The organism is Methylobacterium sp. J-092, assembly GCF_022829325.1.
In the GTDB taxonomy this organism is placed as follows: domain Bacteria; phylum Pseudomonadota; class Alphaproteobacteria; order Rhizobiales; family Beijerinckiaceae; genus Methylobacterium.
The window spans coordinates 1-54459 of the sequence record NZ_JAKSXU010000038.1; the positions used below are offsets into that span (position 1 = coordinate 1).

Below are 54459 nucleotides of genomic sequence, written 5' to 3' on the forward strand. Positions count from 1 at the left end.
CCGAGGGCCGGAAATGCGCGCGATCCTGGCGCGTCACGCCGGAGGTCGGCAACGATCCGGACTATCCCGACGTCACGCCCCGCGACGCCCGCGCCCTGCGGGAGTGGGACGCGGCGCACGCGGCCGCGAGCGCGGCGTGAGCGGATCGGAACCGTCTCTCTCCCCCCTCCGCGGGGGAGGGTGGCCCGCGAAGCGGGTCGGGACAGGGGAGCGCGTGGCCGGCGCGGCGCGCATTGCCGCGGATCCGATCCGGTCTTTCCGGATCTGCGCAACAGCGCCCCGGGATGACGGGGAGGGTGGGGAAACCCCGTTCGCGACCCGTCCGCGTTCCGTCGCCGTCGCGACGGAAGATGGGGCTACCCGATGACGCCCGTGCGCCTCGGACTCCTCGCCCTGCTCACGACGCTGATCCTCGATCAGGCCTCGAAGCTGGGGCTCTACTTCGGTACCGACCTAGTGCTGACCCAGCCCTGGCGCTTCGGCCCCTACGCCGAGTTCGTCGTGGTCTGGAACAGGGGCGTGTCCTACGGCCTGTTCCAGCAAGAGGGCGGCATCGGCCGCTGGCTGCTGGTGGCGCTGTCGCTCGCGGCGGCCCTCGGCCTCAGCGTGTGGATGACCCGCACCGGTTCGCGCCTGCTCGCGACCGCGCTCGGGCTGATCGCCGGGGGCGCGCTCGGCAACGCGATCGACCGGGCGGCCTACGGCGCGGTGTTCGACTTCGTCCACCTGCATGCCGGGGCCTGGTCCTGGTACGTGTTCAACATCGCCGACGCGGCGATCGTGGCGGGCGTCGTCGGGCTGATCCTCGACAGCGTGCTGCCGGAGCGGCGCCCCGGCCTGCCGGGCGAGCCGCCGCCGGCGTGACCGGGAGACCACATCCACAGCCACCTGTCGCCGGCGGCTGGCCGGGAGCGGTCAAGGCGCCATACGATCGCCGGAAACCGGTCCCAGACCCGAAGCGCCGGATCAGGCCGTCATCCGTGCGGCCGCTTCGAGAACCCCGGAACGGGGATCGGGCATCGGTGGGCAAGCTGCGGGGCATCATGATCGGGTATCGGGAGCTCATTCTCATGGCGGCGGCGGCGATCGCCCTGCCGTCGACGGTCCAGGCCCAGGAAACGGGCGAATTGCTGCGCAACACCTTGAGCGGCATCGGCCTTCTCGAGAAGCCGCAGGCGCCGATCGAGTATCGCGAGCGCGCGCCGCTGGTGATGCCGCCCAAGCTCGACGGGAAGTCCCTTCCGGCGCCCCGCGCCGGCGCCGCCTCGGCGCAATGGCCCAAGGAACCCGAGGTGGTCGAGCGCGAGCGCGCCGCCGCCGAGCGCCGTCTGCCCAAGGGCAGCCAGGCGCAGGGTCGCTACGAGGACAACAACGCGACGCTCTCGATCGACGAGATGCGGTCCGGCCGGCGCGCCGACGCCAACCTGACCCGCGAGATCGAGCGCAAGCCCGGCGAGAACAGCCGCGAGGATTCCTGGGTCAACCCGCTCGACCTGATCCGGGGGATCGGCAACGAGAAGACGGAGCCGGCGGCGGCCGAGCCGTCGCGCGACGTGCTCACCGACCCGCCCAAGGGCTATCGCCAGCCGCCGCGGAAGATCGTCCGCAACACCACCGACCCGATCAACAACCCGACCCGCGAGCGCGACGAAGCCGATCCGGGTGTCTATCTGCGTGAGCAGCGGGCGCGCTGAGGTGCGGATGTGACACACGGCGCGTCTCGGTTCCGCACGGGACCGGGACTGGCAAATCCGGTACGGGACTTGCCAATTTAGATACGGGACGTGCCATTTTAGACGATGCCGGCGCGCTCGGAGCCCCGCATCGAACCAGAAACGGACGGTCCCTCGGGGCCGCACGAGGGAAGACGGAATGCATCTGCTCAGGAAGGCGACGCCCACCCTGTTCCCGGCCGGCGGCCGTTTCGCGAATGCGGGACGCGCCGAGGCGGCGCCGTTCGGGCGCTCGGAAGCCGGCGGGCCGGAGGTGTCGGCCTTCACCCTCGACAACGGCCTCGACGTGGTGGTGGTGCCCGATCACCGCGCGCCCGTCGTCACCCATATGATCTGGTATCGCAACGGCTCGGCCGACGATCCGCTCGGCCAGTCGGGCATCGCCCACTTCCTCGAGCACCTGATGTTCAAGGGCACCGAGAAGCACCCGGTCGGCGCCTTCTCCAAGGCCGTCTCCGGCCTCGGCGGCCAGGAGAACGCCTTCACTTCCTACGACTACACCGCCTATTTCCAGCGCGTCGCCCGCGACAACCTCGACACGATGATGGCGTTCGAGGCCGACCGCATGACCGGCCTCGTCCTCGACGACGCGGTGGTGGCGCCGGAGCGCGACGTGGTGCTCGAGGAGCGCCGCATGCGGGTCGAGACCGACCCGTCGGCCCAGCTCTCGGAGGCGATGGCCGCTTCGCTCTTCGTGCACCATCCCTACGGCATCCCGATCATCGGCTGGATGCACGAGATCGAGGAGCTGAACCGCGGCCACGCCCTCGACTACTACAAGCGCTTCTACACCCCCGAGAACGCGATCCTGGTGGTCGCCGGCGACGTGACGCCCGACGAGGTCCGGCGCCTGGCCGAGGCGACCTACGGGCGCGTCGCGCCGCAGGGCGCCCGCCCGATCCGCGTCCGTGCCCGCGAGCCGGAGCCGAAGGCGCTGCGCCGCCTCGCGGTGGCGGACCCGAAGGTCGAGCAGCCGACGCTGCAGCGGCTCTACCTCACCCCGTCCTGCATCACCGCCCGCGACGGCGGCTGTCACGATCTCGAGCTGCTCGCCGAGGTGCTCGGCGGCGGCTCCACCTCCTATCTCTACCGCAAGCTGGTGATGGAGAGCGGCCTCGCGGTCAACGCGGGCGCCTGGTACATGGGCTCGGCGATCGACGACACCCGCTTCTCCGTCTACGCGGTGCCCGCCGAGGGCGTCAGCCTGGAGAAGCTGGAGGCCGAGGTCGACCGCGTGCTGCGGCGCGTGCCGTCGGATGCGCTGAACGCCGAGGCGATTGAGCGGGCCAAGACCCGCCTCGTGGCCGAGACGGTGTATTCCTCCGACAGCCAATCCTCGCTCGCCCGCATCTACGGTTCCGCGCTCGCCATCGGTGAGACCATCGAGGAAGTGCGGCGCTGGCCGTCCGACATCGAGGGCGTCACCCGGGAGCGCCTGGCCGAGGCGAGCGAGCGCTGGCTGACGCCGTCGCGCTCGGTCACCGGCTACCTCGTCAAGTCCAGCGACCCGGACGCACCGATGGCCATCGCCGCCGAGTAGGGACGTTCGGCCTGCGGCGCCCGGCGCCGCACCCAGACATCAAGAACAACGAGGTCGTCCATGAACTTCGCCGACACCGACCTGGCCGAGACCCCGGTCCGCTCCAAGGCGAGTCCGGCCAAGGCGCTGCCGATCCAGACCGCCGCCGGCATCGAGGCGTGGCACGTCGAATCGCCGGTGGTGCCGATGATCGCCCTGGCCTTCACCTTCGAGGGCGGCGCGGCGCAGGACCCCGAGGGCAAGTCGGGCTGCGCCCAGATGCTGGCACGCCTCCTCGACGAGGGCGCGGGCGATCTCGGCTCCGACGCCTTCCAGGAGCGGCTCGCGGCGCGCGCCATCGAGCTGTCGTTCCATGCCGGCCCCGACGCGATCGGCGGCTCGCTGAAGATGCTGGTCAAGCACGCCGACGAGGCGATCGAGCTGCTGGCCCTGGCGCTCGCCAAGCCGCGCTTCGACGCCGACGCGATCGAGCGGGTCCGCGGCCAGGTGATCGCCGGCCTGCGCTACCAGCAGAACGATCCGGGCGTGATGGCCTCGCGCCGCTTCTTCGCTGAAGCGTTCGCCGGGCACGCCTACGGACGCCCGTCCTCGGGCACGATCGAGGCGGTCTCGGCGATCACCCGCGACGACCTCGTGGCGATGCATGCCCGGCTGCTCGGTCGCGGCGCGGTGAAGGTCGCTGCCGTCGGAGCGATCGGCGCCGAGCAGCTCGCCGCGAGCCTCGACCGCGCCTTCGGTGCGCTGCCCGAGGCCGGCGGCCTGCGCGCGATCGAGCGGACCACGGTGGGCGACCTCGGCAAGCGCGTCGTCGTCGATCTCGACGTGCCGCAATCGGTGATCCGCTTCGGCATGGCCGGCGTCGCCTGGCGCGACCCCGACTTCATTCCCGCCTACGTGCTCAACCACATCCTCGGCGGCGGCGCCTTCACCTCACGCCTGTTCCAGGAGGTCCGCGAGAAGCGCGGCCTCGCCTACTCAGTCGGGACCTCGCTGGTCAGCCACCGCTCGGCGGCGATGACCTGGGGCTACACCGCGACCAAGAACGAGCGCGTCGGCGAGGCGCTGTCGGTCATCGGCGACGAGATCAACCGCCTGATCGCCGACGGCCCGGACGACGAGGAGCTGCAGAAGGCCAAGGACTACCTGACCGGCTCCTACGCGCTCGGCTTCGACACCTCGACCAAGATCGCCCACCAGCTGGTGCAGATCGCGTTCGAGGGCCTCGGGATGGACTACATCGAGCGCCGCAACGCCCTGGTGTCCTCGGTCACGCAGGACGACATCCGCCGCGCCGGCGCGCGGACCTTCGCCGACGGCCGGATGCTGGTCGTCGCCGCCGGGCGGCCGGTCGGCCTCTGACACAGGCTCGATGACCCCCGTCGTGGGGACTGTTCCATCTCTTCGCGGTGCCGCACGTTCTTTCGCCGGACCGGCGACCGCTTCGACGGAAGATGCTCTCGCCGATGCAGCTCACCGGGATCCACCATCTCACCGCCATCACCGCGCGGGCCGCGGAGAACCACGCGTTCTACACCCGCGTTCTCGGCCTGCGGCTCGTCAAGAAAACGGTGAACCAGGACGACGTCTCGGCCTACCACCTGTTCTACGCCGACGGGCTGGCCTCGCCCGGCACCGACGTGACCTTCTTCGACTGGCCGGCGCCGCCCGAGCGACGCGGGACGAACAGCATCACCCGCACGCACCTGCGCGTCGCCGGCCCGGCGGCGATCGACGCCTGGCGCGAGCGCCTCGCGCGGGAGGGCGTGGCCCACTCCGAGCCGGTCGCGCGCGACGGACGACTGACCCTGGATTTCGAGGATCCGGAAGGCCAGCGCCTGAGCCTCGTCGACGACAGCGGCGCGGGCGATGCGCACCCCTGGGCCGGCAGCCCGGTGATGCCCGAGCATCAGATCCGGGGGCTCGGCCCGATCCGCCTCGCCGTCGTTCAGCCGGAGCGGACCGGCTCGGTGCTCGTGGACGTCCTCGGGATGCGGCATGACCGCAGCTTCGAGGCGCCAGAGGGAACGGTCCACGTCTTCGCCATGGGGGAGGGCGGGTCGGCCGCCGAGGTGCAGCTCGTCGGCGACGCCTCCGCCCCCGCCCGCCAGGGCGCTGGCGCGGTGCACCACGTCGCCTTCCGCATCCCCGATGCGGATTACGCAGCCTGGGCCGACCGGCTCAAGGTGCGGCGGATGCCGTCGAGCGGTCCGGTCGACCGCTACTACTTCCGCAGCCTGTATTTCCGCGAGCCGAACGGCATCCTGTTCGAGATCGCCACCGACGGCCCCGGCTTCACCGCGGACGAGCCGCTCGACCGGCTCGGTCAGGGCCTCGCCCTGCCGCCGTTCCTCGAGCCGCGGCGCGCCGAGATCGAGGCCGGGCTGAAGCCGCTCTAGGTCGGACCGCCGCGGGTATTAAGAGCGATTCCAAACAGTTGCGGTTGCATGGCTGTGTGTCGTCGGCGCGTCTTGACCTGCGTTCCGCACCTGCGAAAAGACCGCCAAACCCATTGGGATTCGGGACACCTCAGTCGATGAGCAAGTTCTACGAGGAGCGCGTTCTGTCGGTCCACCACTGGACCGACACGCTCTTCTCCTTCCGCACGACCCGCGATCCGGCCTTCCGCTTCCGGAACGGCGAGTTCACGATGATCGGCATCGAGGTCGAAGGCCGGCCGCTGCTGCGTGCCTACAGCGTCGTCTCGGCCAACTACGAGGAGGAGCTGGAATTCTTCTCGATCAAGGTCGAGGCCGGCCCGCTCACCTCGAAGCTGCAGCACCTCAAGGTCGGCGATCCGATCATCGTCGGCAAGAAGCCCACCGGCACGCTGGTGCTCGACAACCTGCTTCCGGGCAAGAACCTCTACCTCCTCGGCACCGGCACCGGGCTCGCGCCCTTCATGTCGATCATCAAGGACCCGGAGACCTACGAGCGCTTCGAGAAGGTCGTGCTCGTCCACGGCTGCCGGCAGGTGCAGGAGCTCGCCTACGGCGAGACCATCACCGAGAGCTTGCCGAAGCACGAGTTCCTCGGCGAGATGATCAGCGCGCAGCTGATCTACTACCCGACCGTGACCCGCGAGCCGTTCCGCAACCGCGGCCGCATCACCGACCTGATGACCTCGGGCAAGCTGTTCGAGGATATCGGCCTGCCGAACATGTCGGTCGAGAACGACCGCTTCATGCTCTGCGGCAGCCCCGACATGATCCGCGACACCCGCGAGCTGCTGACCAACGGCGGCTACGAGGAGGGCAACCACGGCGAGGCCGGTCACTACGTGATCGAGAAGGCCTTCGTCGAGAAGTAGGGTCTTCCGGGACCCGCCGAGAACCACCGTCGTCGTCCCGGGTCGGCGCAGCGGGGCCCGGGATCCAGAACCGTCGAAGGCGCAAGCTGGAGCACGACCTGCGGTTCCGGAGCGCGGGTTCGCCTTCGGCGCCCCGGGATGACGGGGAGGGCATGGCCACCGTGATCGCTCGCGCGATCGTTTCGGGCAGCTGCGCCCTTCTCAATCCCGCGCCGGAATCCCCACCAGACCCCGCACCTCCTGAGCCAGATCCGACAGGCTGACCGAGCCCTTGCTGATCACCCGGTCCGCCTGCCCGGCGAGCCGGCGTCGGTCCTCGGCCGTGATGTCCTTGGCGGTGAGCACCACCACGGGGATGTCGCGCCACTCCGCCCGCGTCCGCAGGGCGCGCAGGAAGCCGAAGCCGTCCATCTCCGGCATCATCAGGTCGAGGAGAACGAGGGCGGGCTTCTCCCGCGCCACCTCCTCCAGCGCGATTTTGCCGTGCTCGGCCGAGCGCACCGGAAAGCCCTCGCGTTCCAGGAAGGTCGTCACGCGCTCCCGGGCGTCGGGATCGTCCTCGACGACGAGGATCGGTCCCTCGGCGTTGCCGGGACGGAACCGGTCGGTGACGGCCTTGAGGTGCCCCCACTCGATCGGCTTGTGCAGGTAGTCGGTGGCGCCGAGCGAGAAGGCGAGGTTCTGCTCGTCAAGCACCGTCACCATGATGATCGGCGTCGCGCCGAGCTCGGGGTCGGCCCGGAGCGCGCGCAGCACCGACCAGCCGTCCATCCGCGGCATGGTCACGTCGAGGAGGATCGCGCGGGGACGCAGGGCCCTGGCCCGTTCCAGGCCCTGGCGTCCGTCTTCCGCCGTGGAGACCACGAAGCCCTCCTTCTCGAGGAAGCGCGCGAGCAGGTCGCGCGTCGCCGCATCGTCGTCGATGACGAGGATGCGGTTTCCCACCGCCGTATCCTCCCCGTGTGCCGCTCCGGCGTCGGGGCCGGAGAACTGCGCCGGCAGGATCAGCGTGAAGGTGCTGCCTGCGCCTTCGCGGCTCGCGACCTCGACGGTGCCGCCCAGCAGCTCGGCGAAGGCGCGGGTGATCGAGAGGCCGAGCCCGGTGCCGCCGAAGCGCCGGGTCGTGGAGGCGTCGGCCTGGGTGAAGCGCTCGAACAGCCGCCCGACCTGCTCGTCGGTCATGCCGATCCCCGTATCGCTGACCGCGAAGCAGAGCCTGGCCTCCGCATCGCGCGTCACGGTAAGGCCGATGCGGCCGTTCTCGGTGAACTTCGCCGCGTTGCTCAGAAGGTTGATCAGGCACTGGCGCAGCTTGGTCACGTCGGTATGCGCCGTGCCGACGTCCTCGGCGATCGTCAGGTCGAGAGCGTTCTCCTTCTTGGCGATCAGACCCTCGACCGTGGCGGCGACCTCGGCCACGACCTCGGCGACGGAGAAGTCCTCGGCGTAGATCTCCACGCGCTCGGCCTCGATCTTCGACAGGTCGAGGACGTCGTTGATCAGCCCGAGAAGGTGGCGGGCGTTCGACTCGATCTTCTTCATGTCGGCGATCAGCGAGGGCTCGCCGAGGTCTTCCAGCTCCTCCTGCAGCATCTCGGAATAACCGATCACCGCGGAAAGCGGCGTGCGCAGCTCGTGGCTCATGTTGGCCAGGAACTGGCTCTTGGCGCGGTTGGCGTCCTCCGCCGCCTGACGAGCCGCCTCGACGGCGGCCTCGGCCGCCTTGCGCTCGGTGATGTCGGTATGCGTGCCGACCCATTCCCGCAGGCGCCCGTCCTCGGCGAGGATCGGCACGGCGCGCACCGCCATGTGGCGGTACTCGCCGTCGGCCCGGCGCAGGCGGTGCTCGGTCTCGTAGGGCTGCAGCGTCGAGACCGCCACGGTCCAGGCCTCGGCCGTATGCGCCCGGTCGTCCACGTGGATCGCGTCGAGGAAGCCCTCGCCGCCATAGGCCGCGTCGTCCTGGCCGGTGAAGCGCGTCCAGGAGGCCTGCCGCGGGTGCAGGGTGCCCTCGGCCGTCGCGGTCCAGACGATCGACGCGCTCGCCTCGATCAGCGAGCGGAAGCGCTCCTCGCTGCGGCGCATGCGCTCCTCGACCATCCAGCGCAGGGTCTCGTCGAGAACGACGATGCCGACGCCCTCGATCGCCGGCTCGACCTCAGAGGAGGTGCCGCGGAGGGGATAGAAGCTCATCGAGAAGCGGCGCACGCCGCCGGGGGCCGAGGGCGTCGGGACGGCGACCGGCACGTCGGGCGTCACCAGCCCTTCGTGGAGGGCCGCGGCGAGCTTCGGACCCAGGGCGTCGGCGAGGGTCGGCAGCATCGCCCAGATCGGCGCGCCGAGGTCGGCGCCGAAGCCGCGCTCGCTCATCACCGCCAGCGCCCGGTTCATGTGGCGGATCTTGAGATCGCGGTCGAGGAAGCCGAGGCCGACGGGGGCATTGGCGAGCACCCCGTCGAGCAGGCCCGACATCCGCATCGCCTCCCGGCGGCGGACGAGGGCGAGGCGGGCGAGGAGCACGATCGCCACGACCGCGCAGACCGCCGTGAGGATCGACAGCAGCAGGGAACGCGCGGCGTCGCGGCTGCGATCGGCCTCCATTCGCCGGGCGATCGAGGCCTGCAATCCTGCGGTCTCGGCGCGGATCGCGTCCATCTGCTGCTTGCCGACGCCGGTGCGGACGATCTCGGTCGCCGCATCGAAGCTCACGTCCCGCCGCGCGGCGACGACCCGGGCCGCGAAGTCACGCTTGTCCGCGATGAGAGCGGCAAGGGACGTCCCGCCCTGGCGCAGCGGCACCTGGGCGAGGCTGCCGAGCCCGGCGAGACCGGTGTCGATCGCGCCGAGCGCCTTCTGGTAGGGCTCGAGGTAGACGTCGCCGCCGACGAGGACGTAGCCGCGCTCGCCGGTCTCGAGGTCCTTCACCGCCGAGAGCAGCCGCTCGAGCCCCGAGATCCGGGTGTTTCCGGCCGCGACCGCCGCGCGGCTCGCCTCGCCGCCGACGTAGTTCCAGCCACCCGCCACCAGGGCGACGATCAGGAGGCCGAAGGCGACCGGCGAGCCGAGCAGCCCGGCGAAGGGCCGTGCGCTGCGCCAGTTCGACCGACGCAGGAACGAGATCGATCGGGGGCTCACCACGCGACGACCATCCCGAACCCGCCCCGCATCGCAGCACCACCCGCGGCGAGCGGGTGTTTCGTATCGGTGATCATCTCGGGCGCCTCGGATCGGCCCGGCGACGTGCCGAGGCGACCTGCGCAGACATAGACGGGCCGGGGCGGTTGTCGAAGCCTTACCCGTCGAAGCTCGGGCGGCCGCGAAGCCGCATCAGGTCTCGACGAGGCCGGTCGTGGCGCCGGAGGCTTCCGAATCCGCCCGTCCATGCGGCAGGGCGAGGTATTCGGTCGATCGCATCTCGATCAGGCGGGACACGGTGCGGTCGAACTCGAAGGCCTCGCGGCCCTCGCGGACCGTGTAGAGGTCCTGCGCTTCCGCCGCGGCCGAGGCGACGAGCTTCACGTGGCGGTCGTACAGGGTGTCGATCAGGGTGATGAAGCGCTTGCACTCGTTGCGGTTCTGCTCGCCCATCACCGGGATGTCCTCGACGATCACCGTGTGGAAGGCCCGGGCGATCGCCATGTAGTCGGAGGCCCCGAGCGGCTGGGCGCAGAGGTCGGCGAAGGAGAACCGGGCGACGCCGGCCGCCTCCTGCGGCACCGGCACGGCGCGGCCGTGCACGGCGATCGTCGCCGACCGGCCCTTGGCCTTCCCGGTCAGCCCCTTGAACGCGGCATCGATCGCGGCCCGGGCCTCCGCGTCCGCGGGCACATGGTAGACCGGTGCGCCGCCGAGCTTCTCCAGGCGGAAATCCGTGCGCGAATCCAGGCGCAGCACCTCGACCCGGTCCTTCAGCTCCTCGACGAAGGGCAGGAACAGCGCGCGGTTGAGGCCGCCCTCGTAGAGGCGGTCCGGCTCGACGTTCGAGGTCGCGACCACCGTCACGCCGCGCCTGAACAGCGCGCCGAACAGCCGGCCGAGGATCATCGCGTCGGCGATGTCGGTGACCGTGAACTCGTCGAAGCACAGCAGCGTCGCCTCGTCGGCGAGCGCGTCGGCGACGGGGCCGATCGGGTCGTCGCCCTTCACCTCGCCGCGCTTCAGCGCCTGGCGGTAGGCGTGGATGCGCTCGTGCGCGTCGGCGAGGAAGCCGTGGAAGTGGACGCGGCGCTTCGGCCCGGGGGCGGCCTCGTGGAACAGGTCCATGAGCATGGTCTTGCCGCGCCCGACCGAGCCCCAGATGTAGAGGCCCTTCGGCGGCCCGACGCTGTCCTTCCGCGAGAACAGCCAGCCGAGCGCGCTGCCCTTCTTGGCGCGACGCCTCCGCTCGAGGTCGAGGACCAGGCGGTCGAGGGCGCGCACCAGCCGCGCCTGGGCCGGGTCGCGCTCGATCGCGCCGGAGGCGATCAGCGCCTCGTAGCGATCGTGGACGGGGCCGGGAGAAAGCGCACCGTTGCGCGCATCGGCGGAGGGCGCATGGCTCGGCGAGGTTGGGCTCACGGCTTCCGGCTCACGACCACGGGATCCTGCTCGGCATCCGCGCGGTGCTGCAACGCGGGACCCGTCCCAACCGTCTGCCGCGCGCGGGCGGGTCGATCAACCCCGCGTCGCACCGCGATGCAACAGAAGTGGTTCCATCCCCTGCATGCATGTCAGCCCTCGCGACGCGATGCGACGACGAATTGTTGCATTGCACAATCGGCTTGGCGGTGCGAGACCCTGCCTGCCTCGAGGGAGGGCACGCCCGGATGCGCGCACCCAGCGCGCCGATACCGGAGACCTGCACATGGCATTGCCCGAGCCGAAACCGGCGGGACACACGATCCGACGCCTGCGCGCGAGCGACCGCGCGCAGATCCTCGCCTACTTCCTGCGCCTGGACCCCGAAACCCGCGCGAACCGGTTCATGGGAAGCGTCGGCGAGGCCGGGATCCGTGCCTATGCCGAGCGCGCCGTCACGGCCGACGGATTGATCTTCGGTGCCTTCGTGTCCGGCACCCTGCGCGGGGTCGCGGAGCTGCGACCGTCCGGCCCGGGTGCGACGCCGCTCGACCTCGGCAGGCAGGCCGAGGCGGCCTTCGCGGTGGAGCGCGCCTACCGGCGTCGCGGCATCGGCGGGGCGCTGTTCGCGCGGATCACGGAAGCGGCGCGCAATCGTGGCGTCGGCGATTTGCACGTGCGGTGCTTGGCCATGAACGGACCGATGCGCCGCCTCGCGATCCGGCACGGCGCCGACTTGCAGGCCAGCGGGACGGAGGCCGAGGCCGCCGTGCACCTCGAACGGCCCACCCCGTTCTCGCTCTGGCACGAGAGCATCGCCGAGGCGTTCGACCTGACGATCGCGGCGCTTCAGTCGCGAAACCCGCCGCCCGCGTGAGAACGATCGCGCCCCCGCTCAACCGATCGGGTCGGCCACCAGGGCGAAGGTGAGCAGGTCGACCGAGGCGGCCCCGCCGCGCAGCAGGGCGCGGGCGGCGGCGTTGGCGGTCGCGCCGGTGGTGGTGACGTCGTCGACGAGGAGGACGCGCCGTCCCTGGATGCCGGCCCGATGCGCCGCCGGCACCCGGAAGGCGCCCTGAAGGTTCTCGGCACGCCCGGCGCGAGTCAGCCCGACCTGCGAGCGCGTCGCTTTCACCCGCGCCAGGGCCTGCGGCAGGAACGGCAGGCTGCCGGCCCGGGCGACCGGCCACGCCAGCAGCGCCGCCTGGTTGAACCGCCGCCGCCACAGGCGCCAGCGATGCAGCGGCACCGGCACGACGCAGTCGGCCTCCGCGATCAGCGCCGCGCCGGACGCCGCCATCATCGCGGCCATCGCCTTGGCGAGGTCGAGGCGGTCCTGGTACTTCAGGCGATGGACGAGGCCGCGGGCGGTGTCGTCGTAGAGCGCCACGGCGCGGGCCCGCGCGAAGACCGGCGGCTCGCTGATCGCCCGCGGCGACAGCAGGGGACCGATTCCAAGATCGACGGCGAACGGGGTGCCGTACCGCGCGCAGCACGGCTCCTCGATGAAGCGCAGGCCGGCCCAGCAGGACGGGCAGAGCGCGCCGGGATCGGCGGTCGCTGCGCCGCAGCCGGCGCAGGACGGCGGGTAGACGAGACCGACCAGGGCGCGGGCGACGCGACCCAGAACGGCGAAAGGCCGCGCGCCCTTCGACGCACGGCCGATGTCGATGCTCGACGTCTCAGGCGCCTGCACGGCCCGATCCGTCCGCCGCGTCGACGCGATCGGGAGCGCGCCTCAGCGCGTCGTCGGCGCGGTCTGGTCGTTGCGGCGGGCCTCGGCATTCGCGCGATGGCGGCCGATGGCGCAGCCGGCCGCGGCGCCGACGAGCCCATGATGGCCGGCATAGTGCCCGGCGATCCCGCCGACGATGGCGCCCTTGATGCAACCCTTGGCATCGGCGGCCGAGCCGAAAGCGACGATCGAGAGGGCCAGCGCGGCCCCGGACAGGAAGCGGATCATGGGATGGGACTCCGGTACGCGGCCGAGCGGCCGATGGAACTGACCAGGAACGGCGACGCCCCGGTCTCGTTCCACCCTCTCAGAAGTGTGATCGTCGTCCGGGCCTCGCCACCCGTCGGTCGCGCCGCTGGCAAGACAGCGATCCGAGCGCCATGTGATGGGGCAGATGACAGCGCCTTCGCCCCTGTTCGACACCGTCCTCGCCCGCCGACGCCTGGCGCGGGCGCAGCGTGCGGGCTTTGCCGATTTCCTGATCGCCCGTGTCGCGGAGGATCTCGACGATCGCCTCGGCGCGGTGCTGCGCGACTTCACCCGAAGCCTCGATCTCGCGACGCCGACCGCGGCGGCCGCGCGCGTCCTGTCGGCGCGTTACCCCGACGCAACGGTCCTGCGCCTCGCGCCGATCCTGGACCGGGCCGTGCCCGGCGTCCGGCAGGTGGTCGCCGACCCCGAGGCGCTGCCGGCCGCGCCCGAGGGTTTCGACCTCGCCGTGTCGCTGCTGGCGCTCCAGGGCGTCAACGATCTTCCCGGGACGCTGGTGCAGCTCCGCAATTCGCTTCGCCCCGACGGGCTGTTCCTCGGCTGCCTGCTCGGCGGCGCCACCCTGAACGAGCTGCGGGCGAGCTTCGCCCAGGCCGAGAGCGAGGTCGAGGGCGGCGTCAGCCCGCGGGTCGCGCCGTTCGCCGAGGTGCGCGAGGCCGGCGCCCTGTTGCAGCGCGCCGGCTTCGCCCTGCCGGTCGCCGACACCGAGACCGTGACGGTGCGCTACGCAGACCCGTTTTCCCTGATGCGGGACCTGCGCGCCATGGGCCTGACCAACGCGCTGGTCGAGCGCCGCCGCACGCCCCTGCGGCGGGCGACGCTGATGCGGATGGCGGACATCTACGCGTCGCGCTTCGCCGACGCGGACGGGCGGCTTCGCGCCAGCTTCGAGATCCTGTGGCTCACCGGCTGGGCGCCGCATGCGAGCCAGCAGGTCCCGCTGAAGCCCGGCAGCGCGAAGGCACGGCTCGCCGACGCCCTCGGCACCATCGAGTTGAACCCGACCGAGAGGATTCCGCGATGAAGCAACCCGGCCCCGACCATCCGATCACCATCACGTCGCATCCGGGCCGCGTCCGGGTGATGCTCGACGGCGTCGCCGTCGCCGAGAGCGAGCGGGCGCTTTCTCTCAAGGAAGCCTCGTATCCTCCGGTGCTCTACATTCCGCGCAGCGATGCCGACCTCTCGCGTTTCACGAAGTCGGCGCGGACCAGCCACTGCCCGTACAAGGGTGATGCGAGCTACTTCAGCCTCGCGGTCGGCGACGCATCGCGCCCCGACGCGGTCTGGAGCTACGAGGCGCCGTTTCCGGCGGTCGCCGAGATCGCCGGGCATCTCGCCTTCTACCCGGACCGCGTCGACGCGATCGAGACGGTGTGATTCGGCCTCACGCCGGCACGAGCGACCAGAACCCGTGCTTGCGTCCATGCGTCGTCCGCAGGCCGGTGCGGTAGGCCTCGGGCGACGGATCGATCGATCCCGGCGTCAGGCGCGGCGCCATCCCGTCGAGGGCCGCGAGGTGGCGGGCGGCATAGGGGTAGGCGCTGCTGCGTCCATCCCGGAGGATGTCGTCGATCATCCGGCGCAGCAGCAGCGTCGCCGCGGCCGGATGATCGGGCTCCAGCGCCTCCGCCGCCAGACCGAGCAGGCGATAGGCCTCGCTCCGCCACTCCGCGCGGCGATCGAAGACGAGGCGCGCCGCGCGGTCGAGGCTCGGCCACGCCACCAGGAAGGCCAGCGCGCGATGGGCATCGTCGTGCCGGGCGACGTGGTCGAGGGCGCGCTCCAGCACCTCCTCGTCCTCGAAATCCGGAAGCTTGGCGATGTGCGCGCGGAGCATGTCGGCGTCGAGCGTCGCTTCGAACCCCTGCCAGCGCAGCGCCTGAGCCTCCTCGCGGCGGTCGAGCGCATCGAGGATGCGGATCTCCAGCCCGATCCGATCGCGGTCCGGGCCGTCGAGCGCCGCATCTCCGGTCGCGAGCATCGCGCGGGTGATCACGCCGCTCCGCGATGATTTCGGGCGGCGGATCCAATCCAGCGCCTCGGCGGCCCGCCCGGCCGCGAGCAGGCGCCCTGCGATCTCGGTCCCGTCGGGACGGCCGGGCATGATCGCTTGCTCGAGCGCGATGTAGGCCGCGATGTCGCCGCGCCGGTCGGCGATGTCCTGACGGACGCGCAGGATGCTCCCGTGGCGGAGATCGGCTCGTGAGGCCGCGGGCCCGTTCGGTGCATCCGCGGCCCGATGCTTCGTGTCCGCCGCCTCAGCAAGCTTCGCATCGAGCGAGGCGAGGGCGGCAGCGGGGAGGCGCGGGACCAGATCGCGGATCAGCACGCCGAACGGCCCGTAGGGGTCGGCGACGAAGCGCGGGATCAGCGTCAGTGCGAACCGCCCGGCCTCGTCCGGCTCGAGCACTGCGGCAATCTCGACCACGGCATCCGAAGCGCGCTCGTAGATCGCCTGGATCGCGCCCGAACCGTCGTCCACGCGGTTGAGCACCGCGTCGGCGCCGCCGAGGAAGCGCACCAGGCGTTCGAGAGCCGCCATGCGATCGAGCGGCGCGAGCTCGGTGAGGATCACCGTGACCATCGCGCCGAGATCCGTGGTGAACGCCCGGCGCTTCTGCCAGTCGATGAAGCCGCGGGCGCCCTCCAGGGCGGTCAGCCGCCGGTCGACGATCGCCGCGACCGCTTCCGGCCCCTGCAGGGAGGCGAGCGCCGCGCTCACGAGCTTCTTGAACGCGGCGTTGCGGGCGGTCTCGGCGAGGATCAGGCCGATGAGCCGATCGGGGGCGAGGGCGGCGAGCGTCTCACGGGACGGCGTCGTGCGGCGTGCACCCTTCGGCAGCTTCGCCAGAACCGGCACGACGTCCGGTTCGGGTTCGGTCTTCGGCTTCCGCGGCACCGAGGCCGCCTTGCGTGCCATCGTTCGACGCGGGACGGGTCTCGATCAGTCCGCGACCTTCGCGGTCGGGCGGTCGTCGCCGCGCGCGGTCTCGTCGTGCCACGCGCCGGCACCGTCCTGATAGCGGATGCCCTCGGTCGAGCCCGGCACCTGCTGCTCGGCCGCGGCGGCCTGTGCCGCCTGGAGGGCCTCGTCGCGGCTCGGAAAGGTCTCCGAGAAGACGTCGCCGACCTTGTAGGCGTATCCGCCATCGTGCTCGACGACGTGATAGGTGACTTCGGACATCGAAAACTCCGGTCTTGAGAACAGGATCTGTCCAGCGCGAACACGGGGGCGACGCGCAGGTTCCGCCGGCCGGGCGATCAGTGCCTGGTCGGGACGCCCCACGGCAGCCGTTCGATCGCCGCCTCGCAACCGGCGATCAGCGAGCCGCGTGGGTCGTCCGCCGCGTAGCCCACGCCGTCGGCGAAGGCGACGACGTGCACCGCGCCGTCGCTCGTCCGGCGGATGCGGGCGACCCAGCCTTCGGGCGCACGCTCGAAGGTGACGTCGTAGGTCGTGCCGTCGCGCTCGATCCGATGCGGTTCCATGACGTTTTCCGTTCCCGCCCGCGCCGCCGCAGCCCTATCTGACGAGAGCCACAGGACGAAGGATATCGATGCCCTACCGCACAACGCTCGCCGCCGCGATCCTCGCGGCCGGTTCGCTTCCGGCCCTGGCGCAGGGCACGGGCTACGCCGGAAGCACGCTGGGGCTCACCGGATCGGGCGTCCCGTCGAATCCGTTCGCGTCGAACTACCCGTCCGCCCCGCCGCCGCGGGCGGTCATCGAGCGGCGCGAGCGCCGCGCGGTCCGCCGCCCCGTGCGCGAGCCCGGGTTGCTGCCCCCGGGCCGTATCCCGGAATGAGCGCGTGGCTCGCCGACGGCGTCGGAATCCACCTGATCCTGCTGCTGGCGAGCCTGGTGATCGGCCTGATCGCCGTGACACGCTGACGAAGGCGTCTCAGGCGTCGCCGACGACGCCGGCCTCGTCCTGCGCCTGCAGCACGTCGGGCCGCGGCATCGAGATGATGTTGTAGCCGGAATCGACGAAGTGGATCTCGCCGGTGACGCCGCCGGAGAGGTCGGACAGCAGGTAGAGCGCCGAGCCGCCGACATCGTCGAGCGTCACGGTGCGCCGCAGCGGCGCATGTGCCCTCTGGTGGTTGAACATCAGCCGCGCGTCCGCGATTCCGGCGCCGGCCAGCGTCCGCATCGGCCCGGCCGACAGGGCGTTCACCCGGATGCCGTCCGGGCCGAGATCGGTGGCGAGATAACGCACGGACGCCTCGAGCGCGGCCTTGGCCACGCCCATCACGTTGTAATTCGGCATCACGCGGGTGGAGCCGCCGTAGGTCAGCGTCAGGAGCGAGCCGCCCTCGCGCATGCGCTTGGCCGCCCGCTGCGCGATCTCGGTGAACGAGAAGCACGAGATCGTCATGGTCCGCGAGAAGTTCTCGCGGGTGGTCACGTCGACGTAGCGACCCTTGAGCTGCGCCTTGTCGGAAAAGCCGATGGCGTGGACGACGAAATCGAGGGTGCCGTCGAAGCGCTCGTCCAGGGCTGCGAAGGTCGCATCCACGGAGGCGAGGTCTTCCACGTCGCAGGGCAGGACGATATCGGAATCGAGCCGGGCGGCGAGCGGCGTGACGCGCTTGCCGAGGGCATCGCCCTGATAGGTGAAGGCGAGCTTCGCACCGTGCTGATGCAGGGTTCTGGCGATGCCCCAGCCGATCGAGTGGTCGTTGGCCACGCCCATGATCAGGCCGCGCTTGCCCGCCATCAAACCCGTCATCCGATCCGTCACTCCCGAGCGATGCGCCTCTCCGGGCGCAGTAGATAGGGACCGACGCTTAGGCGCGGGGGACGGCGCTGTCCAATCGGCAACGAGGAAAAAACGAAAGCCCCGCCATCCGGCGGGGCTCGATGACGGCCGAAGAGGGAGTTCGCGCTAGAAATAGCCGCGCGTCTGGGCCTTGGCGTCGTCGATCAGCGCCTGCCTGGCGTAGATGCCGGCCGAGCCGACGATCACCGCAGCCAGCACGAATCCGATCAGGACGAAGGTCATGCGCGCGCCGCTCCCAGGCATGGCTTTCCGACGAAACCGGAACCGGAAGCATGGGTTCCGGTGGTTAACGATCCCTTTCGCCGCGGATCGTTCCCGAATGCCGTGTCGGTCGCCGCCGGGGGAGGATCGCAGGTCTTGCTCGACGCGTCAGGCGTCGACGTTCTTCAGCACCAGGGTCGCGTTGGTGCCGCCGAAACCGAACGAGTTCGACAGCACGTGCCCGAGCTTGGCCCCGTCCCGGCGCTCGCGCAAAATCGGCATATCGGCGAAGGCGGGATCGAGCTCGTCGATGTGCGCGCTCGCGCTGATGAAGCCGTTGTTCATCATCAGCAGGGCGTAGATCGCTTCCTGGACGCCGGTGGCGCCGAGCGAGTGGCCGGTGAGGGACTTCGTCGCCGCGATCGGCGGGCAGGCCTCGCCGCGGCCGAAGACCTCGCGGATCGCCTCGATCTCCTTCTCGTCGCCCACCGGCGTCGAGGTGGCGTGCGGGTTGATGTAGTCGATCGGTGCGCCCTTCAGGCCTTCCATCGCCTGGCGCATGCAGCGCACCGCGCCCTCGCCGGACGGCGCCACCATGTCGTACCCGTCCGAGGTCGCGCCGTAGCCGGCGATCTCGCCGTAGATCCGCGCGCCGCGCGCCTTGGCGTGCTCGTATTCCTCGAGCACGAGCACGCCGGCGCCGCCCGCGATGACGAAGCCGTCGCGGTTCGCGTCGTAGGCGCGCGAGGCCCGCTCGGGCGTCGCGTTGAACTTCGAGGACATCGCGCCCATCGCGTCGAACAGGACGGAGAGCGTCCAGTCGAGATCCTCGCAGCCGCCGGCGAAGATGATGTCCTGGCGGCCGCCCTGGATGATCTCGGCGGCGTTGCCGATGCAATGGTTCGACGTCGCGCAGGCGGAGGCGATCGAGTAGTTGACGCCCTTGATCTTGAACCAGGTCGCCAGCGTCGCCGACGCTGTCGAGGACATCGCCTTCGGCACCGCGAACGGGCCGACCCGCTTGGGGCCCTTCTCGCGGGCGATCGCCGCCGATTCCACGATCACGCGGGTCGAGGGGCCGCCCGAGCCCATGATGATGCCGGTGCGCTCGTGCGAGACGTCGCCGGCTTCGAGACCCGAATCGCGGATCGCCTGATCCATCGCGACGTGGTTCCAGGCGCTGCCGCCGCCGTGGAAGCGCATGGCGCGGCGGTCGACGATGCCCTCAGGGTCGAGGTCGGGCCGGCCGGAGACCTGGCTGCGGAAGCCGTGCTCGGCGTGGGACCCATCGCGCGTGATCCCGGACCGCCCTTCGCGGAGCGAGGCGAGCACTTCCTGGGTGTTGTTTCCGATGGATGAGACGATGCCCATCCCGGTGACGACGACACGGCGCATGAAAGAACTCGTCTCCACGGCGACGCCCCCCGGATGGGGCGAGCGTCACGCTTCCTCGTCAGCTAGGATGCCGCCGGCCTGTTTCCAACCGGCGAGGACGCGCCTCGTTGCGCGAGACGCGTCGGAATCAGGTCCGCCGCTCAGCTCTGGAACAACGCGACGCGCAGATCCTTGGCCTCGTAGATCCGCTTGCCGTCGGCTTCCAGCCATCCGTCGGCGATGCCGAGGACGAGCTTGCCGGTCCGGACCCGACGCAGGTCGACGCCGTAGACCACCTGCTTGACCGTCGGCAGGACCTGGTCCGTGAACTTGACCTCGCCGACGCCGAGCGCCCGGCCGCGGCCGGGCGAACCGAGCCAGCCGAGATGGAAGCCGACGAGCTGCCAGAGGGCGTCGAGCCCGAGGCAGCCCGGCATCACCGGGTCGCCCTTGAAGTGGCAGGAGAAGAACCAGAGGTCGGGCCGGATGTCGAACTCGGCGCGCACCAGGCCCTTGCCGTGGGCGCCGCCCTCGGCACCGATCTCGGTGATGCGGTCGAACATCAGCATCGGCGGCAGCGGCAGCTGGGCGTTGCCCGCGCCAAAGAGTTCGCCGCGCCCGCAGGCGAGCAGGTCCTCGTAGGAATACTGCGAGGCGCGGGGGGCGGTCTGTTCGGTGTCGGACGTCATGAAGGCGGGTCGGTCCTCGTGTCGCGAGCTTCGGTCGGCGGGCCCGGGCCGGCTTCGGCGCCGGCACGCGTGCCGTACACGGGGCGAACCGCGCACTCGGCGGCCTCGTTAGCATAGGCGCGGAGCCGGTTCCAAGCTGGCGCGAACGATGCGGCCGTCACGCGGAGCGGGGGAGGGCCGACCGCGGCGTGTTGCGAGCCGGCGACCGTTCCCATATACACGAAAGCGAAATTCTTCATCCCTCGCGAGCGTTCAGTCCCTCCGATGTCCGAACTGCTGTCCCTACAGGCCGCGCTCAACGCCCGGATCCCGGCCCTCTCGGGGGATGCATCGGGTGCCGCCCGCCGTGGCTGTCCGCTCTCGGACCTGCGCGACCGCCTGCGGCGCGCCGGCCTGCGCCCGACGCGCCAGCGCCTGTCGCTCGGCTGGTTGCTGTTCGGGCGCGGCGACCGCCACCTGACGGCGGAAATGCTCTACGACGAGGCGATGCGCGCCAAGGTGCCGGTGTCGCTGGCGACGGTTTACAACACCCTTCACCAGTTCACCGAGGCCGGCCTGCTGCGCCAGCTCGCCCTCGACGGGTCGAAGGCCTACTTTGACACCAACCCGTCGGAGCACCACCACTTCTTCCTCGAGGACGAGGGGCAGGTGCTGGACATGCCCGATTGCGGCATCACCGTCGAATCGCTGCCCGACGCGCCCGAAGGCATGGAGATCGCCGGCGTCGAGGTGATCGTCCGCCTGCGCCGCCGGCCCGGCACGCGCCGCCAGAGCTGAGCAGCCGCCGAACCTTCCAGACTCGAGAAAAGGGCCCGGTGCGAACCGGGCCCTTTTTTCTAGTCGACCTTCTCGTTCGGGTAGACGCCCCAGAGGCGGTCCTGGTGGATGTAGCCGTCCACGTCGTGCTTCGAGGGTAGGGCGACGACGAGGCGGCACCACGATCCGGTGCAGGTTTTCACGCTGCCGATCACGCCCGCCTCCAGGCGGGCTTCGTCCTCGGCACCGTCGTCGGCACGCGCGCGCAGCGGGATCGCGGCCTTGTCGGCGCCCTTGGACGCGGTGACGATCGCGGTCCGGCGGCCGGAGAGCAGCGAGTGCAGGACCCAGCCCTCGGTCCCCTCCGAATCGCGGATGCGGCGCCAAGTCTCGAACTCGGCGACGATCTCGACCGGCATGCCGGCGCGCTGGAACACCCACAGGGTGCGGTGATCCTTCGAGGGCCCCTCGCGCAGGTTGACGCGATCGGTCTTCAGGCTGGCATAGCGCGGCAGCGGCAACTTGGTGACGGGCCCGATTCCGGATTCGGGACCGCCGCTCGCTGCGGCCGATGCCGTCCCGATCGAAGCCGGCAGGGTGAGGGTGGGCGACGCCAGGAGGGCGGCACCCACGAAGAAGAGCCGAGCCAGCCGCATCGTCCATCTCCTGATCTTCGCACGTCGGCGATAGAACGCCCGCGCCGCGGGCTGGTGCCGCCGCGGCACTTCGGATTGTGTTCCGGCCTGCCTCTGGTAGAGAGGCCGGAAGCCGTCCGCTCCTGTCTGGCGGAGCTCGGTTAACGGAGCTTGAAACCGGGAACGGGACCGGTCCACGATGCGTCGACGCCGCGCGAGGCGTTCGTGTCGGGCCTGCCCGAACCGGTGATGGGAGAGAAGATGTCGTTGAAGCGCAAGCCGCTCGTCGTCGTGACGCGACGCCTGCCGGACGCGGTCGAGACGCGGATGCGCGAGCTGTTCGATGCGCGGCTGAACCACGACGACGCCCCGCTCTCGTCCGATCGGATCGCCGCCGCGATGCGCGAGGCGGACGTGCTGGTCCCGACCGTCACCGACAAGATCGACGCCGGCCTCCTCGCCCAGGCCGGGCCGAACCTGCGATTGATCGCCAATTTCGGCAACGGCGTCGACCACATCGACGTGGGCGGGGCGCTGGAGCGCGGCATCACCGTCACCAACACGCCCGGCGTCCTGACCGAGGACACCGCCGACATGACCATGGCGCTGATCCTCGCCGTCGCGCGGCGGGTGCCCGAGGGCGCGCGCATCATTCCGGACGACGACTGGACCACGGGCTGGTCGCCGACCTGGATGCTCGGGCGCCGCATCACCGGCAAGCGCCTCGGCATCGTCGGCATGGGCCGGATCGGGCAGGCGCTCGCCCGCCGCGCCAAGGCGTTCGGCCTGCAGATCCACTACCACAACCGCCGCCGGGTCCCGGCCGCGATCGAGGCCGGGCTGGAGGCGACCTACTGGGAATCGCTCGACCAGATGCTGGCTCGCGTCGACATCGTGTCGGTGAACTGCCCGCACACGCCCGCCACCTACCATCTGCTTTCGGCCCGCCGCCTCAAGCTGCTCAAGCCCGAGGCGATCGTCGTGAACACCGCCCGCGGCGAAGTGATCGACGAGAACGCGCTCGCCCGCCTGATCGAGGCCGGCGAGATCTCGGCGGCCGGCCTCGACGTGTTCGAGCAGGAGCCCGCGGTGAGCCCGCGCCTGATCAAGCTCGCAAAGTCCGGCAAGGTCGTGCTGCTGCCGCATATGGGCTCGGCCACGTTCGAGAGCCGGATCGACATGGGCGAGAAGGTCATCATCAACATCAAGACCTTCATGGACGGCCACCGCCCGCCGGATCGGATCCTGCCCAGCATGCTCTGAGCCGGGATCGGGACACGGCATGGGGATGGTGAGCGCCTCGACGGAAGCGACCGGGACCCCGGTTCCGCCTTTGGCCGGTCGGATGCACGCGTTCCGCAGCCTCGGCGGCAATTGCGAGTTCGGCTTCGTGCAGCGCTACGGCGGCGCCGAGCCGTCGGGCCTGTTGCGCTTCGCGTACACGCCCCTCGACGACCTCATCGAGGCACTGACGACCGATTTTTCGAGGTACGGCGCCCCCGGAGACCTGATCCTGGAGGCGACCGAGACCGGCGTGTATTATTGCCGGAGCCAGACCTACAACATCTGGTCGAACACTCAACGACAGGTCGAAGGTACTGATCACGACGCGCTGCTCGAGCGCGAATACGGCCGGGTGGCGCACCTGAAGGCCAAGATGCTCGCCGACCTGGCGACCGGCGCGAAGATCCTCGTGAGGAAGGTCGAGCCGGGCGAGCCCGATTCCGCCTTCGCACGGCTGGCCGAAGCCGTGTGGCGCCATGGGCCGTCGACGCTGCTTCGTGTGCACGAGGCGGATGACGACGGGGTGGTGCCGCCTTTCAGGCGCACCGGGCCGAGAGTGCTGGAAGGCGGCGTCCGGCGGTTCGCGCCCGGGGAGCAGGCCTGGGACGTCGACCTCGAATCCTGGGTCGCCCTGTGCGATGCCGCCTATGCCGAGCATGCCGGCGTACCGCTGGCCTGGCTCGCGCCCGCGCCCTCCGCCGATGCGATGCGGCTTCCGCGTGGGACGACGCGGCACAAGGGCCTCCATCGGGAACCGGGCCTGAGCGCCTTCACCAAGCTGCTCGACCCCGCTCGCTTCGATCCGGCAACACCCTACGTTTTCTCCTCCTGGGTCCGGATCCCGGCGGGAGCGTCGCCCGAGCGCATCTTCGCCGTGATGGGCCGCGAGCGCCTCGGCTGGTGCGATGCCGACCTGACGGTCCGCGATCAGTGGCAGCGCGTCTGGGCCGCCGGCCGCATCGGCACCGGGCAGCATCGTCCGTGCGTCGGGCTCGGCCTGATCGGAGGAGCCGGCGACCGGTTCCAGTCCCGCGACTGGCACCTTCACGAGGGGCCGGTCCCCGATTGGGCCGCCCCGCCGCCCCCGGAATCGGCCGTGCGGGCGGTCTTGCAAGGCCTTCTCGGACGACGCACCTAGAGGCGGCTTCGCGGAATCCTCGAAGATCGCTCCGGTCGGCCGCGGATCAGGCTACGTCGCCGCTCACCGCGACCCGCGCATCGGCGCTCTGGAACAGCCGCTCGCTGGTGAGCTTCAGGAAGCTGAAGCCGAATTCCGGGTTCTGGTAGTAGAGCTGCTTGACCGCGGAATAAGGCACTTCCAGCGCCCGGCCGGCCTCGGTGCAGACCAGTGAGGCCGTGCGCCTGTTGCCCGGCGAGAGCAGGCCGAGCTCGCCGACGATGCCGCCGGCCCGCACCTCGATCCCGTATTCCGGGATGCGGAAGCAGCCGGCCTCGACGTAGTACATCGTCGTCGCCGCCTCGCCCTTGGCGAACAGCGATGCCCCGGCCGCGAACGCCCGCTCGGTGCCGTAGGGCTTCAGCCAGTCGAGGGAGAGGTCGCCGTCGGCGGCCTTCTCCACGTCGCGCACCAGCCGGACCATCTGCCAGAGCCGCCAGGCGTTGAACGGGATCTGGATCGCCTCCGTCAGCACCACCGGCATGCTGCCGATCAGCAGGCCGTAGGTGATGACCGCGGCGCTCGCCACGAGCGAGATGATCCGCAGCGGGATCATCGTGCTCATCGCCGAGGCCGAGATGGTCAGCGCCGTCCCGAGATAGCCGATGCCCTCGACCCAGTTCATCAGACGGCCTCTTCCCGCATCGCGATCATCCGTCCCCTGATGCATCGCGTTTCAGGCTCGACCGCAAGACGATCCGGCGCCGCCGCCTCATCCCGTCACGCGGCTGTGCCCATCCGGATACGCTCCGCCACGGCGTCGGCCGCCCGCACACCCTCGGCATAGGCGCCCCCGGTCGTGCCCCACTGCTCGCGCGACAGCGCCTCGCCGGCGAACCAGATCCGCTCGCCGACCGCCGCGTGCAGCGTTCGGCGCGCGCCGGCGTGGCCCGGCGGCACCGACGCCCAGGAGCCGCGCGACCAGGGATCGTGGCGCCATTCGCTCACGGCGGGGATCGACAGGTCGTGGAGGCGGCCGGCGCCGAAATGATCGGCCAGCGTCGCGCGCACGCGGCGGCGTAGACCGTCCTCGCCGGTGCCGGCGGCATCGATCTCGGCGGCCCCGACCGAGTCGAGCTCGAAATAGTGGAACGGCGTCCCGTCGATGCGGGTGAGCAGGCCCGGCGGGCTGAAGCGTCCGCCGACGAGGCTTGCGAGACGGTCCCGCCCGCGGAACGGGCTCGACGGCCAGTGCAGCACCGCGTGCTCGTAGATGCCGACCCGGAACCCGTCGATCGCGGCACGGATCGGCGCGGGCAGGGCCGGCGAGAAGGCGACGCTGTCGCGCAGCACCATCATCGGCACCGTCACGATCACGGCGCGGGCCTTCAGGGTCCGCCCGTCCGCGGTGGCGACGCGAACGCCGGCTCCCGTCCAGTCGATGCCGGCGACGGGGCAGTCGAGCGCGATCGGCAGCCCCTGCGCCAGCCGCGCGAGGTAGCCGCCGTAGCCGCCGGCGACGAAGTAGTTGTCGCCGTATTCCATGCTCGGGAAATCCTGGAGCGAGACCTCCTCCAGCGGCCGTCCGGACACCAGACCGTGGACCAGCGCGACGCGGGCGCCCCAGGGGCCGAGGCCGCGGGGCAGGGCGCTCGCCGCCGCACGGTCCGGCCCGCCCGCGGCGGCGCCTGCATGCATCGCCCGGTCGGCGCGGTCGAAGGCCCGGGCGGAGGCCGCGACCTCGGACGGGCGCCCGGGGCGACGCCCGACCCAGACGTGGCCCTCCTGGGCTGCCCGGCGCAGGGGCTCGCCGCGCTCGAAGCCCAATTGGACGAGGGGGTTGATCGGGCCCGCGTGAAGCCAGTGCGCCCCGAGGTCGACCGCATGGCCGCGCAGCATCGTCGCGACCGTGCGCCCGCCGACGCGGTCGCGCGCCTCGAGCACCGCGACGGACAGGCCGGCGGCGACCAGCGTCCGCGCGGCGGCGATCCCGGCAGCGCCCGCGCCGACCACGATCACGTCCGGGTCCGCGGGCAGCGGGGCGAGCCTGGGCGCGACGCTCGGCCGGAACCGGGCATGCGAAGGTGCCGTCTCGTGCATCGAGGTCATTGCGCGGATCGCGATCCTTCTCGTCGTTCTCATTCCGGGTCCGTCGCGCGTTTCAGCCAACCCGCCGGCCCGAGGCCGACGAGACGCAAGCGGTGCTCTTGCGGCGGACGGATCGGGACACCACAACCGCGATGCGCCGATCGGCGGCGGGAGACGGGATCACGGCATGCTCATCCAGGCGGCGCTCGCGGCCCTGCGCCAGACCTTCTCCCCGCCGCTCCGTGCGATCCTGTGGAAGTCGCTCGGGTTGACGCTTGGCATCCTGGCGCTGGCCTGGTTCGGGCTGACGCGATTGATCCAGTGGTTCCAGGCGAGCCACCACATCTCGCAATCCTACCCCATCCTCGACAGCCTCGCCTACTTCCTGGCCGGGTTCGGGCTGTTCGTCGCGCTGGCCTACCTGATGCCCGCGATCTCGATCCTGGTGGCGGGGTTCTTCCTCGACGACGCCGCCGAGATCGTCGAGCGCACCGACTTCCCCGACGACCCGCCCGGCCGCCCGATGCCGTGGGGCGCGGCGATGCTCTACGCCCTGCGCTTCGCCGGCCTGACCCTGCTGGTGAACCTTGCTGCGCTGATCATCTTCTTCGTGCCGGTGATCGGGCTGGCGGCCTTCTTCGCCGCCAACGCCTACCTGCTGTCGCGCGAGTATTTCGAGATGGCTGCGGCCCGCTACCGGCCGCTGGCGGAGGCCGGCGCGATGCGCCGGACGTTCTCGGGCACGACGATCGCGGCGGGCTGCCTGCTGGCCGGGATGATGGTTGTCCCGGTGCTCAACCTGCTGACGCCGCTGTTCGGCATCGCGCTGATGGTCCACGTCCACAAGCGGCTGGCGCACCGCCTGCCGGCCCCCGCCCTGCAGGGACGGCTCCGGTAGCGGCCTAGCTCCGGCTGCCCCAGCGCCGGCCCATGCCGGGCGAGCCGCCGGCGTCGGCCCCGATCGCCGGACCGGACGCCCGCATCGGACGGTGCTGCGAGCCCTCGCCCATCGGGGTCGGCGCGATCGAGTCGGGTATCTCGGCCTGCTCCTCGGTACCGCGGCCCTTGGCGAACTGCCCGGCGGCTCGGAAGCGCCAGAGATAGCCCGGCACCACCGCCTCGGCGGCGGTCGGCTGGATGCCGAGCCCCTCGAAGCTGCGGCCCTCCGCCTTGGCGGCCTCCGAGACGACGTTGTCGTTCTGCAGCAGAACGACCTGATCGCGGGTGAGTTTGAGGTCGGCCGGCAGCAGCCCGAAGGTCAGGGTGTCGGCGATCTCCATGGCACGGGCCTGGATCTTGGCGATCGGCAGCGGCAGCGACACCACCATGCGCTTGCGCATCGTCGTTTCGAGCATGTAGCGCACGAGGTGATCCAGCGTCGCGACCTCGGGTCCGCCAAGCTCGTAGACCTTGCCGCCGGGCACGCGTCCGTCGGTGGCCAGCGCGATCGCTTCGGCGACGTCGCCGACGAAGACGGGCTGGAAGCGCGACTCGGCCCCGGCCAGCGGCAGCACCGGCAGGAACCGGGCGAGGCTGGCGAAGCGGTTGAAAAAGCTGTCGCCCGGCCCGAAGACCAGGGAGGGCCGGAACACGACGGCGTCGGGTCGTGCGGCGAACACCGCAGCCTCGCCCTCGGCCTTGGTGCGGGCATAGCGCGATTCGGAGTTCGGATCGGCGCCGATCGCGGACACGTGGATCATCGCGGCGCCGACCTTGGCCGCCGCCCGCGCGATCAAGCCGGGGCCTTCGGCCTGGAGGCGCGAGAAGCTCTGGGCGCCGGTTTCCTGAAGGATGCCGACGAGGTTGATCACCACGTCCGCACCCTCGACCGCCCGCACGACCGAATCGGGGTATCGCAGGTTCGCCTGCACGGCGACGATCTGGCCGACCTTCCCGAGCGGCTGCAGGAACAGGGCGAGATCGGGACGGCGGACGGCGACCCGGATGCGGTAGCCGCGCTTGGCCAGCGCCCGAACCACGTGCCGGCCGAGGAAGCCCGAGCCGCCGAAGATGGTGACCAACTGCGAAGCGGGCCGCGTCAGGGACGGGGTCAGTAGGACGGTGTTCGGAGTGCTGGAGCCGGTCATCGCCTCGTCTCGGTCTGTGGGGCCTGCGGGCTCGGGGGCATCGCCACCCCCGGTCCGCCGTTCCTTAGACCATTTTTACCGGTCGCACGCGCCGGGCGGGCGACGAAACGACGTTCTTGAACGTCGCATCCTGCAGGCGCGTACCGCCCGTCCCCGAATGGATCAGCGATCGCTCCGCAGGAGCCAACCAAGGCCGAATGCGGCGGCTGCAACGATCGCCAGGGTAGCGCCCCTGTTCTCCTCGGCGCGCTTCGCGACGTGACGGCCATGCTGCTCCGCCCGGCCGCGGTAATGACGTCCGCGGCTCACGGCCTCGTCGGCGATGGCGCGGCCGCGCTCGCTCGCTTCGTCGATGAAATGCTCACCGTCGCGACGCCAGTTCTGCGCGGTCTCGCGCGCACGGCCGTAGGCTTTCTGCGCAACGCCCGCGGCCTGGTCGACGGCACCGTCGATCTGGCGTCCGGCATCCCCGCCGACTGCACCCATCGCGGTCTTGGCGCGGCCGCGCAGGTTGCGCACGCCGCCTTCGAATCGATCCCGGTTCATGATTTCGTCCCTCGCATCGTGATCCGAAGGCCGGCAGCGCCGGCCTTCGCGGATGGGCACCGGGGCCGGCTCGCAGCCGCCCCGGTGCCGAGCGCTGGACGGATCAGATCTTCTTGACGGCGTCGGCGGCCTTCTGGGCCGCGCCCTTCACGCCGTCCTTGGCGTCGCCGACGGTCTTCTGGGCTTCGCCCTTCAGCTCCTGCGCCTTGCCCTCGGCCTGCAGCTTCTCGTTGCCGGTGACGTTGCCGACACCCTGCTTGACGTTGCCGACCGCCTCGTTGGCGAGGCCCTTGATCTTGTCCGTGGTGCTGCTCATCGGGACGCTCCCTGTGTGCTCAGCGATCCCGGCCCGGCCTCGCGACGACGCCGCGAAGCGTGACCGAACGCTGTCGGGATGTCCGAACGGCAAGCGCCCATGATGGTTCCAAATGCCCCCGCCACGCGCGAAAGCGTGATCGCGCGACGCTCGGGTCGGGCCCGATACGCGGCCCGACGTCTCGATCCGGCGGGGGGATGAGGCCGCCCGGCGGGACGCTTCGGCACCGGCGCGCGGAGCCTCTCCTAGATCTCAATCTCGGTCCCCACCTCCACCACCTGCCGCGTCGGCACGCCGAAGAAGGCGCCGGTGCGCTCGGCGTTGCGCTGCATGAAGGCGTAGAGGCTCTCGCGCCAGGGCTGCATCCCGCGGTCGTCGTTCTTCGGGATGATGGTCTCGTGGCCGATGAAGACCGTGAGGTCGTCGAGCATCTGCGGCGGCAGGCGGCGGTGCTCGACGGCGCAGGCCAGCCCATCGGGGATCGAGGCCTCCTCCATGAAGCCGTAGCGCAGGGTCACCCGGTAGAAGTCGGGCGCGAGGATCGTCACGTGGCTGCGCTCCTCGCGCGGCACGGTCGGGGTCTCCTCGTACTGGGCGGAGACGATCATCACCCGCTCCGGCAGGGCGTGGCTGCGCTCGACGAACCGCGACAAGTGCATCGGGATGCCGTGCATCGCCGCCGACAGGAACACGCCGGTTCCGCGGACCCGCACCAGGTCCTGGTGCTGGAGCGAGGCCAGGAACACGTCCTCGGGCTGGCGCAGGCCGACGCGGGCCTCCTCGACCAGCTGGTTGCCCCTGCGCCACGTCAGCATCATCAGCGCGACGAAGCCGGCGAGCACCAGCGGAAACCAGCCGCCCTCGAACAGCTTCACGCTGTTGGCCCCAAGGAAGACGAGGTCGATCAGCAGGAAGAAGCCGTTCACCGCCAGGATCGCCACGAGGTTGTAGCCCCATCGGCGGGCGATCAGCGCGGCGAGCAGCGTGGTGATCGCCATCAGCAGCGACACGGCAATGCCGTAGGCGCCGGCGAGCGCGTCGGACGATTCGAAGATCACGACGGCGGCGATGGTGGCGGCGGCGAGGAGCCAGTTCACCGCCGGCACGTAGATCTGCCCACGCTCCTCCGAGGCGGTCTGGACGATGTGCATCGGCGGCAGGAAGCCGAGCTGGACCGATTGCTGGGTCAGCGAGAACACACCCGAGATGATCGCCTGCGAGGCGATCACCGTCGCCATCGTCGCCAGCCCGATCAGCGGGTAATGCGCCCAGCCCGGCGCGAGCCGGTAGAACGGGTTCTCGATCGCGTCCGGCGAGGCCAGCAGCAGCGCGCCCTGGCCGAAATAGTTGATCACCAGGGCCGGCAGCACCAGGGCGAACCACGCCACGCGGATCGGCCGGGCGCCGAAATGCCCGAGGTCTGCATACATCGCCTCGCCGCCGGTGACCGCGAGGAAGGCCGCGCCCAGCATCGCGAAGCTCACGTGCCAGCCGGCATGGACCAGAAATTCCACCGCCTTCAGGGGGTTCGCCGCCTGCAGGATCTCCGGCTTATGCAGAATGCCGCTGATCCCCATCAGCGTGAGGACGACGAACCACAGCAGCATCACCGGCCCGAAGATCCGCCCGATGAAGGCGACGCCCTTGCTCTGCACCAGGAACAGGGCGACGAGGATCGCGATCGTGATCGGCACGACGTAGCGGCCGAGCGCCGGCGCATCGACCTTCAGGCCCTCGATCGCCGAGAGCACCGAGATCGCCGGGGTGATCGCGCCGTCGCCGTAGAGAAGCGCCGCGCCGATCAGCCCGACGACGAGCAGCAGCGCCTTCCACGAGCGCGGCTTCGCATGGCGGGCGCCCAGCAGCGCCAGCATCGCGACGATGCCGCCCTCGCCGGCATTGTCAGCGCGCAGGATCAGCACCGCGTATTTCAGCGAGACGATCAGGATCAGCGCCCACAGGATCAGCGAGACCGCGCCGACCACCGCGATGGGGTCGGCGTTGCCGCCGCCGCTGGCGGCCCGCACCGCCTCCTTGTAGGCGTAGAGCGGGCTGGTGCCGATGTCGCCGTAGACGACCCCGAGCGCCCCAAGCAGCAGGGCCGGGCGGAACCTTCGTGCGGCGGCGGGCTCGGCGCCCCCCTCCGCACGGACATGACTCTCACTCACAGAACGCCCCGCCCTCGTCGTTTCGCGGCGCGACGCTAGCAGGCGCCCGGCGCCCGTCCATCGGAACCGTGCATCGCCGCCGACGATCGCGTCAATGTGTGTCGGCCCGACGTCAGATCAGGGCGGCGAGCGCATCGGGGCAGGGCGCATCCCGGGCGATGACGATCACCGGCACCTCGGCGTGGCGCGCGATCGCCTCGGCGACCGTCTCGGGCGGCGTCGGCGCGCCGGTGCTCTCGTTGACGACGATGGCGAGGACCGGGATGTCGGCCGCCCGGCAGGTCTCGTAGGCCGTCAGGGCGTGGCTGATCGCCCCGAGATAGCTGCCCGAGACGAGGATCGCCGGGCAGGCGAGCGACCACAGCCAGCCGAGGCCGGTCGCCTCCTGGGTCACCGGGCTCATCAGGCCGCCGACGCCCTCGACGATCAGCGTGCCCGTCGCGGCCTCCATCCGCTCCAGGCACCACGTGACGATGTCCTCGAGCACGGGCGCTTGGCCCTCGAGAGCCGCCGCCTGGTCGGGGGCGAGCGGCGCCGCGAAGCGCCACGGCGAGCAGGCCGCGACGGCGGCGGCCGTGACCGCGATCCCCTGGGCCGCCAGAAGCTGCGCCGTATCGCTGCCGGCAAAATCCGGGTCGCCCATCGGCGGCACGCCGCTCGCGACGGGCTTCAGCGCCCGCACGTCGCGTCCGTCGGCGCGCAGGCGCCGCACGATCGCCGCGGTGACGTAGGTTTTGCCGATCTCGGTGCCGGCGCCCGCGATGAAGACGGTCGTCATGGATGATGGATCCCGCGGCGCACCGGTTCTCGCGATGGCGACCGTCCGCCGCCTATCGATCGAGGCCGAACGAAACGTCGCCCGCACATCCCATCCCAGGTCATCCCGGGCCCGCCTTTCAGCGCCCCGGGATGACGGGGCGGGTGGAGCGCCCCTGAACGAGAACCCTACGGACGGGAGCGCCGTGACGAGAGCAGGCGCTCAGGCCGTGAAGCTGCCGTGGCAGTGCTTGAACTTCTTGCCCGAGCCGCAGGGGCAAGGCTCGTTGCGGCCGACGCGACCCCAGGTGGTCGCGTCGTCGGGGTCGCGCTCCAGCACGGCCCCGTCGGCCGACAGCCCCTGGGCGGCGTAGCCGTAGGCCGGCCCGCCGCCGCCGTCGCTCCCGGTGCCGCGGCCGGCATAGTCCATCTCGTTCTCGCCGGTGACCGGATCGAGGTGCTGGGCGAACATCTGCGGCAGGCCGGGGGATGGCCCGAACGGGTTCGCCTGGGCTTCCGGCTCCTGGAACATGATCTCGACGCGCGAGAGCTGGCTGGTGACCTGCTCGCGCAGCTGCGTGACGAGGCCGTTGAACAGGTCGAAGGCCTCGGACTTGTACTCGTTCAGCGGGTCGCGCTGGGCGAAGCCGCGCCAGCCGATCACCTGGCGCAGGTGGTCGAGCGTCACGAGGTGCTCGCGCCAGAGGTGATCGAGGGTCTGTAGGAGCACCTGCTTCTCGATGTAGGTCGTCACCTCGGCACCGTTCTTCTCGGCGCGGGCGGCGTAGGCGGTGTCGGCGGCCTTCTTCAGGCGCTCGCGCATCTCCTCGTCGGCGATGCCCTCTTCCTTGGCCCAATCCTCGATCGGCTCGTCGAGGTTGAGGATCTCCGTCACGCGCTCGCGGAGGCCGGCGACGTCCCACTGCTCGGCGTAGGCGTTCTCGGGAATATGGGTCGCGACAAGGTCGTCGATCGTGGCCTGGCGCATCTCCTCGACGGTCTCGGACACGCTGTCCTGGCCCATGAAGTCGCGGCGCTGCTCGAATACGACCTTGCGCTGGTCGTTCATGACGTTGTCGTACTTGAGCACGTTCTTGCGCATGTCGAAGTTGCGCGCCTCGACCTTCTGCTGCGCCTTCTCGATCGCCTTGTTGATCCACGGGTGGATGATCGCCTCGCCCTGCTCCAGGCCGAGCTTCTGCAGCATCCCGTCCATGCGGTCGGAGCCGAAGATGCGCATCAGGTCGTCCTGCAGCGACAGGAAGAACTTCGAGCGACCGGGATCGCCCTGGCGGCCCGAGCGGCCGCGGAGCTGGTTGTCGATGCGGCGCGATTCGTGGCGCTCGGTGCCGATGATGTAGAGGCCGCCCGGCAGCGCCTTCTTGCGGCCGGCTTCCGGATCGGCCGGCTCGCCCGACGCCAGCACCTTGGTGCGGTTCTCGGCGATCTCGGCCTTGATCGCGGCGACCTTGGCGTCGCGCTCGGGGCCGTCCTCGAGGCCGGCGAGCTCCTTCTCGACGCGCATCTCGACGTTGCCGCCGAGCTTGATGTCGGTTCCGCGACCGGCCATGTTGGTGGCGATGGTGATCGCGCCGGGCACGCCGGCCTCGGCGACGATGTAGGCCTCCTGCTCGTGGAAGCGGGCGTTCAGCACCGCGAAGCGCTTGGTGACGCGGCCCTCGCGCGCGGCGGCGTAGACGTCGGTGAGTGCATTCGGATCGGAATAGTCGAGCAGGGTGAAGCCGGCCTTCTTGAGCAGCTCGGCGATCAGCTCGGACTTCTCGATCGAGCCGGTGCCGACCAGGATCGGCTGGTGGCGCGCATGCGCCGTCTCGATCTCCTCGATGATGCCGGCGTACTTCTCCTCGACGGTGCGGTAGACCTGGTCGTCCTCGTCAACGCGCTCGACCTCCTTGTTGGTCGGGATGTCGACGACCTCGAGCTTGTAGATCTCGGCGAACTCGTCGGCCTCGGTCGAGGCCGTGCCGGTCATGCCCGCGAGCTTGTCGTAGAGGCGGAAGAAGTTCTGGAAGGTGATCGAGGCCAGCGTCTGGTTCTCGGGCTGGATCGTCACCCGCTCCTTCGCCTCGAGAGCCTGGTGCAGGCCCTCCGAGTAGCGCCGGCCCTGCATCATGCGGCCGGTGAACTCGTCGATGATCACCACCTCGTCGTTCTTGACGATGTAGTCCTTGTCCCGGGTGAACAGCGTGTGGGCGCGCAGCGCCTGGTTCACGTGGTGGACGATGGTGACGTTGTGACCATCGTAGAGGTCGCCGTCCTTGAGGATGCCGGCGTCGCGCAGCGCGTCCTCGATGAACTCGTTGCCCTCCTCGGTCAGCGAGACGGTGCGCTGCTTCTCGTCGAGGTCGTAGTGCGAGGGCACCAGCATCGGCATCAGCGCATCGACGGTGACGTAGAGCTCGGAGCGGTCGTCGACAGGGCCGGAGATGATCAGCGGCGTGCGCGCCTCGTCGATCAGGATCGAGTCGACCTCGTCAACGATCGCGAAGTTGTGCCCCCGCTGCGCCAGCTGGGACATCTCGTACTTCATGTTGTCGCGCAGGTAGTCGAAGCCGTACTCGTTGTTCGTCCCGTAGGTGATGTCGCAGGCGTAGGCTTCCTTGCGCTGCTCGTCGTCGAGGCCGTGCACGATCGTGCCGACGGTCAGCCCGAGGAAGCGGTAGACCTGCCCCATCCACTCCGCGTCGCGGGCGGCGAGGTAGTCATTGACGGTCACGACGTGGACGCCCTTGCCCGACAGCGCGTTGAGGTAGACCGGCAGCGTCGCCACCAGCGTCTTGCCCTCGCCGGTCTTCATCTCGGCGATGCCGCCCTCGTGCAGCACCATGCCGCCGATCAACTGCACGTCGAAGTGGCGCTGGCCGAACACGCGCTTGGCCGCCTCGCGCACGGTGGCGAAGGCGGGAACGAGGATGTCGTCGAGGCTCTTGCCGGCCGCGAGCTCGGCCTTCAGCATGTCGGTGCGGGCGCGCAGGGCGTCGTCCGACAGCACCTGGATCTCGGCTTCGAGCTCGTTGATCGCCGCGACGCGGGGACGATAGCCCTTCACGCGCCGGTCGTTCGACGAGCCGAAAATCTTCTTGGCGAGGGCACCGAGCATCGTGAACCTGCAAACGGGAAAGCCCGTCGGCGGTCTCCCGCAGACGGCTGGCCTTGGCTGAGTTGGCCGGGCTTATAGAGGTAAATATCGCGGGCCGCATCTAAAAGAGGCCGGCGCGCGATGGGCTGCGCAGAGGCGCTTCGGCCCAGATCCGTATCAGTGCCGCCTCGCGCAACCCGTTCACGGGCGGCTGTCGCCCGCGGCGTCAGTTGACTTCGCAGAACCCCACGCCGGCGCCGACGATGCGGTCCGACGGGCACCACGGGCCGGCGACCCGCACCGGATGCGGCGACGGCTTCGCACGCTCCGCGATCGGCGCGACGGCGACGGGCGCGACGGCGACGGGCGTCAGCCCACGCACCGTCTCCCGTGCCTGCGTCCACGGCTCCGTCCGCGGCGACGCCGGCTCCGTCGCGCGAGGCGGTGCGATCGGCAGGGGAACGCCAGCGCTCGCGATGCGCTCGGTCGCGCGCGGCGGGACCGGAGCCGCGGCGGACGCGCTGCCGATTCCGAGGCGCAGGCGGAACCCGCGTGCCTCGGCGGAGGACGGCGTCGCCGCGAACGCGAAAGCGGTCGAAGCCGCGAGCACGATCCATCCGATCTGCGAGATCCTGCGCATCCGCCCCTCCGTCGATCCGGCAAGCCTGTGCCGGCGCGCGTTCACGAAGGCTCAAGAAACGGAGTCAACGGAATGCTTTCCCCGTGACGGGCGAGGACGGGCGGACGCGACGGCGATGGAACGTGCGTGCATCCTTTCCTCATCTGAGCCGTGCTCCTGCGACCTCATTTCCGTCATTCCTTGCGCCTTGCCTTTGCGTGCGACGCGAGCCACCTGTCTCGCCGATTCCCGCGGCTGCGATGCCGCTTCCTCGAAGCCCCGTGCGAGACCGTCCGGCGCCGAGCCGCGACGGGTCGGGGCGAAACCGTCCAGGAACGCCAACGCCATGTCGAAGACCCAGACCCTCCGCGGCGCGAGCGCGCTCGCCCTGGCGCTCGCGCTCGGCGGTACCGCCTCCGCGCAGACGCCGACCCCGGCGGCGCAGCCCTCCGTCGCCGCCGCGGTGCTGCCCTCGCCCGACAGCGTCGTCGCCAAGGTGAACGGGATCCCGGTCACCGCCGGCGACATCGCGGTGGCGGCCGAGGATCCGGCCCTGTCGCTGCCGGGCGTCGACGATGCGCAGAAGAAGGGCCTGCTGGTCGACTACATGCTCGACCTCAAGGTCGGCGCGCAGGCGGCGGACGCCGCCAAGATCGGCGACACGCCGGACTTCAAGCGCAAGCTCGCCTACTTCCGCGACAAGCTCCTCCTCGACGAGTACCTGGAGCGCGAGGCCAAGAAGGCGGCGACGCCCGAGGCGGCCCACACGCTCTACGACCAGTCCGCCAAGCTGATGAAGCCGGAGGAGGAGATCCACGCCCGCCACATCCTCGTGGAGAACGAGGCCGAGGCGAAGAAGATCGCCGCGCGGATCAAGGGCGGCGAGGACTTCGCCAAGGTCGCCGCCGAGACCACCAAGGATGCCGGCTCGAAGGCCGAGGGCGGCGACCTCGGCTGGTTCTCGAAGGACCGGATGGTGAAGGAATTCGCCGACGCCGCCTTTAAGCTGCAGCCCGGGCAGGTTTCCGATCCGGTCAAGTCCCAGTTCGGCTGGCACGTGATCAAGGTCGAGGAGAAGCGCAACAAGCCCGTGCCGACCTTCGACGAGCTGAAGGAGCAGATTGATCAGGCGCTGATCCGCAAGGCGCAACAGGACCTGATCCTGAAGCTCCGCGCCGACGCCAAGGTCGAGCGCTTCGACGAGAACGGCAAGCCGATCGCCGCGCCGGCCCCGGCCGCCGAGGAGCCGAAGAAGCCCTGACCGCGGCGGCCGCCCGACGTTCGCTCGCGCGGAAGCGTGGCAGCCGCGGATTTCGGCGCGGTCCGCCGCGTCGGAGGTGCGATGACGGACCGCTCATGCACGGAATTTGCGCCTAAGGATCAACATTTGCGCAAGGATCGTATGAAAGAGTACCCAACGAGCGGGGCGGCAGGAAAATCATCGCGATGCCGTCGGAGCAGGTTCTGCTGAAGCCCCGCCTGGCACCCATGATCTGGCTCACCGAGACCGCGGCGCCGGTCTGCGTCGAGATCAGCGACGGGCTGCGGCGGACGTTGTTCCGGCGAATGTCCTCGCTGATCTCCGGCTCCCTCGTCGGGCTGATCATCATCGCGATCCTGCTGTACCGGAACCCGATCCCGGCATTCTTCGCCTGGGCGGCCGTCGATACGATCCTGGTCCTGTTCCGTTTCGCCGTCATCGGCCGGTTGATGCGGATCCTCCGAGATCCCTCGCTCCGCCGTCCGAGGGACACCCTCGTCGTCGATGCCTTCATCGCCGGCAGCGTGCTGTGGTGCGCGCAGATCGGCGTCGGCGCCTTCCTCTGCATGAGCTTGGGCGATCCCGTCCTGGCGGTGTTCGGCACCATGCTGTCGACCGGGATCGTCGGGGCGATGTGCGCGCGCAATCCCGGCTCGCCGCGCATGGTCAAGCTGCAGATGGTCCTGATCATCGTGCCCTATGCGGCCGGCGCTGCGATGGGGCCGGAGCCGTGGCTGTAGCCGATCGCGCTCATCGCCCCGCTTTATCTATGGGGAACGATCAGCATCAACCGGGAACTCCACATCGATTACCTCAAGATGCTGATGGCCCAGCAGGAAAGCAGCCACCTCGCCCTTCACTGCAGCCTGACCGGCCTGCCGAACCGCAACTCCTTCAAAGCGCGCCTCAAGGCGGCCGAGCGGAACGCTTCGGTGCTCTTCCTCGACCTCGACGGCTTCAAGGCGGTGAACGACCAGCACGGGCATCCGGCGGGCGATGCGCTCCTGACGGCCGTCGGCGAACGGATCCGCGGCTGCGTGCCGGATCCCGCCGACGTCGCGCGGCTCGGCGGCGACGAGTTCGCGATCCTGGTCCATGCCGACGACGAGCGCACGATCGCGGCGATCGCGACCCGCCTGATCGCCGAGGTGGCACGACCCTACGCCTTGCCGACGGGGTTGGTCGTCCGGGTCGGCCTCAGCATCGGCATCGCGACGCGGCGCGACGCGGACACCGACCCGATGCTCCTCCTGCCGGAAGCCGATCAGGCCCTCTACGAGGCGAAGCGGGCCGGCAAGGGCACCTATCGCTGGTTCCAGCCGGCGAACGACGCCGACCTCTCCAGCCAAGTGCGAGAGCTTCGCGACATGCTCCCGAAGACCCAGACCGTCCGCGAGCACGGCTTCGAGGCCGGTCTCTCGGTCACGCGCGCCTAGAGATCGACGCGCGCCAGCCCCCCGGTCGACGCCGAACCGAGCGCCGCCTCACTTCACGTCGGGCGTCAGGTAGGAGGAGGTCGCCGGGCGGGCGGCACCGACGATCCCAAGTGCAGCCAGCTCGTCGGTGCGCCGGCGCGATGCCAGGATGTCGAGCACCGCGACGACCAGCCAGGGACACGCGATCCCGATGAAGAACGCCATCTCATCACCCTTGCTGATCCGGGCCGCCCGGCATCGAGAGCTGGATGATAGCCCGGCGCCGGGGCTTCGCAAGATGTCGTGCGGGTCGATACGGGTAATCAGACCCAGCCCTGAAGCTCCCGCCGCACCACGGTCTCGATCACCTTCATGCCGAGGTCGCTGTCGTTGAGGCAGGGGATGTAGGCGAAGCGCTCGCCGCCGTTGTCCTCGAAGTAGTGCCGGTTTTCGCCGTCGAGCTCTTCCAGCGTCTCCAGGCAGTCGGCGGTGAAGCCCGGCGCGACGATCGCCATGCGCTTCACACCGGATTTCGCGAGCGTCTGCACGGTCTCGTCGGTGTAGGGCTTGAGCCATTCCTCGTTGCCGAAGCGCGACTGGAAGGTCGTCCGCATCCGCTCGGTCGAGAAGCCGAGCTCTTCGCGGATCAGGCGGCCGGTCTTCACGCACTGGCAGTGATAGGGGTCGCCCTTGAGCAGGTAGCTCTTCGGCACGCCGTGGAACGAGGTGAGGATCACCTCCGGCTCGAAATCGAGCTTGGCCAGCCCCTCGCGGATCGAATCGGCCATCGCACGGATGTAGACGGGGTCGTCGTGGTACGGCGCCGAGACCCGCACGGTCGGCTGCCAGCGCATCTGCATCAGCGCCTTGAACGCCTGGTCGCAGGCGGTGGCCGAGGTCGCTGCGGCGTATTGCGGGTAGAGCGGCACCAGCAAAATGCGGTCGCAGCCCTGATCGAGCAGGGCCTGGATCCGCAGGGCGACCTCGGGCTTGCCGTAGCGCATCGCCCAGTCGACCACGACCTTGTCGCCCATCATCGCCTGCAGGCGCTCGGCCTGGCCGCGGGTGATGGTCTTGAGCGGGCCCTCGTCGCGCTCGTTGTTCCACACGCTCGCGTAGTCCTTGCCCTTCGGGCCGGGACGCTTGGTCAGGATGATCAGGTTGAGCAGCGGCCACCAGATCAGGCGCGGCACCTCGATCACCCGGCGGTCGGACAGGAACTCCTTGAGGTAGCGGCGCATCGGCCAGTAGCTCGTGCCCTCCGGCGTGCCGAGGTTCATCAGCAGCACGCCGACACGGCCCCAGCGGACCGGGGGGTGATCGGCCGGAAGGGTGCCCGCGCCGGCCGCACGGCTCGGCTCGACGGTGGAGACGGCCGACAGGGACGCCGGTTCGACGCGTTCGTTCATGGTGAGGTTCTCGGCCATGGCGGCCGCTTCCTGTCCTGGGCCGCCGGGCGCGCGGCGACGGTGAGGCCGCGCGCCCGCATGACGGCGGTGCTGTTGTGCGGGATCGGATATCTAACTAGAGCACGAAGCCTGCCAGCGAAGGTCCGGCCGACGAGAGCGCGACATGCAGTCTCCCCGCTACTTCCTGAACCACTTCATGCCGTTCACCGGCTACCCCTACACGGGGGCGCCCACGGCCTGCAATCTGTGCGGCTCGACGGAGAGCGTCACCGTGGCGGAGACCGATCGACGCCTGAAGACGCTGAAGTCGATCGCCTGCGCCGAATGCGGCCTGATCCGCACCGATCCGATGCCGACGCCGGCCGAGCTGGCGGATTACTACGCCCACGCCTACCGCGCCGACTACCAGCTCGCCTTCGCGGGCGGCCCGCCCCGGGTCCATCTCAAGCGCTCGACGCGCGAGGCGGCGTTCCGGGCGGAACTGCTCGCGCCGAAGCTGGTGCCGGGCGCCCGCCTGCTCGATTTCGGCTCCGGATCGGGCGAGTTCCTGGCCGCCGCCCGGGCTCGGGGCTGCGAGGCGATCGGCGTCGAGCCGGGCCGCGACTATTCCGCCTATGCCCGCGCGACGCACGGCGTCGAGGTGCTGGACGACGCCGCCGACGACCAGTTCGCACCGGGCACGTTCGACGTGATCACCACGCACCACGTCATGGAGCACCTGCGCGACCCGGCCGACGTGATGGAGCGGCTGGCACGCTGGCTGAAGCCCGACGGCGTGCTCTACGCCGCGGTGCCGAACATGGCCGCCACCGGCAAGCCGCCGCACGAGCGATTCCACTTCGCCCACGTCCACGGCTTCGTGCGCGACACCTTCGACCTCACCGCACGCCGCGCCGGCCTCGTGCCCGACACCAATTACTGGCGCGAGGATACGACGGTGGTCTACCGCAAGACCGATGCGCCGCCGGTGCCGATCCGCGCGCCCGGCCTCGCCCAGCGCCTCGCCGAGGAGCTGAAGCCGATGCCGGCCGCGGCCTACCTCGCTTCCGGCGCCTGGATCTGGCCGATGGTCCGACGCAACGCCAAGGCGGTGCGCGAGACCTTCTCGGCCCGCTAGGACATCGACTGCGGGCCGGCCGGGCTTCACCGCGCGCGAAGATGCTCCAAGGACCGTCGTGCGCGCGTCACGTCGGCGGGGGTAGGCTGGGCTTTTCCGCCAAGACGCAACGCCATGCCTCGCCCCAATCGCCGCCAGACCTTCGGTCTCGGCATCGGCGCCGGCCTTTCGGCCGGCCTGCCCGCCATCGCGAACGCGACCGAGCCCACGGCGCCCGAGCCGACGCTGACGCTGCTCCTCGTCAACGACGTCTACCTGATGGGCGAGGTCGACGGGCGCGGCGGGTTCGCGCGGCTCAATGCGATCGTGAAGGCCGAGCGCGACCGCGGTGTCCCGGTGCTCTACGCCCATGCCGGCGACACCCTGTCGCCCTCGCTGATGTCGGGGTTCGACAAGGGCGCCCACATCGTCGACCTGCTGAACCTCGCCCCGCCGGACGTGTTCGTCCCCGGCAACCACGAATTTGATTTCGGGCCCGCCGTCTTCCGCGAGCGCATGGCCGCCGCCGCCTTCCCGTGCTTCGCCGCCAACCTGCGGGACGGGTCCGGCCGGCCGTTGCCGAGCCTGCGCGATCGGCAGATGCTCACCCTCGGCGGCCTGCACGTCGGCGTCACCGGCATCGCGTTGGCCGCGACGCCGGAGAAATCCCAGAGCGGCGATCTGCGCTTCGGGCCCGAGCTGGAGACGCTGGCCGCGCAGGCCGAGGCGCTGCGCGCCGACGGCGCGGATCTCGTCGTGGCGATCGTCCACACCGCGCGCGCGACCGATCTCGCGATGCTGGCGGCGGGCCATGCCGACATCCTTTTGTCGGGGCACGACCACGACCTCGTGGTGCAGTACGACGGGCGCCGCGTGCTCGCGGAGTCGAGCAGCGACGCGCATTACGTCACCGCCATCGACATCCACGCCAGCGTCTCGACGGCGGGCGGCACGCGGCGCGTGACGTGGCGGCCGAGCTTCCGAATCCACGATTCGACAACCGTCGCACCCGATCCGGATACGCTGACCCTCGTGCGCAAGCTCGAGGGCGACCTGTCGCGCCGGCTCGACGTGCCGGTCGGCGAGACCGCCTATCCGCTCGACAGCCGCATCGTCTCCGTGCGCGCCCGCGAGGCGAGCTTCGGGAGCCTCGTCGCCGACGCGCTGCGGGAGGCGACGGGCGCCGACATCGCGGTGATGAACGGCGGCGGCGTGCGCGGCGACCGCCTGTACCCGGCCGGCACGATGCTGACGCGGCGCGACATCCTCACCGAGCTTCCGTTCGGCAACACCATCGTGTCGGTGGCGATCACCGGCGCCCAGGTCCGCGCGCTGCTGGAGGCGGGGTTTCGCGAGCTCGGCCGCCCGGCCGGCCGCTTCGCGCAGGTCTCGGGCCTGACCGTCCGCGTCGATCCCGATGCGCCGGCGGGCGACAGGATCGTCTCCGTCCGCGTCGGCGATGCGCCGCTGGACCCGGCCCGGACCTACCGGGTCGCCGCCAACAACTTCCTCTACGAGGGGGGAAACGGCTACGGCGTGCGGGCTCGGGGGCGGACCTTGATCGGCGCGACGGATGGCGGGCTCGTCGCCACCGCCGTGATCGATTATGTCGCCCGCCACGCCCCGATCACCGTGACCGAGGGCGAACGCATCCTGATCGGCCGATGACCGAACCGACCGTCTCCGCAGCGCTCGCCGCGTTCCGGCAAAGCGCATCCCCGTGGCTCGCCTTGCCGTTCTTCACGGAGGGCGCGGCGGATATAGTGGCGGCACGGGTCGACGAACGGATCGCGGCCGGCGCGAAGGTCTTGCCCGCGCCCGGCAACATCTTCGCCGCCCTGGCGCTGACGCCGCTGCCCGCGGTGAAGGTCGTGATCCTCGGGCAGGATCCGTATCCGACGCCGGGCGACGCCAACGGGCTCGCCTTCTCCTATGTCGGCTCCCGGCGCCTGCCGGCCTCGCTCAAGGTGATCCTGGCCGAGGTCGAGCCGGGCAAGGCCACGCGCGGCGACCTCACGGCCTGGGCGCACCAGGGGGTGCTGCTCCTCAACAGCGCGCTCACCGTCGAGGCGGGCCAGGCCGGGGCGCATCTTCGGTTCGGCTGGGCGAGGCTCGCCGACGAGGCGGTCGCGGCCGTCTCGGCGCGCGCCGAGCCCGCCGTGTTCCTCCTGTGGGGGGCACAGGCGCGGACGCGGGCCGCGCTGATCGACCGATCGCGACACGGCGTACTCGAATGCGGCCATCCGTCGCCGCTGAACCGGGCGCGCGACTTCCCCGGCTCGGACCCCTTCGGCCGGGCCAACGCGTGGCTCGCCGAGCATGGGTCGGCGCCGATCGCGTGGCCCCTTCCCTGACGGCTCCGTCCCGCAGCGTTACTGGGCGGGCTTCGGCGCCGGTGCCGGTTGCGCGGGCGTGTCGGCGCCGGCGGGCGGCGCGTCGGCTGCGGCCGGCAGCAGCACGTCCTTCGCGACCGTGCCTTCGGGGCCGTATTCGCCGGCGACGGCGAGGCACGCCTTCTCGCGATGCTGGGCCATGTCGTTCGACATCAGCGCAAACATCGACTGCACCCGGCCGCCGAACGGGCCGCGCGGGCTGACGTCGGCCGATCGGGTGCCCTGCTTGACCAGCAGCGCCTCGAAGGTGTCGGTCCCGATCCGATAGCCGCAGACGTTCGACGCCGCGAAGATGTAGGCCGCGAATTCCAGAGCCCGCGGGGCCGGGGCGTTGCGGATCTGCGCCGCGGCGGGCTGCGCGGCGAGACCGAGGCTCAGGAGGGCGGCCGCGGCGGCCGGCGTGGCGAACATGCGCATGGGCGAAAGTTTCCTCATCGTCGTCGACGACTTCTTGCGAGTCGTTGAGACGGGCGAGATACGCCGAACGGTGAACGCCGCCCAGGGGGAGCGGCCCGACGGATTGCCTCAGGCCGCGCAGGACAAAGGCGAAGGACGTTCGTGGTTAAGCATTACCTGCGTTGCAATCGATAGCGGCGTTTCTACCGCGTCACTGGCCGTCCCGGTCCCTCGTCTGCCTTGCGGAACCGCGGAACTTGTTTCGACTTGATCCTGCCCTACGCGGGGGTTCGAAGCCTGCTATTAACCGGTGGCGAGCAGATCGGAGTCCGACATCTTCCGCAATGAGCCGGACTGGACGCCGCATGCACTTCGCCCTCGACCACCGCGCAGAGCCAGATCCCGCCTTCGTGCCGCCGTCGCTGCGCCTCGCCGAACCGAGCGACGCACCCTCGGGCGAGCGCCGCAACCGCTACGCCCGCTGGGCCCTACACGACGGGCTGGGGGAGGGCGACGTCGTCGCCCTGCTGATGCGCAACCAGCCCGACGTGCTCGCGATCTGGCAGGGCCTCGGCTCCGTCGGCGTCACCGTGATGCCGCTCGACCTCACCCTGCGCGGGACCGCGCTCGCCCGGAACCTCGACGCGATCGGCCCGCGCCACCTGTTCGTCGACGCCGGCCTCGCGGAGACGCTGTGCAGCGTCCAGGGCCTCGTCTCGGTTCAGCCGCTGGTGTGGTGGCACGGCGGCGCCGACTTCGCCCGCATCGACCTCGAGATCGCCGAGTACGACGACGCCCCGCTCGCCCCGCAGGCGCTGCCGGCGCGCCGGGCCTGAGCCATCCTCGAAACCCGACGCGTCCGTGATAGGCTTGACCGGCCATCGAGACGGGAGCCAGGGCATGTCCTCGACCGCGCAGACCGACGCGCCGCTGCTGCTTCGCGCGGATGCCGAAGGCATCGCCACGCTGACGCTGAACCGCGGTCCGGCCCGCAACGCGCTGTCCCTCGGGCTGATGGCGGCCTTGCAGGATGCGCTCGACGCGATCGCCGAGGATCGAGCCGTGCGCGTCGTCGTGCTGCGCGGCGCCGGGCCGGCCTTCTGCGCCGGTCACGATCTCAAGGAGATGCGCGCGCATCCCGGGCGCGAGGCCGCGGCCGAGGTGTTCCGCGCCTGCTCCCGGCTGATGCTGGCGATCACCCGGCTGCCGCAGCCGGTGATCGCGCAGGTTCACGGCATCGCCACCGCCGCCGGCTGCCAGCTGGTCGCGACCTGCGATCTCGCGGTCTGCGCCGACGACGCCCGCTTCGCGACGCCCGGGGTCAACATCGGCCTGTTCTGCTCGACCCCGATGGTCGCGCTCTCCCGCGCGGTGCCGCGCAAGGCGGCGATGGAGATGCTGCTGCTCGGCGAGCCGATCGACGCCGCGGAGGCGTTGCGCATCGGCCTCGTCAACCGTGCGGTGCCGACCGCCGATCTCGATGCGACGGTGCAGGCGATGGCGATGCGCATCGCGGGCAAGTCGGCGCGGGTGGTGGCGATCGGCAAGGAAGCCTTCGGCCGCCAGGCGGAGCTCGGCCTCGAGGAGGCCTACGCCTACGCCGCCGAGGTCATGACCCGGAACATGATGCTCGCCGACGCCGACGAGGGCATCGATGCCTTCCTTCAGAAGCGCACGCCGCGCTGGCCGGCGTGAGCCGCGGTCGAGCCGCGCGGTTCGGCGCGCGAAACGTCCGTCAGCCGCGGCCGGCCGGAACCGGGAAGCGGCGCGCGAACCAGTCGCGCAGCACCGCGCGCTCGTAATACAGGCCGCCGGTCGAGAAGCGTGGGTTGGCCGTCAGCATGAAGTTGGGGTCGGTGACCGTATCCTCGCCGCTGGCGACCACCCGCTTGCCACGCCGCAGTGCGTAGGCGAGCCGGATCCGCGGCGGCGTGAAGTCCTGGACGATCCGCAGGCCACTCGGCGTGCCGAAGCCCGGCCGCTCGTACCCGGCGAGATCGATGTCGAGGACGGTGATGTCGAGGCTCTCGTCGGGGCCGAGGCGCCGGCTGCCGAGGTCCTGGAAGATCCGCGTCATCTCCGCCAGCGTCAGCCGCAGGCTCCGGCCGGAGGAGGCCCAACGGTCCTCCGCGTCGGTGAAGCGCTCCGGCGCGACGTAGCGCACGCCGACCTGCGCGACGGCGGGACCGCCGAGCGCGAGACCCGTCAGGGCTGCCAGGACGACGCGCCTCATTGCTTGGCGCGGTTGATCACGGCGAGCAGCGCGCGGGCGACCGGCTCGGTCACGTTGCGGCGGTACTTGCGGTGGACCAGCTGCCCGTTGTGGTAGACGTCGTGCTCGACGTAGAGCCGCTCGCCGTCCCACCGCACGATGTTGTCGGTCTCGGTCGTCTCCTCGACGCCGAGGTCGTCCCGAAGGATCGCGCTGCCGGTCTGGGTGAACATGCGCAGCTCCTCGCACCTTGATCGGGGATCGCCCGCGCAGACGATCCGTCCGTAGGGTCCACAATAGGCAACCGGCGCAGGCTGCGCCAGTTGCGGCACCGCTCCGGCCCCCGACAAGGACAGCTCGGCTTCGCGGTCGCGGGCATCTCAGCGGATCGTGATCTGATCCTTGATCTTGTCGTAGGTCGCGCGGCTGAGCACGCGCTTCGACAGCAACTGGTCGATCGTCGTGTAGGGCCGGCGCTGGATGATCGCCCGCCCGATGCTGCCGCCGCCACGCAACCCGTTCAGCTCCGCCAGCGATGCGGTGTTGAGGTCGACCAGCGCCAGCGCGCGCGGTCCGGCGCTGTCGCCGGCCTCGTTCACCTCCGCCTGACCGGTCGGTTGCGACTCCGGCACGGATTGCGAGAGAACCGGGGCTTCCGCGGTCGGCTGGGGTGCCGGAGCGGGTGTGGGCGCGGGATCCGGCGATACCGGCGGCGCGGCGAGGTCCGCTCGAGGCGCTGCGGGGGACGGGACCAGCGTCGGCGTCCCGACCTTTCGCGGCGCCGGGGCGACGGATGCCGGCGGCACGGAGACCGGCGGCGCCTGCGCCGGCGACGGTGCGTGCGGCAGAAAATACTGGATCAGGGCGGCGAGGCAGCCCGCGACGACCAGCAGAAGCGAGATCCGCAGAATCGTCGAACCGCTCAGCATCGCCCCTCCCATCCGTGTTGTTTGGCAAACGCTTGGCAAGTTTTGCAAACGCTTGGCAAGATAGAGACGTTGCGCTGCCGGAGCAAAGCACGGCGTAGACGATCGGGCCGGCCGTCAACAAGCGTCGGCGCGGAAGACCTTCGGACGGCTCGCGGGGCCTTCGGCATCGACGCCGGCTCCGCGCCGGCCCATACCCGCCGGGATGCCGACCGCCCGCCTCGACCCCGCCCTGGCCGCCCCGCTCGCCGCCGCCAGGCGACACATCTCCGAACGCTTCGGATCGCTGCGCTACCTGCCGGCCCTGTTCGCGCAGGTCCGCGCCGCGAGCCCGCGCCTGTTCGCCGCCAGCCTCGCCCTGCGCCTCGTCGGCGCCGGGCTGCCGGTGGCGACCCTGTGGCTCGCGAAGCTGATCCTCGACGCGATCGTCGCGGAACATGCCCGGCCGCGGGCGACGCCGATGAGCGTCGATGCGTGGCTCTCGGACCCGCACCTGTCGCGGCTCGCGGCCTTGGTCGCGGCCGAACTCGCCCTGGCGATCCTCTCCGACCTGATCGGACGCCTCAGCACGTTGGTCGACGGGTTGGTCGCCGACCTCTATTCCAACGCCGCCTCGCTCCGGCTGATGCGCCATGCGGCGGCCCTCGACCTCGCGCAGTTCGAGGACAGCGCACAGCAGGACCGGCTTGAGCGGGCGCGCCGGCAGGTCACCGGGCGCACCAGCCTGATCGCCCAGGTGTTCGGGCAGGGGCAGGCCCTGGTGACTTTGCTCTCGTTCGCCGCGGGCGTCGCGGTCTACACCCCGTGGCTGATCGTGCTGATCGCGGCGGCGCTGGTGCCGGCCTTCCTCAACGAGGCGCACTTCACCCGAGCCGGTTACCGCCTCGCCTGGATCCGCACCCCGGAACGGCGGCGGATCGACTACCTGCGCTACCTCGGCGCCAGCGTCGAATCGGCCAAGGAGGTCAAGCTGTTCGGCCTGAACGGCTACATCACCGACCTCTATGCCGGCCTCGCCGACAAGGTGGTGGCCGACAACCGCGCGCTGGCGATCCGCCGCGCCGGCTGGGGCGGCGCCTTCGCGGCGCTCGGCACGCTGGCCTACTACGCCGCCTACGCCGTCATCGTCTGGCGCACTGTGGCGGGCGGCTTCTCGATCGGCGATCTCGCCTTCCTTGCCGGCGCCTTCCAGCGCCTGCGCGGGCTGATCGAGGGCCTGCTGCTCGGGTTCACCCAGATCGCCGGGCAGACGCAGTACCTCGAGGACCTGTTCTCGTTCTTCGCGATCGCGCCGTCGATCCGCTCGCCCGAGACCCCGGCACCCCTGCCGGCGACGATCCGCCAGGGCCTCGCCTTCGAGGATGTCGGCTTCCGCTATCCCGGCGTCGACGCGTGGGCGGTGCGGCACCTGAGCTTCACCCTCGCGGCGGGCGAGACCCTGGCGCTCGTCGGCGAGAACGGGGCCGGCAAGACCACGATCGTCAAGCTGATGACCCGGCTCTACGACCCGACCGAGGGGCGCATCCTGCTCGACGGCCTGCCGCTGCAGGCCTACGACCTCGACGCGCTCCGCGGCCGCATCGGTGCGATCTTCCAGGATTTCGTCCGCTTCGACCTCACCGCCGGCGAGAACGTCGCCGTCGGGCGGATCGAGGCCCGGGACGATGCCGAGCGCATCGGCCGTGCGGCTGTGCGCGGCCTCGCCGACGCGGTCATCGCGCGCCTGCCGGCCGGATACGACCAGCCCCTCGGCAAGCGCTTCGACGGCGGCGTCGACCTGTCCGGGGGCCAGTGGCAGAAGATCGCCCTGTCCCGGGCCTACATGCGCGACGCCGAGATCCTGATCCTCGACGAGCCGACGGCCGCGCTCGACGCGCGCGCCGAGTACGACGTGTTCCGCCGCTTCCGCGACCTCAGCGCCGGGCGGGCCGCGGTGCTGATCTCGCACCGATTCTCCACCGTTCGGATGGCCGATCGCATCCTGGTGCTGGAGGACGGAAAGGTGCTCGAAGCCGGCACGCACGACGCGCTCGTCGCCCTCGGCGGACGCTACGCCGAGCTGTTCGAGCTTCAGGCGGCCGGCTACCGCTGATCCGGCGCCCGGCATTGCTCCGGGCCCGGCACCCACTACCTGCAGCCTGCGCCTCAACTTCGGCCGTCACCGCCTCGGGAGTTTTCACGATGCCACGCCACGCCACCGCCCTCGTCGCCGCGTTCCTCGCCGGCGCGGCCTGCTTCGGCGGCATGGCCCATGCGGCGCCGGCCACGCCCGACGCCTCGGCCAAGCCGGCGCCCGAGGCGGCAAAGCCCGAGGATCCGAAGCCCGGAAAGCCCGAGCCGGTGATCCTCGCCAACCACAAGGCGGTCTACGACCTGTCGCTCGCCTCCACCGGCGGGACCCGGGCGGTCGAGAGCGCGCGCGGGCGCATCGTGATCGAGTTCAAGGGCGACTCCTGCCGCGGCTACACCATGCAGACCCGCCAGGTGACGGTGCTCGAATCCGGCGAGAGCGGCAGCCGGACCTCGGACCTGCGCAACACCACCTTCGAGGGCGGCGAGGCCCGCGATTTCCGCTTCCGCACGGTGACGGTGCTGAACGGACAGCCGAGCCCGGCCGTCGACGGCACCGCGGATGCGAGCGGCGACGCGTTCAAGGTCCGGCTCAAGGAGCCGAAGAAGGACCAGTTCACCGCCGCCGGCCCGGTGCTGTTCCCGAGCCTGCACATGCGCCGCCTCGTCCAGGCCGCGCGGGCCGGCGACACCACGATGTCGGCCAAAGTGTTCGACGGGTCGGACGACGGCCGCAAGGTCTACGACACCCTGGCCGTGATCGGCCGCCGTGCGACGGCGCCGGCGAACGCCGCCGCGTCGGACCGCGACAAGCCGCTGCACGAGGGTGCGATGGCCGCCGTGCCGCACTGGCCGGTGACGCTGAGCTACTTCACGCAAGGGGAGGGCGAGCGCACGCCGATCTACACCCTTACCTTCGACCTCTACGAGAACGGGGTCAGCGGCGCGCTCAAGCTCGACTACGGCGACTTCGCGATCCTCGGCGACATGACCCGCCTCGAGCTCGACAAGGCGCCGGACAAGCCGTGCGCCCCGTAGCCGGCACGCGGCCCTTTAGAACTCGTCGGATTGTTGCGGCGAGAGCCGTCGCCACGCCGCCGCGATGCGCTCGGGCTTGATGTCGAGCCCCTGCGCGCAGGCGAGCAGCACCGGCTCGTCGCCCATGACGTGGTCGAGCACGCCGACGAGGAAGGCCGGGTCGGACAGCGACGCGCGGACGTCCTCGGGCGACAGCCCGGTCGCGTTGAGGAACGGGAACAGGCGGTCCTCGTCGGCGACCATCCAGCCGAGCACGTCGACGGCCAGGTTGTGGTCGGCGGCGGTGGCTCGCGTCGACCCATCGTCTTGAAGTGATTTGCGATTCATCAACATCTGTCGCTTACAAAGGCGTGAGGTCGGGTAACGTCCCGTAAAGGACGCGCGGCGGCACCGGGATCGAAGCGTGATGACGAAAACGGTGTTGATCGTCGAGGACAACGAACTGAACATGAAGCTCTTCAACGACTTGTTGGAGGCCCACGGTTACGCGACCCTCAAGACGGCCAACGGCATCGAGGCGATCGAGCTCGCGCGTGCCCACCATCCCGACCTGATCCTGATGGACATCCAGCTTCCCGAGGTTTCGGGGCTCGAGGTGACCAAGTGGCTCAAGGAGGACGACGACCTCAAGCACATTCCCGTCGTCGCCATCACCGCCTTCGCCATGAAGGGGGACGAGGAACGCATTCTCGAGGGCGGTTGCGAGGCATATTTGTCCAAACCGATCTCCGTCGCGAAGTTTTTGGCAACGGTTCGCACGTATCTTGCCGACAAGTAGGGTCCGGATCGAGCCCTCGACGGCGCCTGCGATCGCCCGCTGAAACCTTGTGCGAGGAACGATGTCGGCCCGCGTCCTGATCGTCGACGACCTCTTCCCGAACGTGAAGCTTCTCGAAACGAAGCTCGCGCTGGAATACTTCGACACCGTCGCGGCCATGAACGGCCCGGACGCGATCGCGATCTGCGAGAAGGGCCTGTGCGACCTCGTCCTCCTCGACGTGATGATGCCCGGCATGGACGGGTTCGAGGTCTGCCGCATCCTCAAGAACAACCCGCTCACCGCGCACCTGCCGGTGGTGATGGTCACGGCCCTCGACCAACCCTCGGACCGCCTGAAGGGCCTCGACGCCGGCGCCGACGATTTCCTGACCAAGCCGATCGACGACACCGCGCTGTTCAGCCGCGTCCGCAGCCTCGTGCGCCTGAAGGCCGTGACCGACGAGCTGCGCAGCCGCGCGCTCGCCTCGCGCGAGTTCGGCATGGGCGACCCGCTGGCTCTCGCCACCGCCGAGACCGGCCTCAACGCCAGCCTGCTGCTGGTCGAGGATCGGCGCGGCTCGGCCGAGCGGATGGCGGCGGCGCTCGGCCAGTTCCACGCGGTCACGCTCGAGACCGATCCGCAGGCGGCGATCCACGTGGCGGCCGAGGGCGGCTTCGACCTCGTCCTGGTCAGCCTCGACCTCGAGGGCTTCGACGGGCTGCGCCTGTGCAGCCAGCTGCGCAACCTGGAGCGGACCCGGCAGGTGCCGCTGATCATGCTGGCCGAGGCGCATGACCGCGCCCGCATCGTGCGCGGCCTCGATTTCGGTGTCCACGACTACCTGCTCCGCCCGATCGACCGCAACGAGCTGGTCGCGCGGGTCCGCACCCAGATCCGCCGCAAGCGATTCTCCGAGGTTCTGCGCAGCGCGGTGCAGGCGTCGATGGAGATGGCCGTCACCGACGGGCTCACCGGACTGCACAACCGGCGCTACCTCGACAACCACCTCGCCGGCCTGTTCTCCGATCCGCGGCTGCGCGAGCGCCCGGTCGCCGGGCTGATCCTCGACATCGATCACTTCAAGGCGATCAACGACACCCACGGCCACGAAGCCGGCGACGAGGTGCTGCGCACCTTCGCCGACCGCGTCCGCCTGCACACCCGCACCATCGACATCGTCGCCCGCTACGGCGGCGAGGAGGTGGTCATCATCCTGCCCGATGCCGGCCTCGCCGAGGCCCACGCCATCGCCGAGCGCATCCGCGAGCGGATCGAGGGCATGCCGTTCTCGATCCATCGCGACACACGCAGCGTCCCCGTCACCGTGTCGATCGGCGTCGCGACCCGTCAGCCCGAGGATGTCGGCCCCGGCGAGATGCTGAAGCGCGCCGACCTCGCGCTCTACCGCGCCAAGGCGCTGGGGCGGAACCGCGTCGAGGCCCAGGCGGCCTGACCCGTCCGATCGTCGCCGGATTCGGCGCGCACGCTTGGAACGGACGCATCCCTGCGGCGAAGGTCCGCCGGTTGACACCCGTCCGCGCTTCGCCAACACCCTGCGCCGTTCGCGGCCGGGGCCTTCGGCACCAGCGCCGCAGCCGCACCGGCCTTCGGATGGGAGTACTGTGACGACGATGGCGGCGATGCGCTCCTACCTCGATTTCGAGAAGCCCGTGGCCGAGCTTGAGGCGAAGCTCGAGGAACTCCGCGCCGTCGGCGCCCGCGACGGCGCCGTCGCGATCAGCGAGGAGGTCGGGCGGCTGGAAGCGAAGGCGGCGCAGGCGCTGGCCGAGATCTACGCCAACCTCACCCCCTGGCAGAAGACCCAGGTCGCCCGGCATCCGCAGCGGCCGCACTTCGTCGACTACTGCACCGGGCTGATCGAGGATTTCACGCCGATGGCCGGCGACCGCGGCTTCGGCGAGGACGCGGCGATCGTCGGCGGCATGGGGCGCTTCCGCGGCCGGCCGGTCTGCGTGCTCGGCCAGGAGAAGGGCGCGACCACCGAGACGCGCCTGCGGCACAATTTCGGCATGGCCCGCCCGGAAGGCTACCGCAAGGCGGTGCGCCTGATGGAGCTCGCCGACCGGTTCGGGCTGCCGGTTCTGGCCTTCGTCGACACCGCCGGCGCCTTCCCCGGCATCGAGGCCGAGGAGCGCGGCCAAGCCGAGGCCATCGCCCGCTCGACGGAGGCCTGCCTCGGCCTCGGCGTGGCGAACGTCGCGCTGGTGATCGGGGAGGGCGGGTCGGGCGGCGCCATCGCGCTCGCCACCGCCAACCGCGTCCTGATGATGGAGCACGCGATCTACGGCGTGATCTCGCCCGAGGGCGCCGCCTCGATCCTGTGGCGCGACCAGGGCCGTGCGCCCGACGCCGCCACCGCCATGAAAATCACCGCGCAGGACCTGATGCGGCTCGGCATCATCGACACCATCGTCCCCGAGGCGACCGGCGGCGCCCACCGCGACCGCGCCGGCGCCATCGCCGCGGCGGGCGACTCCCTGGCCGGCGCGCTGGCCGAGTTCGACGGCGTGGCCCCCGACGAGATCCGCGACCGCCGCGCCCGCAAGTTCCTCGAGATCGGCCGGCGCCTGTGAGCCGGCCGGAACCCGGCGGCCCCTACGGCACCGGCTTCCTGCGCGGGCTCGGACGCAGGCTCGGCGGCCTGCTCGGCAGCGAGCGCGAGCCCGGCCCGGTCAACCACGTCTCCCTGGGCGCCCATTGCCAGATGGCGCACGTGCTGAAGACGCTCGGGTTGCGTACCTGGTCGGGGCCGTTCGACTGGATCTTCACCATGCCGGGGATGGTTCGCGACTGCCTCGCCGACGACTTCGCCGCGCTCCTGGATCGATCGCAGCTCGAGACCATCCCCCTGGACGAGCGGCAGGGCGAGGGCATCTGGCGCGGGCGCCACCGGCTGTATCGCGAGCGCTACGGGCTCGCATGCGTCTTCAACCACCACGACCCGGCCTCGGACGAGGCCGACTTCCGCTTCCTCGCCGAAGGGGTCCGCCGCCTGCGGATCGCCCTGTCGAACCCGGTCGCCGAGAACCGATTCTGGCTGTTGACCCACCTCCACACGCCGCCCGAGGTCGCCTACGGCATCTGTGACGTTTTGGCACGGCGGGGATCGGGGAACCATTTAACCTTTCTGCAGCACGTGCCGGGCAGCCCCGCGAGGCGCGTCGTGGCGGCCGAGCCGACGCGCCCCGACCTGCGCTGGCTGACGGTCGAAACTTCTTCCGCATCAGTCGGTTTGCGCCTGGCCGACCCGGTCGACGACGCGTTCCTCGTCGACCTGATCGCGGCGGAGTCGCGGCGCACCCTGCGCCCGTCCCCGTGATCCACATCGGGGCCGGTGGCGCCGAGGTCGGCGGGGGGCGGATCCTTGCGGTAACGGAGGCGTAAGCTTACCAAAGCTAGAGAGTGGGGGAGTGACGCACGACGGCTGCCAACAAGGCCCGCGCGCGGTGTGTTCGAGGACGAGGTTCCCCCATGGCTGTGCGCCGGTTCGCCGTTGCAAGTCTCCACAGAGCGTCCCGCCTGATCGCGCCCGTGGCCGTCGCGGCCGCCCTGTCCCTCGGCGGCTGCCAGGACGGGATGATCAACGGCGCCTCGACGCGCTCGCTCACGCCGATCCCGCCCCAGACCCTGTCCCTGATGCAGACCAAGGGGATGCAGCAGAGCGACCCGATCCTGATCCGCGCCTACAAGAAGGAAGCGGAGATGGAGGTGTGGAAGCGCGGGACCGACGGTCGCTACGCGCTCCTGAAGATCTACCCGATCTGCCGTTGGTCGGGCCAGCTCGGGCCCAAGCGCAA

General features: G+C 70.6%; 56 protein-coding genes and 1 pseudogene (1 of these 57 only partly in view). 30 read left to right on the forward strand and 27 right to left on the reverse strand.

Features of this window, described 5'->3' with window-relative positions:
• Positions 1-363: 363 nt before the first annotated feature.
• From lspA to MKK60_RS01495, 6 genes are all read left to right on the forward strand, one after another.
• On the forward strand, positions 364-864 hold the full coding sequence (gene lspA / locus MKK60_RS01470) for a signal peptidase II (protein WP_147728180.1): 501 nt from the start codon (positions 364-366) through the stop codon (positions 862-864).
• A 158-nt stretch (positions 865-1022) separates the two neighbouring features.
• On the forward strand, positions 1023-1694 hold the full coding sequence (locus MKK60_RS01475) for a hypothetical protein (protein ID WP_313898923.1): 672 nt from the start codon (positions 1023-1025) through the stop codon (positions 1692-1694).
• A 178-nt stretch (positions 1695-1872) separates the two neighbouring features.
• Entirely contained in the window at positions 1873-3273 is a 1401-nt protein-coding gene (locus MKK60_RS01480) for a M16 family metallopeptidase (protein ID WP_147841090.1), read from the forward strand.
• A 60-nt stretch (positions 3274-3333) separates the two neighbouring features.
• Positions 3334-4632, forward strand: coding sequence for a M16 family metallopeptidase (locus MKK60_RS01485; RefSeq protein WP_147726274.1), 1299 nt, complete (start codon positions 3334-3336; stop codon positions 4630-4632).
• A 104-nt stretch (positions 4633-4736) separates the two neighbouring features.
• Positions 4737-5669: a ring-cleaving dioxygenase gene (locus MKK60_RS01490; protein WP_243983619.1), complete on the forward strand. Its 933-nt coding sequence runs from the start codon at positions 4737-4739 to the stop codon at positions 5667-5669.
• Positions 5670-5806: 137 nt separating this feature from the next.
• Positions 5807-6580: a ferredoxin--NADP reductase gene (locus tag MKK60_RS01495; protein ID WP_147726273.1), complete on the forward strand. Its 774-nt coding sequence runs from the start codon at positions 5807-5809 to the stop codon at positions 6578-6580.
• A 201-nt stretch (positions 6581-6781) separates the two neighbouring features.
• On the opposite strand, the gene MKK60_RS01500 is transcribed toward MKK60_RS01495, so the two are convergent.
• A complete protein-coding gene (locus tag MKK60_RS01500; RefSeq protein WP_243983590.1) occupies positions 6782-9718 on the reverse strand; it encodes a response regulator in 2937 nt (978 codons plus the stop codon).
• A 115-nt stretch (positions 9719-9833) separates the two neighbouring features.
• On the opposite strand from MKK60_RS01500, the pseudogene MKK60_RS28625 reads away from it, so the two are divergent.
• Positions 9834-9881 (forward strand): annotated as a pseudogene (locus MKK60_RS28625) (hypothetical protein); the annotation flags it as partial.
• 26 nt (positions 9882-9907) lie between these two features.
• On the opposite strand, the gene zapE reads toward MKK60_RS28625, so the two are convergent.
• Positions 9908-11137: a cell division protein ZapE gene (zapE, locus tag MKK60_RS01505; protein WP_243983591.1), complete on the reverse strand. Its 1230-nt coding sequence runs from the start codon at positions 11135-11137 to the stop codon at positions 9908-9910.
• A gap of 286 nt (positions 11138-11423) precedes the next feature.
• On the opposite strand from zapE, the gene MKK60_RS01510 reads away from it, so the two are divergent.
• The gene (locus MKK60_RS01510) at positions 11424-12014 is read left to right on the forward strand and encodes a GNAT family N-acetyltransferase (protein ID WP_147841088.1); all 591 of its coding nucleotides are present in this window, start codon (positions 11424-11426) and stop codon (positions 12012-12014) included.
• An 18-nt stretch (positions 12015-12032) separates the two neighbouring features.
• Here the strand turns inward: MKK60_RS01510 and MKK60_RS01515 are convergent, their stop codons facing one another.
• On the reverse strand, positions 12033-12764 hold the full coding sequence (locus MKK60_RS01515) for a ComF family protein (RefSeq protein WP_243983620.1): 732 nt from the start codon (positions 12762-12764) through the stop codon (positions 12033-12035).
• A gap of 111 nt (positions 12765-12875) precedes the next feature.
• Complete coding sequence (locus MKK60_RS01520; RefSeq protein ID WP_147726270.1) at positions 12876-13100, reverse strand: hypothetical protein; 225 nt, start codon at positions 13098-13100, stop codon at positions 12876-12878.
• A 166-nt stretch (positions 13101-13266) separates the two neighbouring features.
• Here MKK60_RS01520 and MKK60_RS01525 point away from each other — a divergent pair, with 166 nt between their 5' ends.
• Positions 13267-14166, forward strand: coding sequence for a methyltransferase domain-containing protein (locus MKK60_RS01525; protein ID WP_243983592.1), 900 nt, complete (start codon positions 13267-13269; stop codon positions 14164-14166).
• A complete protein-coding gene (locus MKK60_RS01530) occupies positions 14163-14522 on the forward strand; it encodes a DUF427 domain-containing protein (RefSeq protein WP_243983593.1) in 360 nt (119 codons plus the stop codon). The genes MKK60_RS01525 and MKK60_RS01530 overlap by 4 nt, the downstream gene beginning before the upstream one ends.
• Positions 14523-14529: 7 nt before the next feature.
• Here MKK60_RS01530 and MKK60_RS01535 read toward each other — a convergent pair whose 3' ends face one another.
• The 3 genes from MKK60_RS01535 to MKK60_RS01545 all read right to left on the reverse strand — a co-directional run bounded on the left by MKK60_RS01535 (position 14530) and on the right by MKK60_RS01545 (position 16634).
• Positions 14530-16065 carry a DUF6880 family protein gene (locus tag MKK60_RS01535; RefSeq protein WP_243983594.1) on the reverse strand — a complete coding sequence of 512 codons (1536 nt, stop codon included), beginning with the start codon at positions 16063-16065 and terminating at the stop codon, positions 14530-14532.
• 24 nt (positions 16066-16089) lie between these two features.
• A complete protein-coding gene (locus MKK60_RS01540; RefSeq protein ID WP_147726267.1) occupies positions 16090-16329 on the reverse strand; it encodes a DUF2188 domain-containing protein in 240 nt (79 codons plus the stop codon).
• Between the two features lie 77 nt (positions 16330-16406).
• On the reverse strand, positions 16407-16634 hold the full coding sequence (locus MKK60_RS01545) for a hypothetical protein (RefSeq protein ID WP_243936341.1): 228 nt from the start codon (positions 16632-16634) through the stop codon (positions 16407-16409).
• A gap of 68 nt (positions 16635-16702) precedes the next feature.
• On the opposite strand from MKK60_RS01545, the gene MKK60_RS01550 reads away from it, so the two are divergent.
• Positions 16703-16951: a hypothetical protein gene (locus MKK60_RS01550; protein WP_147841083.1), complete on the forward strand. Its 249-nt coding sequence runs from the start codon at positions 16703-16705 to the stop codon at positions 16949-16951.
• Between the two features lie 96 nt (positions 16952-17047).
• On the opposite strand, the gene fabI is transcribed toward MKK60_RS01550, so the two are convergent.
• The 3 genes from fabI to fabA form a co-directional block, all read right to left on the reverse strand.
• Entirely contained in the window at positions 17048-17878 is an 831-nt protein-coding gene (gene fabI, locus MKK60_RS01555; protein ID WP_147727716.1) for an enoyl-ACP reductase FabI, read from the reverse strand.
• A 420-nt stretch (positions 17879-18298) separates the two neighbouring features.
• On the reverse strand, positions 18299-19525 hold the full coding sequence (gene fabB / locus MKK60_RS01560) for a beta-ketoacyl-ACP synthase I (protein WP_243983595.1): 1227 nt from the start codon (positions 19523-19525) through the stop codon (positions 18299-18301).
• Between the two features lie 140 nt (positions 19526-19665).
• Positions 19666-20193, reverse strand: a complete 528-nt coding sequence (gene fabA / locus MKK60_RS01565; RefSeq protein WP_147727714.1) for a 3-hydroxyacyl-[acyl-carrier-protein] dehydratase FabA — start codon at positions 20191-20193, stop codon at positions 19666-19668.
• Positions 20194-20457: 264 nt separating this feature from the next.
• Here fabA and irr point away from each other — a divergent pair, with 264 nt between their 5' ends.
• Positions 20458-20970 carry a Fur family transcriptional regulator Irr gene (gene irr, locus MKK60_RS01570; RefSeq protein WP_147727713.1) on the forward strand — a complete coding sequence of 171 codons (513 nt, stop codon included), beginning with the start codon at positions 20458-20460 and terminating at the stop codon, positions 20968-20970.
• A gap of 59 nt (positions 20971-21029) precedes the next feature.
• On the opposite strand, the gene MKK60_RS01575 is transcribed toward irr, so the two are convergent.
• The gene (locus MKK60_RS01575) at positions 21030-21605 is read right to left on the reverse strand and encodes an SH3 domain-containing protein (protein ID WP_147727712.1); all 576 of its coding nucleotides are present in this window, start codon (positions 21603-21605) and stop codon (positions 21030-21032) included.
• A 240-nt stretch (positions 21606-21845) separates the two neighbouring features.
• Here MKK60_RS01575 and MKK60_RS01580 point away from each other — a divergent pair, with 240 nt between their 5' ends.
• Complete coding sequence (locus tag MKK60_RS01580) at positions 21846-22847, forward strand: 2-hydroxyacid dehydrogenase (protein WP_243936346.1); 1002 nt, start codon at positions 21846-21848, stop codon at positions 22845-22847.
• Positions 22848-22929: 82 nt separating this feature from the next.
• The gene (locus tag MKK60_RS01585) at positions 22930-24006 is read left to right on the forward strand and encodes a hypothetical protein (protein ID WP_243983596.1); all 1077 of its coding nucleotides are present in this window, start codon (positions 22930-22932) and stop codon (positions 24004-24006) included.
• Positions 24007-24052: 46 nt separating this feature from the next.
• Here MKK60_RS01585 and MKK60_RS01590 read toward each other — a convergent pair whose 3' ends face one another.
• Both MKK60_RS01590 and MKK60_RS01595 read right to left on the reverse strand, forming a co-directional pair.
• On the reverse strand, positions 24053-24670 hold the full coding sequence (locus MKK60_RS01590; protein ID WP_147727710.1) for a Crp/Fnr family transcriptional regulator: 618 nt from the start codon (positions 24668-24670) through the stop codon (positions 24053-24055).
• A 95-nt stretch (positions 24671-24765) separates the two neighbouring features.
• Positions 24766-26094, reverse strand: coding sequence for a flavin monoamine oxidase family protein (locus MKK60_RS01595; RefSeq protein WP_243983597.1), 1329 nt, complete (start codon positions 26092-26094; stop codon positions 24766-24768).
• A gap of 166 nt (positions 26095-26260) precedes the next feature.
• Between MKK60_RS01595 and MKK60_RS01600 the strand changes: the two genes are divergently transcribed.
• Entirely contained in the window at positions 26261-26971 is a 711-nt protein-coding gene (locus tag MKK60_RS01600; RefSeq protein ID WP_147727210.1) for a sulfate transporter family protein, read from the forward strand.
• Between the two features lie 4 nt (positions 26972-26975).
• On the opposite strand, the gene MKK60_RS01605 is transcribed toward MKK60_RS01600, so the two are convergent.
• The 7 genes from MKK60_RS01605 to MKK60_RS01635 form a co-directional block, all read right to left on the reverse strand.
• Entirely contained in the window at positions 26976-28160 is a 1185-nt protein-coding gene (locus tag MKK60_RS01605) for a complex I NDUFA9 subunit family protein (protein WP_243983598.1), read from the reverse strand.
• Between the two features lie 162 nt (positions 28161-28322).
• A complete protein-coding gene (locus tag MKK60_RS01610) occupies positions 28323-28706 on the reverse strand; it encodes a CsbD family protein (RefSeq protein ID WP_243983599.1) in 384 nt (127 codons plus the stop codon).
• Positions 28707-28809: 103 nt separating this feature from the next.
• The gene (locus tag MKK60_RS01615) at positions 28810-29022 is read right to left on the reverse strand and encodes a CsbD family protein (RefSeq protein ID WP_147727207.1); all 213 of its coding nucleotides are present in this window, start codon (positions 29020-29022) and stop codon (positions 28810-28812) included.
• Positions 29023-29267: 245 nt separating this feature from the next.
• On the reverse strand, positions 29268-31190 hold the full coding sequence (locus tag MKK60_RS01620; RefSeq protein ID WP_409567347.1) for a potassium transporter Kup: 1923 nt from the start codon (positions 31188-31190) through the stop codon (positions 29268-29270).
• Positions 31191-31302: 112 nt separating this feature from the next.
• Positions 31303-31968 (reverse strand): dethiobiotin synthase, encoded by a 666-nt coding sequence (bioD, locus tag MKK60_RS01625; protein ID WP_243946255.1) that lies wholly within the window; start codon positions 31966-31968, stop codon positions 31303-31305.
• 201 nt (positions 31969-32169) lie between these two features.
• Complete coding sequence (secA, locus tag MKK60_RS01630; RefSeq protein WP_243983600.1) at positions 32170-35067, reverse strand: preprotein translocase subunit SecA; 2898 nt, start codon at positions 35065-35067, stop codon at positions 32170-32172.
• Between the two features lie 205 nt (positions 35068-35272).
• Positions 35273-35686: a hypothetical protein gene (locus tag MKK60_RS01635; RefSeq protein ID WP_243983601.1), complete on the reverse strand. Its 414-nt coding sequence runs from the start codon at positions 35684-35686 to the stop codon at positions 35273-35275.
• Between the two features lie 325 nt (positions 35687-36011).
• On the opposite strand from MKK60_RS01635, the gene MKK60_RS01640 reads away from it, so the two are divergent.
• The 3 genes from MKK60_RS01640 to MKK60_RS01650 all read left to right on the forward strand — a co-directional run bounded on the left by MKK60_RS01640 (position 36012) and on the right by MKK60_RS01650 (position 38362).
• Complete coding sequence (locus MKK60_RS01640) at positions 36012-36926, forward strand: peptidylprolyl isomerase (RefSeq protein ID WP_243983602.1); 915 nt, start codon at positions 36012-36014, stop codon at positions 36924-36926.
• A 185-nt stretch (positions 36927-37111) separates the two neighbouring features.
• Entirely contained in the window at positions 37112-37666 is a 555-nt protein-coding gene (locus MKK60_RS01645) for a hypothetical protein (RefSeq protein ID WP_243983603.1), read from the forward strand.
• Positions 37667-37744: 78 nt separating this feature from the next.
• A complete protein-coding gene (locus tag MKK60_RS01650) occupies positions 37745-38362 on the forward strand; it encodes a GGDEF domain-containing protein (RefSeq protein WP_243983604.1) in 618 nt (205 codons plus the stop codon).
• 48 nt (positions 38363-38410) lie between these two features.
• Here the strand turns inward: MKK60_RS01650 and MKK60_RS01655 are convergent, their stop codons facing one another.
• Positions 38411-38566, reverse strand: coding sequence for a hypothetical protein (locus tag MKK60_RS01655; protein WP_243933375.1), 156 nt, complete (start codon positions 38564-38566; stop codon positions 38411-38413).
• Positions 38567-38664: 98 nt separating this feature from the next.
• Positions 38665-39750 (reverse strand): ferrochelatase, encoded by a 1086-nt coding sequence (gene hemH / locus MKK60_RS01660; protein ID WP_243933409.1) that lies wholly within the window; start codon positions 39748-39750, stop codon positions 38665-38667.
• 163 nt (positions 39751-39913) lie between these two features.
• On the opposite strand from hemH, the gene MKK60_RS01665 reads away from it, so the two are divergent.
• The 3 genes from MKK60_RS01665 (at position 39914) to MKK60_RS01675 (ending at position 43200) form a co-directional block, all read left to right on the forward strand.
• Positions 39914-40867, forward strand: coding sequence for a class I SAM-dependent methyltransferase (locus MKK60_RS01665; protein ID WP_243983605.1), 954 nt, complete (start codon positions 39914-39916; stop codon positions 40865-40867).
• 114 nt (positions 40868-40981) lie between these two features.
• The gene (locus MKK60_RS01670; RefSeq protein WP_243983606.1) at positions 40982-42514 is read left to right on the forward strand and encodes a bifunctional metallophosphatase/5'-nucleotidase; all 1533 of its coding nucleotides are present in this window, start codon (positions 40982-40984) and stop codon (positions 42512-42514) included.
• Positions 42511-43200: a uracil-DNA glycosylase gene (locus tag MKK60_RS01675; protein ID WP_243983607.1), complete on the forward strand. Its 690-nt coding sequence runs from the start codon at positions 42511-42513 to the stop codon at positions 43198-43200. Before MKK60_RS01670 ends, MKK60_RS01675 begins: the two co-directional genes overlap by 4 nt.
• An 18-nt stretch (positions 43201-43218) precedes the next feature.
• Here the strand turns inward: MKK60_RS01675 and MKK60_RS01680 are convergent, their stop codons facing one another.
• Positions 43219-43650, reverse strand: a complete 432-nt coding sequence (locus MKK60_RS01680) for a hypothetical protein (protein WP_243936403.1) — start codon at positions 43648-43650, stop codon at positions 43219-43221.
• Between the two features lie 350 nt (positions 43651-44000).
• Between MKK60_RS01680 and MKK60_RS01685 the strand changes: the two genes are divergently transcribed.
• Together MKK60_RS01685 and MKK60_RS01690 are read left to right on the forward strand one after the other, a co-directional pair.
• Positions 44001-44471: an AMP-binding protein gene (locus MKK60_RS01685; protein WP_243983608.1), complete on the forward strand. Its 471-nt coding sequence runs from the start codon at positions 44001-44003 to the stop codon at positions 44469-44471.
• Positions 44472-44535: 64 nt separating this feature from the next.
• Complete coding sequence (locus tag MKK60_RS01690; protein WP_147728764.1) at positions 44536-45330, forward strand: enoyl-CoA hydratase; 795 nt, start codon at positions 44536-44538, stop codon at positions 45328-45330.
• A 40-nt stretch (positions 45331-45370) separates the two neighbouring features.
• On the opposite strand, the gene MKK60_RS01695 is transcribed toward MKK60_RS01690, so the two are convergent.
• The 3 genes from MKK60_RS01695 to MKK60_RS01705 all read right to left on the reverse strand — a co-directional run bounded on the left by MKK60_RS01695 (position 45371) and on the right by MKK60_RS01705 (position 46776).
• Positions 45371-45868 carry a DUF3016 domain-containing protein gene (locus MKK60_RS01695; protein WP_147728765.1) on the reverse strand — a complete coding sequence of 166 codons (498 nt, stop codon included), beginning with the start codon at positions 45866-45868 and terminating at the stop codon, positions 45371-45373.
• The gene (locus MKK60_RS01700; RefSeq protein ID WP_147728766.1) at positions 45865-46080 is read right to left on the reverse strand and encodes a hypothetical protein; all 216 of its coding nucleotides are present in this window, start codon (positions 46078-46080) and stop codon (positions 45865-45867) included. The genes MKK60_RS01695 and MKK60_RS01700 overlap by 4 nt, the downstream gene beginning before the upstream one ends.
• Positions 46081-46227: 147 nt before the next feature.
• The gene (locus MKK60_RS01705) at positions 46228-46776 is read right to left on the reverse strand and encodes a helix-hairpin-helix domain-containing protein (RefSeq protein ID WP_147844399.1); all 549 of its coding nucleotides are present in this window, start codon (positions 46774-46776) and stop codon (positions 46228-46230) included.
• Positions 46777-46978: 202 nt separating this feature from the next.
• On the opposite strand from MKK60_RS01705, the gene MKK60_RS01710 reads away from it, so the two are divergent.
• Together MKK60_RS01710 and MKK60_RS01715 are read left to right on the forward strand one after the other, a co-directional pair.
• Positions 46979-48865: an ABC transporter ATP-binding protein gene (locus MKK60_RS01710; protein WP_147858146.1), complete on the forward strand. Its 1887-nt coding sequence runs from the start codon at positions 46979-46981 to the stop codon at positions 48863-48865.
• A 152-nt stretch (positions 48866-49017) separates the two neighbouring features.
• Positions 49018-49881 carry a cell envelope integrity EipB family protein gene (locus MKK60_RS01715; RefSeq protein ID WP_147728257.1) on the forward strand — a complete coding sequence of 288 codons (864 nt, stop codon included), beginning with the start codon at positions 49018-49020 and terminating at the stop codon, positions 49879-49881.
• 15 nt (positions 49882-49896) lie between these two features.
• On the opposite strand, the gene MKK60_RS01720 is transcribed toward MKK60_RS01715, so the two are convergent.
• The gene (locus MKK60_RS01720) at positions 49897-50208 is read right to left on the reverse strand and encodes a DUF3572 domain-containing protein (RefSeq protein WP_147728254.1); all 312 of its coding nucleotides are present in this window, start codon (positions 50206-50208) and stop codon (positions 49897-49899) included.
• Positions 50209-50287: 79 nt separating this feature from the next.
• On the opposite strand from MKK60_RS01720, the gene MKK60_RS01725 reads away from it, so the two are divergent.
• The 5 genes from MKK60_RS01725 to MKK60_RS01745 all read left to right on the forward strand — a co-directional run.
• Positions 50288-50659, forward strand: coding sequence for a response regulator (locus MKK60_RS01725; protein ID WP_147728258.1), 372 nt, complete (start codon positions 50288-50290; stop codon positions 50657-50659).
• A gap of 61 nt (positions 50660-50720) precedes the next feature.
• The gene (locus tag MKK60_RS01730; protein WP_147728255.1) at positions 50721-52094 is read left to right on the forward strand and encodes a PleD family two-component system response regulator; all 1374 of its coding nucleotides are present in this window, start codon (positions 50721-50723) and stop codon (positions 52092-52094) included.
• 187 nt (positions 52095-52281) lie between these two features.
• Positions 52282-53235, forward strand: a complete 954-nt coding sequence (locus MKK60_RS01735; protein ID WP_243983622.1) for an acetyl-CoA carboxylase carboxyltransferase subunit alpha — start codon at positions 52282-52284, stop codon at positions 53233-53235.
• Positions 53232-53981 carry a DUF1796 family putative cysteine peptidase gene (locus MKK60_RS01740; RefSeq protein WP_243983609.1) on the forward strand — a complete coding sequence of 250 codons (750 nt, stop codon included), beginning with the start codon at positions 53232-53234 and terminating at the stop codon, positions 53979-53981. Before MKK60_RS01735 ends, MKK60_RS01740 begins: the two co-directional genes overlap by 4 nt.
• Before the next feature lie 152 nt (positions 53982-54133).
• Positions 54134-54459, forward strand: the 5' end (the start) of a protein-coding gene (locus MKK60_RS01745) for a L,D-transpeptidase family protein (protein ID WP_409567348.1). It continues 1168 nt past the right edge of the window; 326 of the gene's 1494 nt are visible here — the first part of the coding sequence; the start codon lies at positions 54134-54136; its stop codon lies off the right edge, out of view.

Excerpts from the sequence above, each read along its gene's own strand:
- lspA (WP_147728180.1), top strand. The coding sequence starts at position 364 with ATGACGCCCGTGCGCCTCGGACTCCTCGCCCTGCTCACGACGCTGATC.
- MKK60_RS01480 (WP_147841090.1), top strand. The coding sequence starts at position 1,873 with ATGCATCTGCTCAGGAAGGCGACGCCCACCCTGTTCCCGGCCGGCGGC.
- MKK60_RS01485 (WP_147726274.1), top strand. The coding sequence starts at position 3,334 with ATGAACTTCGCCGACACCGACCTGGCCGAGACCCCGGTCCGCTCCAAG.
- MKK60_RS01490 (WP_243983619.1), top strand. The coding sequence starts at position 4,737 with ATGCAGCTCACCGGGATCCACCATCTCACCGCCATCACCGCGCGGGCC.
- MKK60_RS01495 (WP_147726273.1), top strand. The coding sequence starts at position 5,807 with ATGAGCAAGTTCTACGAGGAGCGCGTTCTGTCGGTCCACCACTGGACC.
- MKK60_RS01510 (WP_147841088.1), top strand. The coding sequence starts at position 11,424 with ATGGCATTGCCCGAGCCGAAACCGGCGGGACACACGATCCGACGCCTG.
- MKK60_RS01520 (WP_147726270.1), bottom strand. The coding sequence starts at position 13,100 with ATGATCCGCTTCCTGTCCGGGGCCGCGCTGGCCCTCTCGATCGTCGCT.
- MKK60_RS01525 (WP_243983592.1), top strand. The coding sequence starts at position 13,267 with ATGACAGCGCCTTCGCCCCTGTTCGACACCGTCCTCGCCCGCCGACGC.
- MKK60_RS01530 (WP_243983593.1), top strand. The coding sequence starts at position 14,163 with ATGAAGCAACCCGGCCCCGACCATCCGATCACCATCACGTCGCATCCG.
- MKK60_RS01535 (WP_243983594.1), bottom strand. The coding sequence starts at position 16,065 with ATGGCACGCAAGGCGGCCTCGGTGCCGCGGAAGCCGAAGACCGAACCC.
- MKK60_RS01540 (WP_147726267.1), bottom strand. The coding sequence starts at position 16,329 with ATGTCCGAAGTCACCTATCACGTCGTCGAGCACGATGGCGGATACGCC.
- MKK60_RS01545 (WP_243936341.1), bottom strand. The coding sequence starts at position 16,634 with ATGGAACCGCATCGGATCGAGCGCGACGGCACGACCTACGACGTCACC.
- MKK60_RS01550 (WP_147841083.1), top strand. The coding sequence starts at position 16,703 with ATGCCCTACCGCACAACGCTCGCCGCCGCGATCCTCGCGGCCGGTTCG.
- fabI (WP_147727716.1), bottom strand. The coding sequence starts at position 17,878 with ATGACGGGTTTGATGGCGGGCAAGCGCGGCCTGATCATGGGCGTGGCC.
- fabB (WP_243983595.1), bottom strand. The coding sequence starts at position 19,525 with ATGCGCCGTGTCGTCGTCACCGGGATGGGCATCGTCTCATCCATCGGA.
- fabA (WP_147727714.1), bottom strand. The coding sequence starts at position 20,193 with ATGACGTCCGACACCGAACAGACCGCCCCCCGCGCCTCGCAGTATTCC.
- irr (WP_147727713.1), top strand. The coding sequence starts at position 20,458 with ATGTCCGAACTGCTGTCCCTACAGGCCGCGCTCAACGCCCGGATCCCG.
- MKK60_RS01575 (WP_147727712.1), bottom strand. The coding sequence starts at position 21,605 with ATGCGGCTGGCTCGGCTCTTCTTCGTGGGTGCCGCCCTCCTGGCGTCG.
- MKK60_RS01580 (WP_243936346.1), top strand. The coding sequence starts at position 21,846 with ATGTCGTTGAAGCGCAAGCCGCTCGTCGTCGTGACGCGACGCCTGCCG.
- MKK60_RS01585 (WP_243983596.1), top strand. The coding sequence starts at position 22,930 with ATGCACGCGTTCCGCAGCCTCGGCGGCAATTGCGAGTTCGGCTTCGTG.
- MKK60_RS01590 (WP_147727710.1), bottom strand. The coding sequence starts at position 24,670 with ATGAACTGGGTCGAGGGCATCGGCTATCTCGGGACGGCGCTGACCATC.
- MKK60_RS01595 (WP_243983597.1), bottom strand. The coding sequence starts at position 26,094 with ATGACCTCGATGCACGAGACGGCACCTTCGCATGCCCGGTTCCGGCCG.
- MKK60_RS01600 (WP_147727210.1), top strand. The coding sequence starts at position 26,261 with ATGCTCATCCAGGCGGCGCTCGCGGCCCTGCGCCAGACCTTCTCCCCG.
- MKK60_RS01605 (WP_243983598.1), bottom strand. The coding sequence starts at position 28,160 with ATGACCGGCTCCAGCACTCCGAACACCGTCCTACTGACCCCGTCCCTG.
- MKK60_RS01610 (WP_243983599.1), bottom strand. The coding sequence starts at position 28,706 with ATGAACCGGGATCGATTCGAAGGCGGCGTGCGCAACCTGCGCGGCCGC.
- MKK60_RS01615 (WP_147727207.1), bottom strand. The coding sequence starts at position 29,022 with ATGAGCAGCACCACGGACAAGATCAAGGGCCTCGCCAACGAGGCGGTC.
- bioD (WP_243946255.1), bottom strand. The coding sequence starts at position 31,968 with ATGACGACCGTCTTCATCGCGGGCGCCGGCACCGAGATCGGCAAAACC.
- secA (WP_243983600.1), bottom strand. The coding sequence starts at position 35,067 with ATGCTCGGTGCCCTCGCCAAGAAGATTTTCGGCTCGTCGAACGACCGG.
- MKK60_RS01635 (WP_243983601.1), bottom strand. The coding sequence starts at position 35,686 with ATGCGCAGGATCTCGCAGATCGGATGGATCGTGCTCGCGGCTTCGACC.
- MKK60_RS01640 (WP_243983602.1), top strand. The coding sequence starts at position 36,012 with ATGTCGAAGACCCAGACCCTCCGCGGCGCGAGCGCGCTCGCCCTGGCG.
- MKK60_RS01645 (WP_243983603.1), top strand. The coding sequence starts at position 37,112 with ATGCCGTCGGAGCAGGTTCTGCTGAAGCCCCGCCTGGCACCCATGATC.
- MKK60_RS01650 (WP_243983604.1), top strand. The coding sequence starts at position 37,745 with ATGCTGATGGCCCAGCAGGAAAGCAGCCACCTCGCCCTTCACTGCAGC.
- MKK60_RS01655 (WP_243933375.1), bottom strand. The coding sequence starts at position 38,566 with ATGGCGTTCTTCATCGGGATCGCGTGTCCCTGGCTGGTCGTCGCGGTG.
- hemH (WP_243933409.1), bottom strand. The coding sequence starts at position 39,750 with ATGAACGAACGCGTCGAACCGGCGTCCCTGTCGGCCGTCTCCACCGTC.
- MKK60_RS01665 (WP_243983605.1), top strand. The coding sequence starts at position 39,914 with ATGCAGTCTCCCCGCTACTTCCTGAACCACTTCATGCCGTTCACCGGC.
- MKK60_RS01670 (WP_243983606.1), top strand. The coding sequence starts at position 40,982 with ATGCCTCGCCCCAATCGCCGCCAGACCTTCGGTCTCGGCATCGGCGCC.
- MKK60_RS01675 (WP_243983607.1), top strand. The coding sequence starts at position 42,511 with ATGACCGAACCGACCGTCTCCGCAGCGCTCGCCGCGTTCCGGCAAAGC.
- MKK60_RS01680 (WP_243936403.1), bottom strand. The coding sequence starts at position 43,650 with ATGTTCGCCACGCCGGCCGCCGCGGCCGCCCTCCTGAGCCTCGGTCTC.
- MKK60_RS01685 (WP_243983608.1), top strand. The coding sequence starts at position 44,001 with ATGCACTTCGCCCTCGACCACCGCGCAGAGCCAGATCCCGCCTTCGTG.
- MKK60_RS01690 (WP_147728764.1), top strand. The coding sequence starts at position 44,536 with ATGTCCTCGACCGCGCAGACCGACGCGCCGCTGCTGCTTCGCGCGGAT.
- MKK60_RS01695 (WP_147728765.1), bottom strand. The coding sequence starts at position 45,868 with ATGAGGCGCGTCGTCCTGGCAGCCCTGACGGGTCTCGCGCTCGGCGGT.
- MKK60_RS01700 (WP_147728766.1), bottom strand. The coding sequence starts at position 46,080 with ATGTTCACCCAGACCGGCAGCGCGATCCTTCGGGACGACCTCGGCGTC.
- MKK60_RS01705 (WP_147844399.1), bottom strand. The coding sequence starts at position 46,776 with ATGCTGAGCGGTTCGACGATTCTGCGGATCTCGCTTCTGCTGGTCGTC.
- MKK60_RS01710 (WP_147858146.1), top strand. The coding sequence starts at position 46,979 with ATGCCGACCGCCCGCCTCGACCCCGCCCTGGCCGCCCCGCTCGCCGCC.
- MKK60_RS01715 (WP_147728257.1), top strand. The coding sequence starts at position 49,018 with ATGGCCCATGCGGCGCCGGCCACGCCCGACGCCTCGGCCAAGCCGGCG.
- MKK60_RS01720 (WP_147728254.1), bottom strand. The coding sequence starts at position 50,208 with ATGAATCGCAAATCACTTCAAGACGATGGGTCGACGCGAGCCACCGCC.
- MKK60_RS01725 (WP_147728258.1), top strand. The coding sequence starts at position 50,288 with ATGACGAAAACGGTGTTGATCGTCGAGGACAACGAACTGAACATGAAG.
- MKK60_RS01730 (WP_147728255.1), top strand. The coding sequence starts at position 50,721 with ATGTCGGCCCGCGTCCTGATCGTCGACGACCTCTTCCCGAACGTGAAG.
- MKK60_RS01735 (WP_243983622.1), top strand. The coding sequence starts at position 52,282 with ATGCGCTCCTACCTCGATTTCGAGAAGCCCGTGGCCGAGCTTGAGGCG.